The organism is Micromonospora sp. NPDC047527, assembly GCF_040643015.1.
In the GTDB taxonomy this organism is placed as follows: domain Bacteria; phylum Actinomycetota; class Actinomycetes; order Mycobacteriales; family Micromonosporaceae; genus Micromonospora.
In genome coordinates, this window is the sequence record NZ_JBEYTK010000006.1 from 170337 (window position 1) to 226202 (window position 55866).

General features: G+C 71.7%; 56 protein-coding genes and 1 tRNA gene (2 of these 57 running past the window's edge). 35 read left to right on the forward strand and 22 right to left on the reverse strand.

Annotation, left to right across the window (positions count from 1 at the left end; all coding sequences use genetic code 11):
• Nucleotides 1-36, forward strand: the end of a protein-coding gene (locus tag ABZ808_RS22945; protein ID WP_357009959.1) for a hypothetical protein. It extends 609 nt beyond the left edge of the window; only the last 36 of its 645 coding nucleotides appear in the window; its start codon lies off the left edge, out of view; its stop codon occupies nucleotides 34-36.
• A gap of 7 nt (nucleotides 37-43) precedes the next feature.
• On the opposite strand, the gene ABZ808_RS22950 is transcribed toward ABZ808_RS22945, so the two are convergent.
• On the reverse strand, nucleotides 44-736 hold the full coding sequence (locus tag ABZ808_RS22950; protein ID WP_357009962.1) for a hypothetical protein: 693 nt from the start codon (nucleotides 734-736) through the stop codon (nucleotides 44-46).
• A gap of 328 nt (nucleotides 737-1064) precedes the next feature.
• Here ABZ808_RS22950 and ABZ808_RS22955 point away from each other — a divergent pair, with 328 nt between their 5' ends.
• From ABZ808_RS22955 to ABZ808_RS22970, 4 genes are read left to right on the forward strand one after another with little or no spacing between them, the layout of a single operon-like run.
• Nucleotides 1065-1550 carry a CarD family transcriptional regulator gene (locus ABZ808_RS22955; RefSeq protein WP_007073334.1) on the forward strand — a complete coding sequence of 162 codons (486 nt, stop codon included), beginning with the start codon at nucleotides 1065-1067 and terminating at the stop codon, nucleotides 1548-1550.
• A gap of 54 nt (nucleotides 1551-1604) precedes the next feature.
• Nucleotides 1605-2300 carry a 2-C-methyl-D-erythritol 4-phosphate cytidylyltransferase gene (ispD, locus tag ABZ808_RS22960; RefSeq protein WP_357009965.1) on the forward strand — a complete coding sequence of 232 codons (696 nt, stop codon included), beginning with the start codon at nucleotides 1605-1607 and terminating at the stop codon, nucleotides 2298-2300.
• A gap of 16 nt (nucleotides 2301-2316) precedes the next feature.
• Entirely contained in the window at nucleotides 2317-2799 is a 483-nt protein-coding gene (ispF, locus tag ABZ808_RS22965; RefSeq protein WP_357009968.1) for a 2-C-methyl-D-erythritol 2,4-cyclodiphosphate synthase, read from the forward strand.
• 10 nt (nucleotides 2800-2809) lie between these two features.
• Nucleotides 2810-3841, forward strand: coding sequence for a tetratricopeptide repeat protein (locus ABZ808_RS22970; protein ID WP_357009971.1), 1032 nt, complete (start codon nucleotides 2810-2812; stop codon nucleotides 3839-3841).
• A gap of 1 nt (nucleotide 3842) precedes the next feature.
• Here ABZ808_RS22970 and ABZ808_RS22975 read toward each other — a convergent pair whose 3' ends face one another.
• The gene (locus tag ABZ808_RS22975) at nucleotides 3843-5009 is read right to left on the reverse strand and encodes a homogentisate 1,2-dioxygenase domain-containing protein (protein ID WP_357009974.1); all 1167 of its coding nucleotides are present in this window, start codon (nucleotides 5007-5009) and stop codon (nucleotides 3843-3845) included.
• Nucleotides 5010-5103: 94 nt separating this feature from the next.
• On the opposite strand from ABZ808_RS22975, the gene ABZ808_RS22980 reads away from it, so the two are divergent.
• From ABZ808_RS22980 to ABZ808_RS23005, 6 genes are all read left to right on the forward strand, one after another.
• Entirely contained in the window at nucleotides 5104-5973 is an 870-nt protein-coding gene (locus ABZ808_RS22980) for a hypothetical protein (protein ID WP_357009978.1), read from the forward strand.
• Entirely contained in the window at nucleotides 5970-7166 is a 1197-nt protein-coding gene (gene fahA / locus ABZ808_RS22985) for a fumarylacetoacetase (protein ID WP_357009981.1), read from the forward strand. Before ABZ808_RS22980 ends, fahA begins: the two co-directional genes overlap by 4 nt.
• Nucleotides 7167-7379: 213 nt before the next feature.
• Nucleotides 7380-7589, forward strand: a complete 210-nt coding sequence (locus ABZ808_RS22990) for a DUF397 domain-containing protein (RefSeq protein WP_357009984.1) — start codon at nucleotides 7380-7382, stop codon at nucleotides 7587-7589.
• A 140-nt stretch (nucleotides 7590-7729) separates the two neighbouring features.
• The gene (locus ABZ808_RS22995; RefSeq protein ID WP_357009987.1) at nucleotides 7730-8212 is read left to right on the forward strand and encodes an SRPBCC family protein; all 483 of its coding nucleotides are present in this window, start codon (nucleotides 7730-7732) and stop codon (nucleotides 8210-8212) included.
• Nucleotides 8213-8308: 96 nt separating this feature from the next.
• Complete coding sequence (locus ABZ808_RS23000; protein ID WP_357009990.1) at nucleotides 8309-9565, forward strand: PQQ-binding-like beta-propeller repeat protein; 1257 nt, start codon at nucleotides 8309-8311, stop codon at nucleotides 9563-9565.
• 87 nt (nucleotides 9566-9652) lie between these two features.
• Nucleotides 9653-10000, forward strand: coding sequence for an LPXTG cell wall anchor domain-containing protein (locus ABZ808_RS23005; protein ID WP_357009993.1), 348 nt, complete (start codon nucleotides 9653-9655; stop codon nucleotides 9998-10000).
• Between the two features lie 31 nt (nucleotides 10001-10031).
• On the opposite strand, the gene ABZ808_RS23010 is transcribed toward ABZ808_RS23005, so the two are convergent.
• From ABZ808_RS23010 to hppD, 6 genes are all read right to left on the reverse strand, one after another.
• On the reverse strand, nucleotides 10032-10955 hold the full coding sequence (locus ABZ808_RS23010; RefSeq protein ID WP_357009996.1) for a hypothetical protein: 924 nt from the start codon (nucleotides 10953-10955) through the stop codon (nucleotides 10032-10034).
• Nucleotides 10956-11082: 127 nt separating this feature from the next.
• Complete coding sequence (locus ABZ808_RS23015) at nucleotides 11083-11637, reverse strand: hypothetical protein (protein WP_357009998.1); 555 nt, start codon at nucleotides 11635-11637, stop codon at nucleotides 11083-11085.
• A 129-nt stretch (nucleotides 11638-11766) separates the two neighbouring features.
• The gene (hisC, locus tag ABZ808_RS23020; RefSeq protein ID WP_357010001.1) at nucleotides 11767-12870 is read right to left on the reverse strand and encodes a histidinol-phosphate transaminase; all 1104 of its coding nucleotides are present in this window, start codon (nucleotides 12868-12870) and stop codon (nucleotides 11767-11769) included.
• Nucleotides 12867-13940 (reverse strand): RDD family protein, encoded by a 1074-nt coding sequence (locus ABZ808_RS23025; protein ID WP_357010004.1) that lies wholly within the window; start codon nucleotides 13938-13940, stop codon nucleotides 12867-12869. The genes hisC and ABZ808_RS23025 overlap by 4 nt, the downstream gene beginning before the upstream one ends.
• The gene (locus tag ABZ808_RS23030) at nucleotides 13937-14653 is read right to left on the reverse strand and encodes an RDD family protein (protein ID WP_357010007.1); all 717 of its coding nucleotides are present in this window, start codon (nucleotides 14651-14653) and stop codon (nucleotides 13937-13939) included. Before ABZ808_RS23030 ends, ABZ808_RS23025 begins: the two co-directional genes overlap by 4 nt.
• Nucleotides 14654-14664: 11 nt before the next feature.
• Entirely contained in the window at nucleotides 14665-15870 is a 1206-nt protein-coding gene (hppD, locus tag ABZ808_RS23035) for a 4-hydroxyphenylpyruvate dioxygenase (protein ID WP_357010009.1), read from the reverse strand.
• A gap of 139 nt (nucleotides 15871-16009) precedes the next feature.
• Here hppD and ABZ808_RS23040 point away from each other — a divergent pair, with 139 nt between their 5' ends.
• The 4 genes from ABZ808_RS23040 (at nucleotide 16010) to ABZ808_RS23055 (ending at nucleotide 21328) form a co-directional block, all read left to right on the forward strand.
• Entirely contained in the window at nucleotides 16010-16507 is a 498-nt protein-coding gene (locus tag ABZ808_RS23040; protein ID WP_357010012.1) for an Lrp/AsnC family transcriptional regulator, read from the forward strand.
• 96 nt (nucleotides 16508-16603) lie between these two features.
• Nucleotides 16604-18061, forward strand: coding sequence for a PQQ-binding-like beta-propeller repeat protein (locus ABZ808_RS23045; RefSeq protein ID WP_357010015.1), 1458 nt, complete (start codon nucleotides 16604-16606; stop codon nucleotides 18059-18061).
• 83 nt (nucleotides 18062-18144) lie between these two features.
• Complete coding sequence (locus ABZ808_RS23050) at nucleotides 18145-19812, forward strand: fumarate hydratase (RefSeq protein WP_357010018.1); 1668 nt, start codon at nucleotides 18145-18147, stop codon at nucleotides 19810-19812.
• A gap of 106 nt (nucleotides 19813-19918) precedes the next feature.
• Nucleotides 19919-21328 carry a class II fumarate hydratase gene (locus tag ABZ808_RS23055; RefSeq protein WP_357010021.1) on the forward strand — a complete coding sequence of 470 codons (1410 nt, stop codon included), beginning with the start codon at nucleotides 19919-19921 and terminating at the stop codon, nucleotides 21326-21328.
• Here ABZ808_RS23055 and ABZ808_RS23060 read toward each other — a convergent pair.
• Nucleotides 21273-21620, reverse strand: a complete 348-nt coding sequence (locus ABZ808_RS23060; protein WP_357010024.1) for a hypothetical protein — start codon at nucleotides 21618-21620, stop codon at nucleotides 21273-21275. The two genes, ABZ808_RS23055 and ABZ808_RS23060, sit on opposite strands and share 56 nt — an antisense overlap.
• Nucleotides 21621-22068: 448 nt before the next feature.
• On the opposite strand from ABZ808_RS23060, the gene ABZ808_RS23065 reads away from it, so the two are divergent.
• The 3 genes from ABZ808_RS23065 (at nucleotide 22069) to ABZ808_RS23075 (ending at nucleotide 23718) form a co-directional block, all read left to right on the forward strand.
• Entirely contained in the window at nucleotides 22069-22881 is an 813-nt protein-coding gene (locus ABZ808_RS23065; protein WP_357010027.1) for a helix-turn-helix transcriptional regulator, read from the forward strand.
• The gene (locus ABZ808_RS23070) at nucleotides 22872-23054 is read left to right on the forward strand and encodes a DUF397 domain-containing protein (RefSeq protein WP_357010030.1); all 183 of its coding nucleotides are present in this window, start codon (nucleotides 22872-22874) and stop codon (nucleotides 23052-23054) included. Before ABZ808_RS23065 ends, ABZ808_RS23070 begins: the two co-directional genes overlap by 10 nt.
• Before the next feature lie 67 nt (nucleotides 23055-23121).
• A complete protein-coding gene (locus tag ABZ808_RS23075) occupies nucleotides 23122-23718 on the forward strand; it encodes a GNAT family N-acetyltransferase (RefSeq protein ID WP_357010033.1) in 597 nt (198 codons plus the stop codon).
• Here ABZ808_RS23075 and ABZ808_RS23080 read toward each other — a convergent pair.
• Nucleotides 23685-24230, reverse strand: coding sequence for a CGNR zinc finger domain-containing protein (locus ABZ808_RS23080; RefSeq protein WP_357010714.1), 546 nt, complete (start codon nucleotides 24228-24230; stop codon nucleotides 23685-23687). The genes ABZ808_RS23075 and ABZ808_RS23080 overlap by 34 nt on opposite strands.
• Before the next feature lie 85 nt (nucleotides 24231-24315).
• Between ABZ808_RS23080 and ABZ808_RS23085 the strand changes: the two genes are divergently transcribed.
• The 3 genes from ABZ808_RS23085 to ABZ808_RS23095 all read left to right on the forward strand — a co-directional run bounded on the left by ABZ808_RS23085 (nucleotide 24316) and on the right by ABZ808_RS23095 (nucleotide 27883).
• Entirely contained in the window at nucleotides 24316-25281 is a 966-nt protein-coding gene (locus ABZ808_RS23085) for a DMT family transporter (RefSeq protein ID WP_357010036.1), read from the forward strand.
• A gap of 13 nt (nucleotides 25282-25294) precedes the next feature.
• Entirely contained in the window at nucleotides 25295-26035 is a 741-nt protein-coding gene (locus ABZ808_RS23090) for an HAD family hydrolase (RefSeq protein WP_357010039.1), read from the forward strand.
• Nucleotides 26036-26194: 159 nt separating this feature from the next.
• Nucleotides 26195-27883 (forward strand): S8 family serine peptidase, encoded by a 1689-nt coding sequence (locus ABZ808_RS23095; RefSeq protein WP_357010042.1) that lies wholly within the window; start codon nucleotides 26195-26197, stop codon nucleotides 27881-27883.
• Between the two features lie 187 nt (nucleotides 27884-28070).
• Here the strand turns inward: ABZ808_RS23095 and ABZ808_RS23100 are convergent, their stop codons facing one another.
• Both ABZ808_RS23100 and ABZ808_RS23105 read right to left on the reverse strand, forming a co-directional pair.
• A complete protein-coding gene (locus tag ABZ808_RS23100) occupies nucleotides 28071-28964 on the reverse strand; it encodes a DUF559 domain-containing protein (protein WP_357010045.1) in 894 nt (297 codons plus the stop codon).
• A 274-nt stretch (nucleotides 28965-29238) separates the two neighbouring features.
• On the reverse strand, nucleotides 29239-30033 hold the full coding sequence (locus ABZ808_RS23105) for a helix-turn-helix domain-containing protein (protein ID WP_357010048.1): 795 nt from the start codon (nucleotides 30031-30033) through the stop codon (nucleotides 29239-29241).
• Between the two features lie 63 nt (nucleotides 30034-30096).
• On the opposite strand from ABZ808_RS23105, the gene cysS reads away from it, so the two are divergent.
• Together cysS and rlmB are read left to right on the forward strand one after the other, a co-directional pair.
• A complete protein-coding gene (gene cysS, locus ABZ808_RS23110) occupies nucleotides 30097-31512 on the forward strand; it encodes a cysteine--tRNA ligase (protein WP_357010050.1) in 1416 nt (471 codons plus the stop codon).
• A complete protein-coding gene (gene rlmB / locus ABZ808_RS23115; protein WP_357010053.1) occupies nucleotides 31512-32657 on the forward strand; it encodes a 23S rRNA (guanosine(2251)-2'-O)-methyltransferase RlmB in 1146 nt (381 codons plus the stop codon). The genes cysS and rlmB overlap by 1 nt, the downstream gene beginning before the upstream one ends.
• A 123-nt stretch (nucleotides 32658-32780) precedes the next feature.
• Here rlmB and ugpC read toward each other — a convergent pair whose 3' ends face one another.
• Nucleotides 32781-33872, reverse strand: coding sequence for a sn-glycerol-3-phosphate ABC transporter ATP-binding protein UgpC (gene ugpC / locus ABZ808_RS23120; RefSeq protein ID WP_357010716.1), 1092 nt, complete (start codon nucleotides 33870-33872; stop codon nucleotides 32781-32783).
• Between the two features lie 341 nt (nucleotides 33873-34213).
• On the opposite strand from ugpC, the gene ABZ808_RS23125 reads away from it, so the two are divergent.
• Nucleotides 34214-34290 (forward strand) — tRNA-Thr (locus ABZ808_RS23125).
• A 482-nt stretch (nucleotides 34291-34772) separates the two neighbouring features.
• Nucleotides 34773-35054 (forward strand): hypothetical protein, encoded by a 282-nt coding sequence (locus ABZ808_RS23130; protein ID WP_357010056.1) that lies wholly within the window; start codon nucleotides 34773-34775, stop codon nucleotides 35052-35054.
• A gap of 242 nt (nucleotides 35055-35296) precedes the next feature.
• On the opposite strand, the gene ABZ808_RS23135 is transcribed toward ABZ808_RS23130, so the two are convergent.
• Together ABZ808_RS23135 and ABZ808_RS23140 are read right to left on the reverse strand one after the other, a co-directional pair.
• Entirely contained in the window at nucleotides 35297-36616 is a 1320-nt protein-coding gene (locus tag ABZ808_RS23135; RefSeq protein ID WP_357010059.1) for an acyltransferase, read from the reverse strand.
• A 106-nt stretch (nucleotides 36617-36722) separates the two neighbouring features.
• The gene (locus ABZ808_RS23140; RefSeq protein ID WP_357010062.1) at nucleotides 36723-37343 is read right to left on the reverse strand and encodes an ABATE domain-containing protein; all 621 of its coding nucleotides are present in this window, start codon (nucleotides 37341-37343) and stop codon (nucleotides 36723-36725) included.
• 127 nt (nucleotides 37344-37470) lie between these two features.
• Between ABZ808_RS23140 and ABZ808_RS23145 the strand changes: the two genes are divergently transcribed.
• The 5 genes from ABZ808_RS23145 to ABZ808_RS23165 all read left to right on the forward strand — a co-directional run bounded on the left by ABZ808_RS23145 (nucleotide 37471) and on the right by ABZ808_RS23165 (nucleotide 40653).
• A complete protein-coding gene (locus ABZ808_RS23145; RefSeq protein WP_357010065.1) occupies nucleotides 37471-38601 on the forward strand; it encodes an MFS transporter in 1131 nt (376 codons plus the stop codon).
• 119 nt (nucleotides 38602-38720) lie between these two features.
• Nucleotides 38721-39122, forward strand: a complete 402-nt coding sequence (locus ABZ808_RS23150; protein ID WP_357010068.1) for an AraC family transcriptional regulator — start codon at nucleotides 38721-38723, stop codon at nucleotides 39120-39122.
• Nucleotides 39123-39157: 35 nt separating this feature from the next.
• Entirely contained in the window at nucleotides 39158-39577 is a 420-nt protein-coding gene (locus ABZ808_RS23155) for a VOC family protein (protein WP_357010071.1), read from the forward strand.
• 24 nt (nucleotides 39578-39601) lie between these two features.
• A complete protein-coding gene (locus ABZ808_RS23160; protein WP_357010718.1) occupies nucleotides 39602-39952 on the forward strand; it encodes a DUF998 domain-containing protein in 351 nt (116 codons plus the stop codon).
• 56 nt (nucleotides 39953-40008) lie between these two features.
• Nucleotides 40009-40653: a histidine phosphatase family protein gene (locus tag ABZ808_RS23165; RefSeq protein ID WP_357010074.1), complete on the forward strand. Its 645-nt coding sequence runs from the start codon at nucleotides 40009-40011 to the stop codon at nucleotides 40651-40653.
• A 10-nt stretch (nucleotides 40654-40663) separates the two neighbouring features.
• Here ABZ808_RS23165 and ABZ808_RS23170 read toward each other — a convergent pair whose 3' ends face one another.
• Entirely contained in the window at nucleotides 40664-41209 is a 546-nt protein-coding gene (locus ABZ808_RS23170) for a hypothetical protein (protein ID WP_357010077.1), read from the reverse strand.
• A gap of 168 nt (nucleotides 41210-41377) precedes the next feature.
• Between ABZ808_RS23170 and ABZ808_RS23175 the strand changes: the two genes are divergently transcribed.
• The 3 genes from ABZ808_RS23175 (at nucleotide 41378) to ABZ808_RS23185 (ending at nucleotide 46706) form a co-directional block, all read left to right on the forward strand.
• Nucleotides 41378-43765: a M4 family metallopeptidase gene (locus ABZ808_RS23175; RefSeq protein ID WP_357010080.1), complete on the forward strand. Its 2388-nt coding sequence runs from the start codon at nucleotides 41378-41380 to the stop codon at nucleotides 43763-43765.
• Between the two features lie 138 nt (nucleotides 43766-43903).
• Nucleotides 43904-44671 carry an enoyl-CoA hydratase/isomerase family protein gene (locus ABZ808_RS23180; protein WP_357010083.1) on the forward strand — a complete coding sequence of 256 codons (768 nt, stop codon included), beginning with the start codon at nucleotides 43904-43906 and terminating at the stop codon, nucleotides 44669-44671.
• 409 nt (nucleotides 44672-45080) lie between these two features.
• Complete coding sequence (locus tag ABZ808_RS23185) at nucleotides 45081-46706, forward strand: serine/threonine-protein kinase (protein ID WP_357010085.1); 1626 nt, start codon at nucleotides 45081-45083, stop codon at nucleotides 46704-46706.
• 71 nt (nucleotides 46707-46777) lie between these two features.
• Here the strand turns inward: ABZ808_RS23185 and ABZ808_RS23190 are convergent, their stop codons facing one another.
• The 3 genes from ABZ808_RS23190 to ABZ808_RS23200 form a co-directional block, all read right to left on the reverse strand.
• Nucleotides 46778-47221: an HNH endonuclease gene (locus ABZ808_RS23190; protein ID WP_357010087.1), complete on the reverse strand. Its 444-nt coding sequence runs from the start codon at nucleotides 47219-47221 to the stop codon at nucleotides 46778-46780.
• Between the two features lie 224 nt (nucleotides 47222-47445).
• Nucleotides 47446-49011 (reverse strand): FAD-dependent oxidoreductase, encoded by a 1566-nt coding sequence (locus ABZ808_RS23195; protein ID WP_357010090.1) that lies wholly within the window; start codon nucleotides 49009-49011, stop codon nucleotides 47446-47448.
• Between the two features lie 27 nt (nucleotides 49012-49038).
• Nucleotides 49039-49521 carry an MSMEG_6728 family protein gene (locus tag ABZ808_RS23200; protein WP_357010093.1) on the reverse strand — a complete coding sequence of 161 codons (483 nt, stop codon included), beginning with the start codon at nucleotides 49519-49521 and terminating at the stop codon, nucleotides 49039-49041.
• A 94-nt stretch (nucleotides 49522-49615) separates the two neighbouring features.
• On the opposite strand from ABZ808_RS23200, the gene ABZ808_RS23205 reads away from it, so the two are divergent.
• The gene (locus tag ABZ808_RS23205) at nucleotides 49616-51580 is read left to right on the forward strand and encodes an NAD-binding protein (RefSeq protein ID WP_357010095.1); all 1965 of its coding nucleotides are present in this window, start codon (nucleotides 49616-49618) and stop codon (nucleotides 51578-51580) included.
• Between the two features lie 205 nt (nucleotides 51581-51785).
• Here ABZ808_RS23205 and ABZ808_RS23210 read toward each other — a convergent pair whose 3' ends face one another.
• Nucleotides 51786-53033: an APC family permease gene (locus ABZ808_RS23210; protein ID WP_357010098.1), complete on the reverse strand. Its 1248-nt coding sequence runs from the start codon at nucleotides 53031-53033 to the stop codon at nucleotides 51786-51788.
• An 11-nt stretch (nucleotides 53034-53044) separates the two neighbouring features.
• Nucleotides 53045-53791: a phosphatase PAP2 family protein gene (locus tag ABZ808_RS23215; protein ID WP_357010101.1), complete on the reverse strand. Its 747-nt coding sequence runs from the start codon at nucleotides 53789-53791 to the stop codon at nucleotides 53045-53047.
• Nucleotides 53792-53912: 121 nt separating this feature from the next.
• On the opposite strand from ABZ808_RS23215, the gene ABZ808_RS23220 reads away from it, so the two are divergent.
• Complete coding sequence (locus tag ABZ808_RS23220) at nucleotides 53913-55136, forward strand: DUF4032 domain-containing protein (RefSeq protein WP_357010104.1); 1224 nt, start codon at nucleotides 53913-53915, stop codon at nucleotides 55134-55136.
• 623 nt (nucleotides 55137-55759) lie between these two features.
• Here the strand turns inward: ABZ808_RS23220 and nagA are convergent.
• Nucleotides 55760-55866, reverse strand: the final stretch of a protein-coding gene (gene nagA, locus ABZ808_RS23225; protein WP_357010107.1) for an N-acetylglucosamine-6-phosphate deacetylase. Its footprint extends 1003 nt past the window's final position; 107 of the gene's 1110 nt are visible here — the last part of the coding sequence; its start codon lies off the right edge, out of view; it ends in the stop codon at nucleotides 55760-55762.

Below are 55866 nucleotides of genomic sequence, written 5' to 3' on the forward strand. Positions count from 1 at the left end.
ATCGACGTCCAGGCGCAACTCGTCGCGCTGCCCTGAGCGCCGGTCAGGCGGCGAGGGCGGTCAGTTCCTTCTGGTACGTCTCGACCGGCCCGAGGTCGGGCAGCACCCGGGTCACCACGCCCGTGCGGTCGACCAGGAGTGCGGTAAGCGTGCCGGGGCGGGCCGGTTGGCCCAGGAACGAGCGCAGCCCACCAGCGGGGTCGGCCAACGCCCGGACATTTCCACCGGCCGGTGGCGTGGCCGCGACCGTCCGCCCCCCGGCCACGGTGATCACGGCGACGCCGTCCGGAGCTGCGGCCACGGCCTGGCCGACCCGCTCGGGGCAGGGGCAGCCGTCCACCAGGATGATCATGGCTGGGAGCAGGCCGCGCAGCGGCACGGGCGCCTGGGCGGCGTCGACGAGGTCGAGCGCGGGTAGCGCCCGGCCGGCGACGGTCAGGGGTGGCGCGTACGGGGTCGGGGCGGGCCGGTCGGTGCTCCGGTTGGCGCGCGGCCAGGTCACGGCGAGCAGGCCGGCCAGCGTGGTGAGCACCGCCACCAGCAGCACCAGCAGCGGCAGGGCGAGGGCCCGGTGCCCGGCGTGTTGACCGGCGGCCCGGCGCAGCTCGCGGCGAACCCGGGCGGCCTCGCTGGCGAGCGCCGAGGCGTCGTCGGGGACCACGACGCGGCCCCACTCGGGTGGCAGGTCAGGTAGGCCGTCGGACGGTCCGTGGCCCTCTGCGTCCGGCTTGCCCATCGGACCCCCTGGAAGCGTCTCGAGAGCGGAGTGTTGCTCGGACTCCAGGGTCCCGCACCGGGGCCGCCTCCCGCTACATCTGGGCGCAGTCCCGCCGGGCGGGATACCATGGGATGAGCGCATAGCCCTTGATCTCGACGTTCTGTTCACCCGTACCGGGAAGTTATCCGCAGGTTACGGAGCGTGTTCGAATCATCGGTTTGACTGCCTGTCAAGCTGAAGAAAGACCTCTCACAGGGCCCCTGAGCTGCGCCAACGGTCAGGACATCGGTGAGACATCGTTGCCTGACCGTGTTACCCTAGACACAGCGAAAGGGGTTTCGAACCTATGGTTTTCAGTGTCGGCGAGACCGTTGTCTACCCCCACCACGGGGCCGCACTCATCGAGGCAATCGAGACTCGGGTCATCAAGGGCGAGCCTAAGCAATATCTCGTCCTGAGGGTCGCGCAGGGTGACCTGACGGTCCGGGTGCCGGCCGAGAATGCCGAGATCGTGGGTGTCCGCGAGGTGGTTGGCGAAGAGGGCCTCGGCAAGGTCTTCGACGTTCTCCGGGCTCCGCACACCGAGGAGCCGACCAACTGGTCGCGGCGTTACAAGGCCAACCTGGAAAAGCTGGCCTCCGGAAACCCGCTGAAGGTCGCCGAGGTCGTTCGCGACCTGTGGCGCCGGGAGCGGGAGCGGGGCCTTTCCGCGGGCGAGAAGCGGATGCTCGCCAAGGCCCGTGACATTCTCGTCGGCGAGGTCGCGCTGGCGGAGAAGAGCACCAAGGACGAGGCGGAGACGCTGCTCGACAAGGTCCTCACCGAGGCCTAGTCCACAGCATCGTCGTACCCACTTCCGAGCGAAGAAACCACCGAGGACCGCGACGTGACCGCGCAGCTCAATCCGCGCGGTGACGTCGCGGTCCTCGTGCCTGCGGCGGGTGCCGGCGTACGGCTCGGCCCCGGCCGACCCAAGGCGCTGCGCCTGCTCGCCGGCGAACCGTTGTTGGTGCACGCCGTGCGTCGGCTGGCCGCCGCCGTCTCGGTGCACACGATCGTGGTGGCCGCGCCGTCGGCCGAGGTGGCGGCCGTCCGTGAACTGCTGGCCCCGGTGGCGCCGGTGATCGTGGTGCCGGGTGGCGCGGAGCGGCAGGCGTCGGTGGCCGCCGCGTTGGCGGCCGTGCCCGCCGGCCCGACGATCGTCCTGGTGCACGACGCCGCCCGCGCGTTGACCCCACCGGAGTTGGTCGAGTCCGTCGCGGCGGCCGTCCGCGAAGGTCGGGACGCGGTGATCCCCGTCCTGCCGGTCGTCGACACGATCAAGGAGGTCGGTGCCGGCGAGGTGGTGCTCGGCACCGTCGACCGGTCCGCCCTACGTGCCGTGCAGACCCCGCAGGGCTTCCGCCGGGCCGTGCTGACCGCCGCGCACGCCGCCGCCGGCGACGCGCTCACCGACGACGCCGGGCTGGTCGAGAAGCAGGGCGTCACCGTGAGCTGCGTGCCCGGCTCGGAGTACGCCCTGAAGATCACCCGCCCGTTCGATCTGGCTCTCGCGGAGCATCTGCTCACTTCCGCTGGTTGACGCGTACCCTCGGTTCATGATCGTTCCTCGGGTAGCCATCGGGACCGACGTCCACGCCTTCGAGCCCGGCCGTCCCTGCTGGGTGGCTGGCCTGCTCTGGCCCGACCAGGACGGCCTCGCCGGGCACTCGGACGCGGACGTCGCCGCGCACGCCGCCTGCAACGCCCTGCTCTCCGCTGCCGGTCTCGGCGATCTCGGCTCCACCTTCGGGGTGGGCGAGCCGGAGTGGGAGGGCGCGTCAGGCGTTGCCCTGCTGACCGAGACCGCCCGCCGGGTGCGCACCGCCGGCCTGGAGATCGGCAACGTGTCCGTGCAGGTCATCGGCAATCGGCCCAAGATCGGCCGGCGTCGTGCGGAGGCCGAGCAGGTGCTCTCGGCGGCCGTCGGCGCCACGGTCACCCTCTCGGCCGCGACCACCGACGGGCTCGGTTTCACCGGCCGCGAGGAAGGGCTGACCGGCATCGCGGTGGCCCTGGTGTACGACGCGCCAGCCGCCTAGGCTCGCCGCGATGTCCAGCGAACCCACGCCTGACCGTTCCGCCGCCGACGGCTACCTCGACCGGGCTCAGCTCCTTGCCGAGCTCGGCCGCCACGACGAGGCTGCCACGGAGCTGACCTACGGGCTCGCGTTGAAGCCCGCGGATCCGGAGGCGCTCACCATGCTCGCCCGGGTGCACCTGGCAGCGGGCCGGCCGGCCGACGCGCTCACCGCTGCCGACGCGGCCGTGGCCGCCGCTCCGGAGGCGCTGCCGCCGTTGGTGGTCCGGGCCATGGCGCTGGCCGACCTGGAGCGCTACGGCGAGTCCGCCGCGACCGCCGACCGTCTGCTGGCGCTCGGCCCCGCCGACGCGTACGCCCAACGCAGCGCGGCGGCGATCCTGGCCGACTCACGCAACGGCCAGCCGGCGCTGAACGCGGCCTGGCGAGGGGTCGAGTTGGCGCCCCAGGAGCCGCAGGCGCATCTGGTGCTCGGCCTGGTCGCCGCCCGGCTGGAGCTGTTCGACCTGGCCGAGCGGGCCTACGGGGAGGCGCTGCGGCTCGACCCGCGCCTCGCCGACGTCGGGCAGGACGTGGGTGTCATCCGGCTGGAGCAGCGCCGCTGGTCGGTGGCGCTGGAGCACCTCGCCGAGGCGGCCACGATCAGCCCGAAGCGGATGGACTCGGGGCGGACCATCGCCTACGGGCTGCACCGCCTGGTGCTCTACGGCGCCGGCTGGTCGCTGGTGGCCGCGGTGGTGGTGGCGTTCGCGGCTGCCGCGAACGACGGGTTCTCCCGCGTCCTCGCGGTCCTCGCCGCGCTCACCGGCGGGATCGTGGTCTGGCAGCTCGCGGCCCGGCTGCCGGGGCTGACCCGGACCATCCTGCCCAGCCTCCTGCACTCGGACCGGGCGCTGGCCCTGGCGGTCTACGCGGTGGCCGCCGCGCCGGTGCTGCTGCTGGCGTACGCGGTGGTCGGCTCGCCGTGGCCGCTGGTGCTGGCCATCGCCACCACCACCATCGCCGAGTTCGCCATCTTCACCCGCACGGCCGTCCGCTCCTGAGTCAGGCGCGACGCGCCCACGTCCAGGCGTACCCCTCGTCCTCGCAGGTGCGGGCCGCGTCGCAGAGGTCCAGTGGGCGGAAGGTGTCGACCATGACGGCCAACTCGTCGAAGTATTCCGCGCCGATGGACCGCTCGGCGGCACCCGGCTGGGGGCCGTGGGTGAACCCGGACGGGTGCAGCGAGATCGAACCCTGCTCGATGCCGGAGCCGCGCCGGGCCTCGTAGTTGCCGCCGGTGTAGAAGAGCATCTCGTCGGAGTCGACGTTGTGGTGGTTGTACGGCACCGGGATCGACTGCGGGTGGTAGTCGACCTTGCGGGGCACGAATGAGCAGATGACGAAGTTGGGCCCCTGGAACGTCTGGTGCACCGGCGGTGGCTGGTGGATGCGGCCGGTGATCGGCTCGAAGTCGTGGATGGAGAACGCCCACGGGTAGAGGTGACCGTCCCAGCCGACCACGTCGAACGGGTGGTTCGCGTAGACGTGGCGGGTCCAACCGCGTCGGTGGCGGACCAGCACCTCGACCTCCTCGCCGTCGACGAGCAGCGGTGCGTCCGGGCCGCGGACGTCGCGCTCGCAGTACGGCGAGTGCTCCAGGAACTGGCCGCGCACGGAGAGGTAGCGCTTGGGCGGCCCGATGTGCCCGGACGCCTCGACGGTGAGCAGCCGCACGGGCTGGTCGCCGGTGGGCACCAGCCGGTGAATGGTCGAGGTGGGGATGATGACGTAGTCGCCCTCGATCGCCTCCAGCACACCGAACGGCGACTCGACCCGCAGCGTGCCCGCCTCGACGTAGAGGCAGTGGTCGCCGGTGGCGTCGCGGAACAGCGGTGAGGGCCGGTCGGCGAGGACGTACCCGATGCGGACGTCGTCGTTGGCGAGCAGGTACTGCCGGCCGAGGATCGGGTCGGCGCCACCGGCGTCGAGCTTGTGGGTGCGCAGGTGGCGGGGCTTGAGCGGCAGGTTCGGAGCCCGGGTGAACGCGGGCGGGGTGAACTCGTCGGCGGCCAGGATCGCGGTGGGCGCGTGCCGGTGGTAGAGCAGGGACGAGTCGGACGAGAAGCCCTCCTGACCCATCAGCTCCTCGGCGTAGAGGCTGCCGTCGGGCTGGCGGAACTGGGTGTGGCGCTTGCGCGGCACCTCGCCGACGCTGCGGTAGTACGGCATCTCGCCTCCCGATATATCCCGTTCACCGGCCGAAGGCGTCCGATAATCGGACGCTGTTGTCCGTTCCTCGTAGCGTCCCGTACATTCTTGTTCCGTGTCAACGCAGGTGCCCGCACTCCTCCACGGCCTGGTGGACGACGCCGCTGTCTTCCCTCCGGGCAGTGCCGCGCTGCACGACGCCCTGGCCGCCCACCGCCAGCACCGTGCCGCCTGGTACGCCGACCTGGTCGGCCCGCTGCTGATCCCCGCCTCGGACGTGGCCGCCGGTGAGCTGAGCGGTCTCATCGACCCCGGCGAGGGCCTGGTGGTCGGCGTGATCGGTGACACCGGGATCGGGAACCTGCCGTTCGCCCTGTCGTTTCTCGCCCCGGACGGTGTCACCGCGCGTCAGGTCGAGGTGGCGGTCGCCAAGCGCGGCGAGGACCCGCTGCCCGGCATCGCCGAGTTGCTGCGGCTGACCGACGCGCTACCGGGCGTGGAGGCCGTCTACGCCGAACTGCCGCTGACCTTCGGGCTGATGGGCGCGTTGGACGCCCTCGCCGCCGCCCGTGCCGACGGCCTGCCGATCGCGGCCAAGTTCCGCACCGGCGGACTGGCCGCCGAACTGTTCCCCACCCCGGCCGAACTGGCCGCGGTGATCTGCGCCTGCCGGGACCGTGGCCTGCCGTTCAAGCTCACCGCAGGGCTGCACCAGGCGGTCCGGCACCTCGATCCGGAGACCGGCTTCACCCACCACGGCTACGCCAACGTGCTGGCCGCGACGCTCGCCGCCGCCGGTGGTGAGAGCGTCGGCGCGGTCGCCGAACTGCTGGCCGTGCTCGACCCGCGCCCGCTGCTGGAGCGCGTCAACGCGTGGCGGGACGCGCCGCGTCCACTCTGGGTCGGCTTCGGCTCGTGCAGCATTCTGGAACCACTGACCGATCTGATCCAGCTGGGGCTGGTGAACGGGGGCTACGACGCATGACCTGGGTGACCGGCGTTGACGGTTCGCCGTACGGGGTGACGAACCTGCCGTACGGGGTGTTCCGGTCCGATGGGGGTCAGGCGCGGATCGGCGTACGGATCGGGTCATGGGTGCTCGACCTGGCCGGCGCGGAGGCCGCCGAGCTGGTGCTGGCCGCAGGCACGTTGGGCCGGCCCACCCTCAACGACTTCATGGCGCTCGGTCGTCCCCAGTGGACGTCGGTGCGGCAGCGGATCACCGAGCTGCTGACCGACCCGGCGCACCGGCCGGCGGTGGAGCCGCTGCTGGTGCCCCTGGCCGACGTGGAGTTGCTGCTCCCGATCGAGGTGGCGGACTACGTCGACTTCTACTCCTCCGAGCACCACGCCTCGAACGTCGGCCAGATCTTCCGCCCCGGTCAACCGCCGCTGCTGCCCAACTGGAAGCACCTGCCGATCGGCTACCACGGGCGGGCCGGCACGGTCGTCGTCTCCGGCACGCCGGTGATCCGGCCGACCGGTCAGCGCGCCTCTGCCGAGGGTCCGGTCACCGGCCCGTCGGTACGCCTCGACATCGAGGCCGAGGTCGGTTTCGTGGTCGGTGTGCCCAGCCCGCTGGGCGCGCGAGTCTCCGTCGACGACTTCGCCGACCACGTGTTCGGCGTGGTGCTGGTCAACGACTGGTCGGCCCGGGACATCCAGGCGTGGGAGTACCAGCCGCTCGGCCCGTTCCTCGGCAAGTCCTTCGCCACCTCGGTCTCGGCCTGGGTGACGCCGCTGGACGCGCTGGCCGACGCCTTCGTGCCGGCACCCGACCAGGACCCGCCGGTGGTCGACTACCTGCGCGATGTGCCGCACCTGGGTCTGGACCTCCGGCTCGCCGTCGAATGGAATGGCGAACGGGTCAGTGAGCCGCCGTTCGCCGGCATGTACTGGACGCCGGCCCAGCAGTTGGCGCACCTCACCGTCAACGGCGCGTCCCTGCGCACCGGCGACCTGTACGCCTCGGGCACCGTCTCCGGCCCCGACCGTTCGCAGGTCGGCTCGTTCCTGGAGCTGACCTGGGGTGGGGCGGAGCCGGCGAAGGTCGGCACCGAGAGCCGCACCTTCCTCGTCGACGGCGACACGGTGACCATCACGGCCACGGCCCCTGGCCCGGACGGCACCACCATCGCCCTCGGTGAGGTCACCGGAACGATCCGCCCGGCTCGCTGAGTCGGGCGCTTCCACCCGCCCTGGCGCGGGTCGGACACGCGGTCCGTCGGGCCGTCTCATCGGCGGGACTCGTGATCGCACCGGCTGTGCGATCACCAAGCCTGCTTACCCCGTTGGTTGACGCGGATCATGTTGCCCCGTCGACCGGCACGGTCGGGCCTTAGCCCGCCTGTCAGCGGTGGGGCAATCCCATCGCACACGGAGGTAATCACGATGCACGATCTTGCGGGAGCGATCTGGCGGACCAGCAGCCGCTCGAACGACCAGGGGCTCTGCGTGGAGGTGGCGGACAACCTGGTCGACGTCCTCGGCGTTGTCGGGGTCCGCGACTCCAAGGACCAGGCCGGTCCCACACTGACCGTCAGCCCGCCGGGGTGGACGGCGTTCATCGGCGCCATCCGGGGCGGTCGTTTCGAACGCTGACCGGCGCGCCGGCACCGGTCGACGACCGGTGCCAAGCGACTGCCGAAACGGACAGCGTGGCCTCCGGGTGGTGGAAATTCCGTCCCGGGGGCCTCGTCCGGCCCTCACCGCGCGTACCGTCGACGACACGGGAGGGTGGCATGTCGACGGTGACGGTTTCCGGGCTCATCGATGCACACGCTGTCGATGTCTGGCGTCTGCTGACCGACCTGCCCGGCCGGGCGGCGCGGCCGACGGCTGTCGGCCCGGTCGAGCTGCTCACCCCGGGCCCGTTCGGGCCGGGCACCGCCTGGCGTGAGGAGCGCGTCCAGCCGGGCGGTGGCACGCTCACCGAGGAGTTCCTGGTGGTGGAGGCCCTCGCCCCGCAGCGACTGGTGCTGTGTTCCTCCGGTGCCGGCGCGGAATACCGGATCACCTGGAGCCTGCGACAGGTCCGCCGTCGCGGCCGGGCTCGCACGGCGATCACCATCACTCAGGAGGCGGTGCCGACCGACCCGTACGGTCGCGTGGTGGCGCTGCTGCTCGGCGGGCTCGCCGCCAGGGCGGTCGAGGTGGCGCTCCGGCGTGATCTCGCCGACCTGGCCGTGGCGGCGGGTGTGGCCGGCTCGGTCGAAGCGGCCTGACCGGCGCCCAGCCCGCACTAAGTGCGACAGTGGCCGACGCGACCTGACCGGGGTCTGACCAGTTCCGCTGGGTAGGGTGCCGGGCGGAGGTGCGGCATGGGGTTCCCGAGGGGCCGGCGACGGCTCGTGCTGGCGGTGGTGGCGTTGCTCGCCACGGCGGCCACCGCGATCATCGTGCACCGGGTGCTCGCGCCGGCCGAGGTGAGCACGGTGGCGACGGGTGACTACCCGGCCGCGGCCCAACCGCCCGTCGGTGTGGTCGGTCGGCTGCCGGTCGCCCCGCTGATCGTGGACGAGAGGCTGCGGGTGTACGCCGCACACCGCCAGGTCTATGCCGACCGTCCGGTCGACGGGCGGCACCGCACCACCCCCTACTGGTCGTACCGGCGTTGGCCGGCGGAGCTGACCGCGGTGGTGGCCAGCGGCAGCACGGTGATCAGCCGCTGGTCCGACGGTCAGGTGGTCGCGCTCGACGCGCCCACCGGCCGGGTGCGGTGGCGGGCCGAGGGTCCGGTGCCCGCCGAGAGCGCGGCGGTGGTCCGGCGGACCGGGGCCGCCATCGTCTGGGATCCTCGCGGGCTCTACCTCACCGACCTCGCGGACGGCCGGACGGTGCTGGTGGTCACCGGCGACACCGAGGCACGCGGGGTGGAGGTGGCCGGCGGCCGGGAGTTGTGGCGGGTCGACCTGCCCGGCGACTGCCGCCGTGACGTCGGCACCACGGCATCCGGGCAGTTGATCGGCCTGGACAGCTGCGCGGGGCCGGCCACTGTCGAGTTCCGGGACGCGGCGACGGGCGCGGTGGGTACGCGGTGGCGACCGCCGGGTGGCTCGGACGGATTGGTGGCGACTCCGCTGGGTTGCCGTACCGGCCACTCGGCGTGCTCCGGGCTGCGGACCGCCGGGCCCGGGGACGCGGGTGGTCGGGGCTGGCTGCTGGGCGAGGGCGAGCCGCTTCCCGCTCCGGCGCTGGACCCGGCCGGTGCCACGCTGGCCGGCGAGCAGGCCGTCGCCGTGGTCGACGGGGCGGCGGTGGGTCGCTCGGCGCGTGACGGCACCGAGCTGTGGCGGTCGCCGGGGCTCGGAACGGCGCGGGTGCTCGCGGTGCAGCCCGGCCGGGTGCACCTGCTGACCGAGGTGAACGACCTGGTGACGCTGGATCCGGCGACCGGCGCGCAGTTGTCCCGCTTCTCTCTCAATGTCGGGTCCGACGGAACGGGCTGGGCGCCCGGGGCGGTGTTAGCCGAGGACGGCTACGTCGCGGTGGAGCGGCTCCGGAAGCCGGTCGACCCGGAGGGTGACGACCAGCGCTACTACCTGACCGCCGAGGCCGTGATCCTGGCCGCCACCTGATCGCGGGGTTTCAGCACCTGGTCATACCCTTTGTCCAAAAAGGGTATGTTTCTCACGGTCCAGGTTTCCGTGGGAAGGGGTCGGCGCATGGGTCGGACGGCAGCCAACTACCTCGTGGGCAGCGCGCTCGCCGCCACCGCGAGCCTCACGCTGGCGGTTTCGCCGACGCTTACCGCAGACTTCGCTTCGGCGCGTGGGCTCAGCGCCGCGTGGGCCGAGCGGTCGACGGACGACGGCGTCACCTTCGAGATCGTGCCGGCGTCGCCGACCCCGACGCCACCCGCCCCCACGCCGACACCACCGACGCCCACGCCCAGCCACGGTGGTCAGCTGCCGGTCACCGGTTCCGGAGGGTCGGCGCTGCTGCTCGCCGGGCTGGGCGGGGCTCTGCTCCTTGTCGGCTGGCTCGCCGCCCGCCGGAGGCGGCCGGTCTGATGGCCTGCGCCGCCGCCGGTGGCGGCCGGCATCAGCGCCCGGCCGGGATCCGCTCCCGCGGCCTGCGGATGGGAGGCCGACCGGAATGGCGCGATCGGCGGGCCAGCACCCCGAGGCCGGTGATCAACAGCAGGCCCGCGACGGCTGCGCCCACGGCCCAGCCGGAGATCATCCGGGAGACGACGCTGCCCCGCTCTCCGACCTGACCCGCGTCGGGGAACTGGATCTGCGCGGTGACGCTGCGCTTCACCAACCCGCTCTCCAGGTTCACCTCCATCTTCCAGGGGCCGTTGGGCAACTCGGCGGGGAGTCGAGCGACGACCTGCCCGGAGCCACCGGGCGCAAGCGTGACGCCCTGCCCGACCGGGAAGGGACCGGCCCGGCTGCCGGCCGGCCCATCGCTCAGGGTGACCGTCCCGGTCAGGTCGAGGGCGCGACCGCCGGTGTTGGCGACCTGGACGGTCACCGACGGTTCACCCTCGGGGCTGCGAGCCGGGCGTAGCTCTCCGATCGAGAAGTCGGAGGCCGGTTCGCCGCCGGGGCCGATGTCGAGGTACATCCGGACGCCGACCCGATGGACCTGGGTGATCTCCCCGCCGGTCCGGGGCGCGGACGCGGTGGACGCCCAGAGCACCCCGTACCGCTCGCCGCGCGAGGCGGGTGGCGGCACCGTGATGGTCGCCTGGACCCGGGTCTCGCCCCACGGCTGCACCTCCACGGTCGGGTGGTCGAGGGTGATCCATGAGGTCAGCTCGTTTGTCGCGCGTCCCTCGCCGAAGCGGAACGCCGAACCCTCCAGGGTGGCCGCCGCCGGATAAACGTCGATGCGACGAGTTTCGCCGGTGCGATTGGCGATCAGCAGTTGCCGCTTGATGGTGGTGCCCGGCGGGAGGTGGTCGACGATGTAGCGCAGCGCCCGGGGATCGGTGCGGCGGTCGGTCGGGGCTTCCAGCAACCGGATCCCGATGCTGCCCTCGTCCGACCCCGTTCCCGGCTCGGCCGCGCCGGCCCGGGTCGACAGACCCGGACCGGCGAGGCAGAACAGGGCGAGCGCGACCGCGATGGTCGACCGCCCCCGGCGGCTACGCCACCGAATGTGTCACCGTGCCGGTGTACTCGCCCGCGATGCTGTCCAGCGGGACGTTGACCACCAGGGTGGGGTTCCAGCTGGCGGTGTTGCCGCCGGTCCCGCCAGCGTGGGTGAACGCGGTGAGCGGGGTGACGCTGTCCAGCGGCGCCGCGTCGCCGGCGGTGGGCTGACCCGGCGTGAAGGTGCCGGTGCCGGTGGTCGCCGTCGCCGCGCCGGACCAGTAGTCGATCTCCTCCGGGAGGACGGTCTCCGGCGGGGAGCCAGTGCCGGTCTGGAAGACCGACGCCGTCACCGACGCGACCCAGGACGCGTCGTCGGCGGCCCGGGAGTCGTCGACCGTCACGGTGCCGAGCTGGCCGGTGATGGTGCCACCGGGGGCACCAGTGCCCAGGTCGGCGGTGGCCGGCGCGACGACGTCGAGCGTGCCGGCGAGGACCTCGAAGGTGGTGTCCGTCGTGTCGTCGGGCGCGGCGGCGGCGGGCGTGGCGAGGAAGCCCACCATCGCGGCGGCAGCGGCCCCGGCGAGACAGATCTTGGCAGTACGCACTGTTCGTTACCCCGTTTTCTCGAAGTGAGCCGGCGTGCGTCCTCGGCACGCCGGCTTACTTCGGAAGGTAGGGCATAAACGACGCAGAACAGGACAAACAGCTCTTATGTCACAAGATGGTCAACTACTTCAGGTCAGTGCCGCCTCCGCAGCCGCCAGGAGGGCGTCGTTCTCGGCCGGCGTGCCGATGGTGACCCGGACGCCGTCACCGGGGAACGGTCGGACGATCACTCCGCGCGCCTCGCACGACTTGCCGAAGGCCACGGCCCGGTCGCCCAGCGGCAGCCAGACGAAGTTGGCCTGGCTGGTCGGCACGTCGGGCACGAACTTGCGCAGCGCCTCGGTGACCCGGTCCCGTTCGGCGATGACCAGCGCGCAGCGGCGCTCCATCTCCGCGACCTGGGTCAGCGCGGCGAGCGCCCCGGCCTGGGCGGCCGTGCTGGTGGAGAACGGGGTCGCCACCTTGCGGATCGCCGACGCCACCACCGGCTGGGCCACCAGCCAGCCGATCCGCAGACCGGCCAGCCCCCACGCCTTGGACAGCGTGCGCAGCACCGCCACGTTCGGCCGGTCCAGGTAGTCGAGCCCGTTCGGCACCTCGGGGTCGGTGACGAACTCCCGGTATGCCTCGTCGATGACCACCAGCACGTCGTCGGGCACCGCGTCGAGGAACCGGTCCAGCTCGGCCCGGCGTACCGCCGTGCCCGTGGGGTTGTTCGGGTTGCAGACCAGGATCATCCGGGTCCGGTCGGTCACCGCCGCCGCCATGGCCGCCAGGTCGTGCCCGTGCCCGGCGTCGTTGGGCACCCGCACGCTTGTCGCGCCGCTTGTCGCCGCGATGATCGGGTACGCCTCGAACGACCGCCATGAGTAGAGCACCTCGTCGCCGGGCAGGCAGGTGGCCCGGACCAGGTGCTCGGCGAGCGCCACCGACCCGCAGCCGGTGGCGATCCGGTCGGCGTCCACCCCGTACCGCTCGGCGAGCGCGTCGCGCAGCGCCACGACGCCCATGTCCGGGTAGCGGTGCGAGGCGGTGATCGCCTCGGTGACCGCCTCCACCACGCCCGGCAGCGGCCCGTACGGCACCTCGTTGCTGGCCAGCTTGATCGCCTCCGGCAGACCCAGCTCGCGCGCCAGGTCGGCCGGGCTGCGCCCGGGAACGTAGTTGGGCAGCGCGTCCAGGTCGGCGCGGGTCAGTCGCAGCGCCGGCTCGTGGCGTCCGGAGTCCGTCATGGGGTGTCTCCCGTGGGCTGGGGGTGGTCGTCAGTGGTGGTGGACTCGGTGGGGTCGGGGAGTTGGACGACCACCGTCTGTGCGCGCTTGTCGTGCAGCGCTCGGCGGAGCGGATGGTCGAAGAGCGGGGAGAGGGCGCCGACCAGTTGCAGCACCAGGCCGAGGCCGGCGCAGTACCAGAGCAGGGTGGGCAGGCCCATCGTGCTCCACCGGCTGAACGCCCGACCGAAGCCCAACGGCTGGTCGGCGGCGATCGGCACCGCGCGGATCCGCATGATCCGCTTGCCGAAGGTCTGCCCGTTGGTGGCCATCGAGGGCACCTCGTACGCCAGCCAGAGCGCCGCGGCGATCACCACGATCACCACCTGGAGGAGCCCGGCCTGCTCGCTGATCGGCGGCAGCCCCTCGGTGGAGGTGTTGCCCTCCATGCCGCGCCGGAAGGCCTCCCGCCAGTACGGCAGAAGCTCCTCCAGCCATCGCCAGACGAACCAGCCGTTGACCACCGCGTTCAGTGCGAACACGATGCCGAAGTCGATCAGCCGGGCGGTGAACCGGCGGCCGTAGCCGGCCAGCGGCAGCCCGTGCGGGCGCGGCTCGGGCGGCTGTCCGGGCCAGCCGGGCGGCGCGCCCGGCGGTGTCCAGCCCGGCGGACCGGCCTGCGGCGTCCAGCCGGGCGGCGCACCTGGCGGTGCCCAGCCCGACGGACCGGCCTGGGGCGTCCAGCCCGGGGCCTGACCTGTCTGCGGCGTCCAGCCGGGCGGCGCACCTGGCGGTGTCCAGCCGGGCGGACCGGCCTGGGGCGTCCAGCCCGGGGCCTGACCTGTCTGCGGGCCCTGCCCGGGGTGCGGTGCCGAACCGGAGTGCGGTGGCCAGCCCGGTGGGTTGGTCACCCCGTTGGCTGCGGCGGGTGCGGCCGGGGTGACCGGTACGGGCGGCGGCTCGGCCGGGGGCGGCCCGTCCGGCGGGGTGGCGTCGACGGGGATGGGCGCGCCGAGCCAACCCTCACCGTCCCAGTACCGCCGGGTTTCAGGGTCGGCCGGGTCGACGTACCAGCCTGGTTGCACACTCACGAGGCAACCTTAACGACGACCGTTCCGGCGAACTTGTCGTGGAGGCACTGCTGCCAGGGCTTGTCCCAGAGCTGCCAGAACCCGTCGGCGTAGCTCATGCCCGGAACCAGCGAGGACGCCAGGTACTGCACGAGCCACCGTCGGCCGGCCATCCGCCGGTCGAGCGTGCGGGTCGGGTCGAGCGGCACCACGCGCAGCTTCATGATCTTCTTGCCGAGCGTCTGGCCGCCGCGCTTGAGGTACTCCACGTGGTAGAGCCAGTAGAGACCGAGCAGCACGACGAACAGACCGAACTGGAGCAGCAGGATCGGCAGGAAGAAGCTGACGAAGAAGGTGCGCGGGTCGGGCTCCACGAGAGTGCCGTCCGGGTTGGTCTGGGTCATCTCGGTGAACATCCGCCACCAGAGGACCAGGAAGATCGGCATGAACAGCATCAGCGACACGACAGTCGCCAGCGCCGTGTCGATCATCCAGGCCAGCAGCCGGTCGCCGAAGCTGGCCAGTGGCTGCCCAGCCGGGCTCAGCGTCGGCGGCGGCGGGCCCACCGGGCGGGGTGGCCCGGCGTACCAGTGCGGCGGGGCGTACCCGGGCGGGGCGTACTGCGGCGGCACGGCGTACCCCTGGGGGATCTGTCCGGGCGGCGGCGGCGCGCCGCCGGCGGCGGGCGGGGGCCCACCGGCCGGCGGCGTCGGGTACGTCGGAGGCTGCGTCACGCTCGCAAGTGTTACAGGTTGCCGCGCGCTTCCTGCTCTCGCTCGATGGCCTGGAAGAGCGCCTTGAAGTTGCCCTTGCCGAAGCCGAGCGAGCCGTGCCGCTCGATCAGCTCGAAGAAGACCGTCGGGCGGTCCTGCACCGGCTTGGTGAAGATCTGGAGCAGGTAGCCGTCCTCGTCCCGGTCGACCAGGATCTTGCGGGCCTTCAGCTCCTCGATCGGCACCCGTACGTTGCCGATGCGGGCGCGCAGTTCCGGGTCCTCGTAGTACGAGTCCGGGGTGTCGAGGAACTCCACACCGGCGGCCCGCATCGCGTCGACGCTGGCCAGGATGTCGTTGGTGGCGACGGCGACGTGCTGGGCACCCGGGCCCTGGTAGAACTCCAGGTACTCGTCGATCTGCGACTTCTTGCGGGCGATCGCCGGCTCGTTGAGCGGGAACTTCACCTTGCGGGTGCCGTTCGCGACGACCTTGCTCATCAGCGCCGAGTAGTCGGTGGCGATGTCGTCGCCGATGAACTCCGCCATGTTGGAGAAGCCCATCACCCGCTTGTAGAACTCGACCCACTCGTCCATCCGGCCCAGCTCCACGTTGCCGACCACGTGGTCGACGGCCTGGAAGAACCGCTTCGGCTGGATGCCGGCGTCGATCATCGGCTGCCGGTCCACGATCGGGCCGCGGGCCACGAAGCCGGGCAGGAACGGGCCGGTGTAGCGGGACCGGTCGACGAGCGTGTGCCGGGTGTCGCCGTACGCGGCGATGGCGGCCATCCGGACGGTGCCGTGCTCGTCGCTCACCTCGTGCGGCTCGACGACGCCGGTGGCGCCCTGCGCGACGGCGTGCGCGTACGCGGCGTCGACGTCCGGCACCTCCAACGCGATGTCGCTGATGCCGTCGCTGTGCCGTGCCACGTGCTCGGCGCCGTCGGCGTCCGGGCGCACCGCGCCGGTCAGGACGAACCGGGCCGATCCGCTGGTCAGCACGTACTGGGCGTGGTCGCGGTAGCCCTGCTCGGGCCCGCGGTACGCCACGCAGGTCATGCCGAACGCCGTGGAGTAGTAGTGCGCGGCCTGCTTGGCGTTGCCGACCAGGAAGTGCAGGTGGTCGAGGCCCCGCACCGGGAACGGGTCGTGACTGATGTCGTGGTCGACTGCGCCGACGAGCCGGTCGACGTCGACGTCCTCGGTCGACTTGGGTCGGTCGATCGCCTGGGTCATGGTGGCCTCCCTCGCGTACCGGCCGGCCTCGTGGGCCGCCGTGGTGTCCTCTTGTGGCGAGGATCGCGGTGTCGACCCCGGCTGGGCAACTGTTGGTGGAAATGCTGGTCAGGTTGTGCATTCGGTATGGTCTGAACCCATGAACGGTGAGCAGGCTGTACAGCTCGACGCGCTCGATGTGCGGTTGGTCGAACTGCTCACCGAGGAGCCGCGGATCGGGGTGTTGGAGTGCTCCCGCCGCCTCGGCGTGGCCCGGGGCACCGTGCAGGCCCGGCTGGACAAGCTGGTCGACCGGGGCGTCATCGGTGGCTTCGGCCCGGAGATCTCACCGGCCGCGATCGGGTTCGGGGTGACCAGCTTCGTCACCCTGGAGATCAGTCAGCGGCACGGCCACGACCCGGTCACCGCCCACCTGGCCGCGATCCCCGAGGTGCTGGAGGCGCACACCATCACCGGCTCCAGCGACGTGCTCTGCCGGATCGTGGCCCGCTCCAACACCGACCTGCAACGGGTCATCGACTCGATCGTCTCCTCGGCCGGGATCACCCGAGCATCGACCATCATCGCGCTCGCCGAGCAGATCCCCTACCGCACCCTGCCGCTGGTGCGCAGCGCCGTCCGCGCCGACGCGAGGTGACCACCCGGCGGCTTTAACACCTCCGGGCCCAGAAAGCGCGGCGACACGGCGGCGCGGGCGTACGGAAGATCCGTGATCGTGGCTACGGTGTGCGGTGTGGCGAAGGGGAGCGTGCGCGGTGGGCTGCTGCTCGGCCTCGCCGTGGTCGTCGCCCTCGCCGCCACCGGGGTGTGGAACCCTTTTCCAGGCCTGTGGGACTGGGTGGACCGCAGCGAACCCATCTCCGATTCGGACATGGTCTGGCAGCAGCGGGTCGGCGGCACTCCGCGCAGCGTGACCATCGCCGGCGACGCCGTCGTGGTCGAGCAGCGCACCCGGGTCGAGGCCCGCAGCCTGGCCACCGGCGCCCAGCTCTGGGAGCGCAAGGCGGACTGGTCGGCGGTCGCCGGCGGTGACCGCGACCCGGTCGTCGCCGTGGGCAAGCTCCTGGTCAAGGGGTACGAGCTGCTCGACCCGACCACGGGGGCGACCCGGCGGCGCGACGACGACGCGGTCGCCGTGTGGACGTACCGCAATCTTCTGTTGGATGCCCGCTGCACGGACGCCACCGACTGCACCCTGAGCGCCTGGGACCCGCGCGGCACCAAGCCACTCTGGACGGCGTTCCTGCCCGGGGTGCACAGCGGCCTGCTCGCCGACAACCCGGGCCTGCGGGGCACCCGCCGGCTGACCGCCACCCGCATCGACGACGGGGTGGCCGGGCCGGAGCCGGTGCCACCGCTGCTCGGCTTCCCGGTCGACGGCCGCGTGCACGTCGTGGACACCGCCACCGGGCGGGTGCTGCAGAACGTCGAACCGGGTCGGGAGGAGCGGCTCTCCGTGGTGGGCGGCCGGATGTTGCGGATCGCCGCCCGCTCCCAGGACGGCACCTGCTACTACGCCATCTCCGCCCGGGACCCGGCGACCGGGCAGGAGGCGTGGCAGCGGGCCGGGGTCAACCTGCGGACCGCCGACACCGCCGGCTGCGTGCAGCGCGAGGACCCGCAGGGCGCCCGGAACGTCCTGATCGGGGTCGGCGCGGACGGCCGTGAGGCGGTCATCGACGGGTACGACGGGCGGCTGCTCTGGGTCGGCGAAGCGGCCACCAGGCTGATCGCGGTCGACGACCGGTACGCGGTGTTCCGGAGCGCCGACAAGCGTTCGGTGGTGTCCCGTGAGCTCGGCACCGACCGGGTCCTGTGGACCCGGCCCGCCAGCGCCAAGTCCGGTGCCGCGCTCACCCCGTACGCGGCGGTGCTCGGCGATGAGAAGCCGTCCCGGTTGGTCGCCGTGGACCCGCGCAGCGGCCGGGAACTGGCCATGCTGCGCACCTCCGCGAACGCCCTCGCGGTCGGATCGCAAGGCATGATCATCGGCGAGGGGCGGGAGATCGGGTACGTCCGCTTCGGGGCCACCGGGGGCACCGGGAGCACTCCGGCGTCGCCCGGCGACAGCGGAATCCCCGGTCCGGGTGGCACCGGCCCGGGTGGCACCGGCCCCGGGTCGGGCAACAACGGTGACTGCGGGCCGAAGGGGGAACTCTGCCCCGAGCCCGGCGGCGGCAAGGACGGCTGACGGGCTCGGCGGATGAGAGCGTCGTCCCAGCAGCAGCCCGGCGGGTGGGAATGATCGACCGGTCTGCCCTAGGCTTGCCGCTCATGAGCAGTGCCGCTGCATTCTCGTACGCCCCCCTGCTGCCGACCGGCCCTGATCAGACGGAATACCGCCTGATCACCGACGAGGGCGTGGACGTCGTGCACGGCCCCGGAGGTCGCCGGTTCCTCACCGTCGACCCGGCCGCGCTGACCGCGCTGACCGCCGAGGCGATGCACGACATCGCGCACTTCCTACGCCCGGCGCACCTGGCCCAGCTCCGCGCCATCATCGACGATCCGGCCGCGTCGCCGAACGACCGGTTCGTCGCGCTGGACCTGCTGCGCAACGCCAACATCGCCGCCGGTGGGGTGCTGCCGATGTGCCAGGACACCGGCACCGCGATCGTGATGGGCAAGCGCGGCCGGCACGTGCTGACCGACGGGACGGACGCCGAGGCCATCTCCCGGGGCGTCTACCAGGCGTACACGCGGCTGAACCTGCGCTACTCCCAGCTCGCCCCGCTGACCATGTGGGATGAGCGCAACACCGGCAGCAACCTGCCCGCCCAGGTGGACCTGTACGCCGAGGACCCGGACGGGCACCCCGACGCGTACAAATTCCTGTTCATGGCCAAGGGCGGCGGTTCGGCCAACAAGTCGTACCTCTACCAGGAGACCAAGGCGCTGCTCAACCCGACGCGGATGATGCAGTTCCTGGAGGAGAAGCTGCGGCTGATCGGCACCGCCGCCTGCCCGCCGTACCACCTGGCCGTCGTCATCGGCGGCACCTCCGCCGAGTACGCGCTGAAGACCGCGAAGTACGCCAGCGCCAAGTACCTTGACGCGCTGCCCACCTCCGGGTCGATGAGCGCGCACGGCTTCCGCGACATCGAGCTGGAGGCGGAGGTGCTGGAGCTGACCCGCAACTTCGGCATCGGTGCCCAGTTCGGCGGCCGGTACTTCTGCCACGACGTACGGGTGGTCCGGCTGCCCCGGCACGGTGCCTCCTGCCCGGTGGCGATCGCCGTCTCCTGCTCGGCGGACCGCCAGGCCGTCGCCAAGATCACCCCGTCGGGCGTCTGGCTGGAGCGCCTGGAGACCGACCCGGCGCGTTTCCTGCCCGATGTCACCGACGACTCGCTCGACGCCGAGACGGTCGTCCGGGTCGACCTGAACCGGCCGATGGACGAGATCCGCGCCGAGTTGTCCAAGTACCCGGTGAAGACCCGCCTGTCCCTGTCCGGCCCGCTCGTGGTGGCCCGCGACATCGCCCACGCCAAGATCGCCGAGCGGCTGGACGCCGGCGAGCCGATGCCGCAGTACCTGCGCGACCACGCGGTCTACTACGCCGGCCCGGCGAAGACCCCCGAGGGGTACGCTTCCGGCTCGTTCGGCCCGACCACCGCCGGCCGGATGGACGCCTACGTGGAGAAGTTCCAGGCCGCCGGCGGCTCGCAGGTGATGCTGGCCAAGGGCAACCGGTCGGGTCAGGTGACCCGCTCCTGCCAGCAGCACGGCGGCTTCTACCTCGGCTCGATCGGCGGCCCCGCCGCCCGCCTCGCCCAGGACTGCATCCGGCACGTCGAGGTGCTCGAATACGCCGAGCTGGGCATGGAGGCGGTCTGGAAGATCGAGGTGGAGGACTTCCCGGCCTTCATCGTGGTCGACGACAAGGGCAACGACTTCTTCGCCGAGGTCACCAAGCCGGTGCTCACCGTCGGCCGCCGCTGACCCGACAGGTACGCGTCGCCAGATCGCGCGAGGTGGAGCGGCTCTCGGCCGAGTTGGGCTGAGGGCCGCGCCACTTTCCCTGCACAGTGGCAGGTGGCGCGGCAGGATGGTACGCGTGACGACTCCAGAGGCGACGGGTTACCGGATCGAACGAGACTCGATGGGCGAGGTGGAGGTGCCCGCCGAGGCGCTGTGGCGGGCGCAGACCCAGCGCGCGGTGCAGAACTTTCCCATCTCCGGTCGGGGTATCGAACCGGCGCAGATCAAGGCGCTCGCCCAGATCAAGGGCGCGGCGGCCGAGGTCAACGGCGAGCTTGGTGTGATCGACGCGAACGTGGCCGCCGCGATCGCCGCCGCCGCCGCGCACGTGGCCGACGGCGGTTACGACGACCAGTTCCCGATCGACGTGTTCCAGACCGGCTCCGGAACGTCGTCCAACATGAACGCCAACGAGGTGATCGCCACCCTGGCGAGCCGGGAACTGGGCGGGCCGGTGCACCCGAACGACCACGTCAACGCCTCACAGTCCAGCAACGACGTGTTCCCGTCCTCGATCCACCTGGCTGCCACGCAGTTCATCGTGGAGGACCTGCTGCCGTCGCTGACCCACCTCGCCGCCGCGTTGGAGGGCAAGGCGGCGGAGTTCGAGACGGTGGTCAAGGCCGGCCGTACCCACCTGATGGACGCCACGCCGGTCACCCTCGGGCAGGAGTTCGGCGGGTACGCGGCACAGGTCCGCTATGGCGTGGAGCGGCTGGAGGCGTCGCTGCCCCGACTGGCCGAGCTGCCGCTGGGCGGCACCGCGGTGGGCACCGGGATCAACACCCCGCTCGGCTTCGCCGCCGCCGTCATCGGCAGGCTGCGGGAGTCGACCGGGCTGCCGCTGAGCGAGGCGCGCAACCACTTCGAGGCGCAGGGCGCCCGGGACGCGCTGGTGGAGACCTCGGGGCAGTTGCGCACCGTGGCCGTGGGTCTCTACAAGATCGCCAATGACATCCGCTGGATGGGCTCCGGCCCCCGGGCGGGGCTGCGGGAGCTGCGCATCCCCGACCTCCAGCCCGGCTCGTCGATCATGCCGGGCAAGGTCAACCCGGTGGTCGCCGAGGCGATGCGGCAGGTCTGCGCCCAGGTGATCGGCAACGACGCGACGGTCGGCTTCGCCGGCTCGCAGGGCGACTTCGAGCTGAACGTGATGCTCCCGGTGATGGGCCGCAACCTGCTGGAGTCGATCCGGCTGCTGGCCGCTGCGAGTCGGCTGTTCGCCGACCGCCTGGTGGCCGGCCTGGTCGCGGACGCCGAGGTCTGCCTGGCGTACGCCGAGGGGTCGCCGTCGATCGTCACCCCGCTGAACCGCCACCTCGGGTACGACGAGGCCGCGTCGATCGCCAAGGAGGCGCTGGCCAAGCAGACCTCCATCCGAGAGGTGGTGATCTCCCGAGGTCACGTCGACTCCGGCAAGCTCACTGAGACCCAGCTCGACGAGGCGCTCGACCTGCTTCGGATGACTCACCCCTGACCTGCGGGTCGCCGCGGGGTGCCGCCCAGCCGAGGAAGCGCGCGTAGAGCGCGGCGGGGTCCGGGCCGTCGTGCGGGTTGAGCCGGTACAGGTCGGCGGCCGCGTCGTGCAGGACCGTGCACAGGTAGATGCTCAACGCGATCCGGTCGTGCGCGTACTCCTGGCGCAGGGTGAGCCGGGCGACCGGGCACGGCCATGGCGCGGCGCAGACCCGGCAGAGCCAGAGCGGGCGCAGTGGCAGGTGCGGTCGACGTGGGATGGTGGCGCGGTCGTCCGGGGCGCTCCGGGTCATGGTGCGGCCTTCCTTTGGAGCTGAATCGTTTGCGTCATCACCCCGCCGCAGCCAAGATCGCGCTCGTTCCTGGCTGCGGCATCACCTGCCGCAGCCAAGATCGGGCTCGGTCCTGGCTGCGGCATGACCCGCCGCCGCCAAGATCGTGCTCGATCCCGGATGTAGTGGTCTCCGTCCGCCGGGACCGCACTACTTCCACGATCGAGCACGATCTTGCGGGGCCGGTCGGCCTGGTCTGGGGTGGGACCGCCCGACCGGGGGAGCGGGCGGTCCCGGGCGGCGCCGACAGACCCGGGGGACGGGCGGCGGTGTCGCGCTTCACAGTCTGGTGATCAGGCGGCTACGGTCGGAAGGGTCTGGTCGACCTGTCGTGGCTGCCCTGTTGCAGGCGGGACCGCCGCTGGCGGCCGACTGGAGTTGATCGTCGGCGAGGTGGAGGGCGGCAGGCATGGCCGATGGGCAGATGACGGCGGCGGCGTTCCTGATCGCGGAGCTTCGTCGGGCGCGAGCCCGGCGGGGTTGGAGTCAGGAGGAGCTGGCCAAGGCGGTCAGCTACTCGGCGTCGATGGTCAGCGCCGTCGAGTTGGGCCAGCAGCCGCCCACCGGCAAATACCTGGAACTCGTCGACCGTGCCCTGGACACCGGCGGCCTCTTCGGCCGCATGTCCACCGAGCTGGTCAGCCTGGACCGGGCGCAACCGTGGCTGCGCGGCTGGCAGGCGATTCTTGAGCAGGCGCGCACGGTCCGGTGGTACGAGCCCCGCTACGTTCCGGGGCTGTTCCAGACCGAGGCCTACGCGCGGGCGGTCTTCGAGGCGGGCGACCTGCTCGATGCCGAGGAGGTCGCACGGCGACTGGCCGATCGGATGGACCGCCAGGAGGTGCTGCACAGTGAGCGGTCGCCGCACATCGTGGCGGTGCTGGACGAGGCGGTGTTGCGCCGACGGGTGGGCGGGCGGAAGGTGATGCGCGACCAGACGCTGCACCTGGTGGGCATCGCCACCGGGCACCCTCGGGTCCGACTGCACGTGGTGCCGCGATCGGCCGAGGAGTACCCGGGGCTCGGCGGGCAGTTCGCGCTTGCCACCCTGCCCGATGGCACAGAGCTGGCCTATCTGGACAGTCAGGTCCGTGGCCAGGAGCTGGACCAGCCTGCGGATCTGGCGCGGTTGCAGCGGGTCTGGGAGGCTACCTTGGGCGAAGCCCTGCCCCCGCAGGCGTCCATCGAGTTGATGAGCGAGGTGGCCGAGTCGTGGAGTTGACCGACGCTCGATGGCACAAGAGCAGCCGCAGCAACCAGGACGCCAACTGTGTCGAGGTGGCTACGAACCTGGGGGAGGTGGTCGGGGTGCGCGACAGCAAGGACCCGGACGGACCCGTGCTCGCCGTCGACGCGTACTCCTGGCGGCTCTTCGTGGCCGCGCCCCCGCGCTGACGCGACCACCTCGCGCGGCGCGGAAATCGGCTCGACGGCATCGCGGCGCGGGCGGGATGATCCGGCCATGGGTGCGGATGGCGCCGGTCTGCCGGCGGCGACCGAGCGGTTGCGGCTGCGGCGGCTGACCAGGGCCGACGTGGACGCGCTGGTCGAGTTGGACAGCGACCCCGAGGTGATGCGGTTCCTGACCGGTGGCGTCGCCACGGGGCTGGCGACGGTCCGCGACGAGCAGTTGCCGAGGCTGCTGGCCCAGTACGACAGGCACCCCGGGCTGGGCCGCTGGGCGGCGCTCGACCGGGCGACCGGCGAGTTCCTGGGCTGGTTCGCGCTCGACCCGTCGGGCGACGGAGGCGAGGCCGAGTTGGGCTACCGACTGCGGCGCGCGACGTGGGGGCGTGGCCTGGCCACCGAGGGTTCCCGGGCGCTGGTGCGGTACGCCTTCGACGTCGTGGGTGTGCGTCGGGTGTGGGCCGAGACGATGGCGGTCAACGACCGGTCCCGGCGGGTGCTGGCGAAGGCGGGGCTGCGCCACGTGCGGACCTTCCACCTGGAGTGGGACGACCCGATTCCGGGGACCGAGCATGGCGAGGTGGAGTACGAGGTGTGGGCGCAGGAGTGGGCCGCGGCTCAGGAGCGGTCGGCGGCCCGACGGGCGCGGTAGGCGGTCACCGCCGCCCGGTTGCCGCAGCCGGCGTCGCAGAACCGCCGCGACCGGTTGCGGGACAGGTCGACGACCACGTTGCCGCAGTCCGGGTAGTCGCAGATCCGCAGTCGGCTCAGCTCGTCCATCCGGACCAGGTCGGCCATCGCCATCGCCGCCTCCACCGCCATCCGCGTGGCCAGCGGTGCGTCGAGGGGCACAGCGTGCAAATGGTACGGCTCGTCGTCGTGCCGGATGAGCTGCGGCAACGCCCGGTGTTCCAGCAGCAGGTCGTTGATCACGGCGACGACCTCGGCCGGATCGGCGTGCCAGATGCGCCGCAGCCGGGGCCGCAGCGCCCGGACGGCGTGCAGCTCGGCGTCGGTGCACTCGTGCCGCCCGCTGTAGGAGTGCCGGATGAAGTAGTCGTTCAGCGCGGCGACGTCGGGCAGTAGCTCCCCGTCGCGGCCCGAGGTGTTGACCAGCGCGGCGGCGGCGATCAACGAATATTCGGTGTCATGAGCGAACAGCAACTTGATTCCTGTCACAGGTGGCACCTAGCGTCATCGGCACAAGGATAGTTTGCTCATGACATTGTGTCTTCCCGAGGAGCGCGAGATGCACCCACGACCCGCCGCCGGCGCCGCGCTGGCACTGCTCTCCGCGGTCACGTTCGCCACCTCGGGCACCTTCGCGCGCTCGCTCATCGACGCCGGCTGGTCGGCCGAGGCCGCGGTGATCTGCCGCGTCGGCATCGCCGCCCTGGTGCTGGCGATCCCCGCCGTGCTGTCCCTGCGGGGCAGATGGCACGTGCTGCGGAGCAACATGACAGCGGTCGGGTTGTTCGGGCTGCTCGGGGTTGCCGTGGCCCAGGTGTGCTTCTTCAACGCCGTGCGTTACCTGCCGGTCGGCGTCGCGCTCCTGCTGGAGTACCTCGGCATCATTCTCGTCGTGGTCTGGATGTGGCTGCGGCACGGGCAGCGCCCTCGCCAGCTCACGGTGGCCGGTTCGATGGCCGCCCTGTGTGGGCTGGCGTTCGTGCTGGACCTCACCGGCACCACCAGCTTCCACCCCGTGGGCGTCCTCTGGGGGCTGGGTGCCGCCTTCGGCCTGGCCGGCTACTTCGTGCTCGCCGGCCGTGTCGACCCCCGGCTGCCCTCCGTCGCCATGGCCAGCGGCGGAATGGCCGTCGGCGCCGTCGTGCTGCTCCTCGTCGGGCTGACCGGCCTGCTGCCGCTGCGCGCCACGTTCGGCGAGGTCACCTTCGCCGGGCAACGCACCAGTTGGCTGCTGCCCATCGCCGGGCTCTCCCTGGTCGCCGCCGTGGTCGCGTACCTCGCCGGGATCGCCGGCACCCGGATCCTCGGCGCCCGGTTGTCGTCGTTCGTCGGGCTGACCGAGGTGCTGTTCGCGGTGCTGATCGCCTGGCTGTTCCTCAACGAACTGCCGACCGCCTGGCAGCTGTTCGGCGGTGTGCTGATCATCGCCGGGGTCGCCCTGGTCCGCCTCGACGAGCTGCGCGGAACGCCGTCGACACCGGCGTCCGTGGCGCCCGAGCCCGCGCTGGCGGTCAACGCGCGGTGAGACAGTGGGCACCATGCTGACCACCGTCGTCTTCGACGCCGACGAGACCCTGCTGGACCTGAGCCCGGCGGTGACCGGCGGGCTGGTGGCCGTCCTCGACGAGATGCGGCGGCGCACCCCGGCCGCCGCCGGAGTGACCCTCGCCGAGTTGGAGTCGGACTGGGGCGCGGTCTTCGGTGACCTGAGCGCCGCCCCGGTGATGGAAATCCGCCGCGCCGCGCTGGCCCGATCGCTGGCCCGCGCCGGGCTGGAGGAACACCTGGACGAGATCGCCGCCCTTTTCTTCGCCCGCCGGTTCGCCCTCACCCGCCCCTTCCCGGACGTGTTGCCGGCGATGGCCACGCTGCGCGCCCGGTACACGCTGGGCTTCGCCACCAACGGCAACAGCCGCGCCGAACGCTGCGGGCTCGCCGGTGAGTTCGCCTTCGAGGTGTACGCGCACGAGAACGGCCTGCCCAAGAAGCCAGCCCCGCAGTTCTACGCGGCGGTGGTCGAGGCGGCCGGAGTCCCGGCCCGGCAGATCGTGTACGTCGGTGACTCGTGGGTGCACGATGTCGTCGCACCCCGACGGGCCGGCCTCCGCTCGGTGTGGCTGAACCGGGCCGGCCGGCCACGCCCGGACGGATTCGTGCCCGACGCCGAAGTGTCCACGATGGCCGACCTGCCTGCCGTGCTCGCTGACCTGCCTGCCGTGCTCGCTGACCTGCCTGGCATGGTCGCCGACCTGCCGGGCTCGCCGACCTGCCGGCGCTGACGGACGATCATCCAGCGGTGCCCGTCGATCCAGGTGGAGTGCCCGCCCACCTGGACGGATCAGGTAGAGATTCACCGCCATAACGGGCGCTCATCTGGCGGAATCCTGCCGGGTGTTGTGTGATGGCTGCCACGTCCCTCAACGAGAGGATCTGATGTGGTGAGCAAGCGCTTCACCGTCAGCGCCGTCGCAACCGCGGCAGTGCTGGCACTTACGGCTGCGGGGCTGGGCGTACCAGCCAGCGCCGCGCCGACCAGTTCCCGAACCTTCACCGTCGTCGCCGAGGACGGCGTCGCCGCCGACACCGCGGTCGCCGCCATCCGGGCAGCCGGCGGCACGGTGGTGTCCCGGTCCGACGAGGTCGGGATGTTCCAGGTGACCAGCGATCGGGCTGACTTCGCGGCCAGGGCGACCGCTGCCCCGGCGCTGGTCGGCGCCGCCCCGCAGAAGGCGATCGGCCACAAGCCGAAGCTGGACCGCGTCGAGCAGGAACACCTGACGGCCGCCATCAAGGCCGCCGGCAAGGGGCCCAAGAAGGGCGCCAAGCTGGACCCGCTCGACGACAAGCTGTGGGGCCTCAAGATGATCCGGGCCGACCAGGCCCGCAAGACCGAGCCGGGTGACCGCCGGGTGACCGTCGGCGTGCTCGACACCGGCATCGACGCCAGCAACCCGGACATCGCGCCGAACTTCAACTGGGCGCTGTCGCGCAACTTCGCGCCCGACCTGGTCGACGTGGACGGCCCCTGCGAGGTGCCGAGCTGCCTCGACCCGGTCGGCACCGACGACGGCGGACACGGCACCCACGTGGCGGGCACCATCGGTGCCGCCGCGAACGGCTTCGGCCTCTCCGGTGTCGCGCCGAACGTCTCGCTGGTCGAGCTGAAGGGTGGCCAGGACTCCGGCTACTTCTTCCTCGACCCGGTCGTCAACGCGCTGGTGCACGCCGGCCGGTCCGGGATCGACGTGGTCAACATGTCGTTCTACGTCGACCCGTGGCTCTTCAACTGCACCGCCAACCCGGCCGACTCCCCGGAGAACCAGGCCGCGCAGCGGGCCACCATCAAGGCCATGAAGCGGGCCCTGGTCTTCGCCCACAACAACGGCGTCACCCTGGTCGGCGCGCTGGGCAACAGCAACATGGACCTGGGTGCGCCGCGTACCGACACCGGCAGCCCGAACTACGGTGGGACCGCCCCGTACCCCCGGCCGATCGACAACAACAGCTGCTGGGACCTGCCCGTCGAAGGCCCGCACGTCATCGGGGTGTCGTCGGTCGGCCCGTCCGGCAAGAAGTCGGACTTCTCCAACTACGGCACCGAGCAGATCTCGGTGGCCGCGCCGGGCGGCTGGTTCCGGGACGGCTTCGGCACCGACACGTTCCGCACCGACGCCAACATGATCCTCTCGACGTACCCGAAGCACGTGCTCCAGGAGGAAGGCTCGGTCGACGCGGACGGCAACATCGTCGCCGGCTTCGAGGAGTCGGTCTTCAAGCAGTGCAAGGCCAACGGTGAGTGCGGCTACTACACCTACCTCCAGGGCACCTCGATGGCGTCCCCGCACGCCGCCGGCGTCGCCGCGCTGATCGTCAGCCGGCACGGCAAGCCGGAGCGCCGGGGCGGCTTCGGCATGTCGCCGGACCTGGTCGAGCAGCACCTCTACCGGACGGCCACGGAGCGTGCCTGCCCGGAGCCGCGGCTCCAGCAGTACCGCAATGAGGGCCGGGACGAGACCTACGACGCCTACTGCGCCGGTGGGGTCAACTTCAACGGCTTCTACGGCTACGGGATCGTCGACGCCTACGCGGCGGTGAAGACCCCGCTCAAGCCCAACGCCCGCCCGTAACACACCACCTCAAGGCCCGGCCGACAATCGTCGGCCGGGCCTTGTCGGTGTCCTGGGCCTTGTCGGTGTCCTGGGCGCTGCCGGGTGTTCCGCGCCCATGATCGACTCCAGATCGCCGACATTGCGGTATCCGCGTCGTGTGATGCCGCCATGTCGGCGAACTGGTGTGGATCAGATCCGGCGGTGATCACCTGCGCCAGCCACGGGAGATCAGGGCCGATCGAACTTCACTCAGCACCGCCGGGAACTCGTTCTGCAGCCGCCGGCTGGTCACGTGCAACACCAACCAGCCCGCGCCGACGAGCAGGTTGAGCCGTCGACGGTCGCGGTGCAGTTGCTCCGGATCAGCGTGCCATCGACCGTCGTACTCCACGGCCACCCGGAACTCGGGCCAGGCCAGATCGGGATGCAGCACGAGCCCGCCAGCCAACTGGATCGGGTGCTGGGCAACCGGCCGGGGTAGCCCGCCCAGCACCAGACGTACCCGTAGCTGCGACTCGGGTGGCGACTGCGCACCCGGATCGGCCAAATCGAAGATCCAGCACGCGCGCCGGCCGCCTGGCCGGTCCGCGTTGGCGGTGCCGACGGCGGTGAGCCCAGCCCGGGTGGTCAAACCGCTCGCGAGCAGCGAGTCGACGATGGCGACCGCACGCAGTGGGTCAGACCAGGCCGCCGTCTCCCACGCTGCGGAGGACGGATCCGTTCGCCGGAGTGTGGGGTTGCTCCGCGTGTCGGGAGGGGCCGTCATCGGCGGTAGGCCCGCACTCACGTCAAGCCCCGTGGGCACCGGAACGCCGGCACCGACCAGGTGTACGCGTAGGCCCCGCTGAGAGTCGACCCGGGCGGCCCTCGGCACCAGAACGTGCACGTCGTCCTCGAAGCCGGCGGCGTGCTCGATGCCATGCAGGTAGGCCGAGGAGGGCCCAGCGATCAACGACCCGGCCGGCAGCCGCAACATTGCCGCCTGGGCGGCTAGCCCGTGGTCACGATCGAGGCGGGCATCGGCGTACACGTCGTGGCGGAGGCGGACCCAGGACGAGCCGCGCAGCTGATGTCTCGTGACCAGGCCCCGTCGGATCACGTCGGATCCGCGGAAGACCTGCCAGGCGAGGGCGGGAGGCCGGTGGGGGCGAGGAGGCATGCGGCCAGACTCCGACCCCCGGCCTGGCGTCCGATACCCCTGTGGACAGTGCCCGGCGGTCACGCGTCCGGTGCCTGTGGATGACTGCCGAGCACCAGATCGGAGTGCTATACGTCGAGATCATCACCATGTCGGCGACGTGGCGCTATCGATCGGCAGGGATGCCGCAATGTCGGCGATGTGGAGTTGATCAGCCTCGGCGAGCGTGCGGGGGTCAGCGGAGGGTGGTGGCGATGGTTGTGGCGGCGGCGAGGACCTGGGGGCCGATCGTGTCGACGTCCAGCGGGGCGAGCGCTACCACGCCGACGCTCGCCTCCAGCCCGGGTACGCCGAGCACCGGCGCGGCCACCCCGTACGCCCCAGCCTGCAACTCTCCGCTACTGATCACCGGGTCAGCCACCCCGGCCCGACCGCCCAGGATGGCCCGGCCCGCCGCGCCCCGGTCCAGCGGGTGCCGTGCTCCCGTCCGGTACGCGACGTGGAACGACGTCCAGCTCGGCTCGACCACCGCCAGGGCGACGCCCTCCCCGCCCTCGACCACGGTCAGGTGCGCGGTCGCGCCGGCCTGCTCGGCGAGCCGGCGCAGCGCGGGCAGCGCCCCCTCGGCGAGCAGCGGCTGTGCCCGTCGGGCCAGGTGCAGCACGCCGACACCGAGGCGGAGCCGGCCGTCGCTGTCGCGCCGTAACATGCCGTGCCCGGTCAGCGGACCCACCAGCCGGTAGACGGCCGCCCGGCCGATGCCGAGCCGGGCCGCCGCCTCGGTGACGGTCAGCCCGCCCGGCGCGTCGGCGACCAGGTGCAACAGCCGCAATCCCCGGTCCAGCGTCTGCGCCATCTCCCCAGCTCGACCGGGGACCGCGTCGGCTGGCGTGTCGGGCCGCCCGGTTGCTGTGCCGGCTCGCCTGGTGCCCCTGTCGGACGGCGGGACCGCGTCGGCCTGCCCGGCGGCTGCCTTGGCTGGGCCGGTGGGGTGGGCGGGGGGCTCACCGGGGCGTGCGGTCGCATCCACGCCTGGCAGCGTACGACCCGGCACCGCCGGACCCGGACAGACACGGACGGCTACCCTTGTACGGTGACGCTACGCCTGTATGACACCGCCACCCGATCGGTGCGGGACTTCGTCCCGCGGGAAGCCGGCAAGGTGGGGGTCTACCTGTGTGGTCTCACCCTTCAGGCGCCGCCGCACATCGGCCATCTTCGTTCCGGCGTCAACTATGACGTGCTGCGCCGCTGGCTGCTGTCCGCCGGTTACGAGGTTACGTTCATCCGCAACCTGACCGACATCGACGACAAGATTCTGGTCAAGGCGGGGGAGCAGGGCCGGCCGTTCTGGTCGATCGCGTACGCGAACGAGCGGATCCTCACCGAGTCGTACCGGGCGTTGAACGTGCTGGCACCCACCTATGAGCCGCGCGCCACCGGGCACATCCCCGAGATGCACGAGCTGATCACGAAGTTGATCGCGGACGGGCACGCGTACCCGGCGACCGACGGCTCCGGCGACGTCTACTTCGATGTGGCGTCCTGGCCACCGTACGGGTCGTTGTCGGGTCAGTCCCCGGACGCGATGCAGTCAGCCGGTGACGCCCCCGACCGGGGCAAACGGGACCCACGCGACTTCGCGCTCTGGAAGGGCGCCAAGCCGGACGAGCCGGCGGACGCCTACTGGCCGTCGCCGTGGGGGCTGGGTCGCCCGGGCTGGCACATCGAGTGCTCGGCGATGTGCTGGCGCTACCTTGGCCCGGAGTTCGACATCCACGGCGGCGGGCTGGACCTGACGTTTCCGCACCACGAGAACGAGATCGCCCAGTCCCAGGCGGCCGGGCTCCCGTTCGCCCGTTACTGGGTGCATCACGGGCTGCTCAGCATCGGCGGGGCCAAGATGGGCAAGTCCGCCGGCAACGCACTGGACCTGGCGTACGTGGACTCGCTCGGGGTGCGGCCGGTGGAGCTGCGCTACTACTACGCCGCCGCCCACTACCGCTCGGTGATCGACTACTCGGAGGACTCGCTGCGCGACGCGGCCACCGCGTACCGGCGGATCGAGGGCTTCGTGCAGCGGGCCGCCGAGCGGGTGGGCGCCGGGCAGTTCGGCGAGCTGCCGGCCGGCTTCGTCGCGGCCATGGACGACGACCTCAACACCTCCGCCGCCCTGGCCGTGCTACAGCAGCACCTCCGGGACGGCAACACCGCCCTGAGCGTCGGCGATGATGTGACCGTCCGCACCACCCTGGCCGCGGTCCGGGCGATGCTGGATATCCTCGGGATCGACCCCCTCGACGCCGCCTGGACCGGTGGCGGCAGTTCGAATGATCTGCGTGCCGTGGTGGACTCCCTGATCGCGCTGGCCCTGGAGCAGCGTGCGCAGGCCCGGGGCCGCAAGGACTGGACCGCCGCCGACGCGGTACGTGACCAGCTCAAGCTGGCCGGCGTGGTGGTCGAGGACACCCCCCAGGGCCCCCGTTGGACTATTGGAGAGCAGGACTGATGGCCGGCAACTCGCAGCGCCGTGGCCGGCGACTGACGTCGAAGGCGGGTGCCCCCAAGGGCTCCGGCGGCAAGAACAAGGACTCGCTCACCGGGCGGGGGCGTACCCTGCCCGCCGACGAGCGGCCGTGGCACAAGGGATATTCGGGCACCGAGAAGCTGCCCCAGCGCACCGCCTGGAAGCAGGACAAGGAGCGCCGGGCGGCGGCCGAGGAGGGGCGTGCCCCGAAGATCGGTCAGCCGGGCAGCAAGGACACCACCTGGGGCAGGGGCGGCGGTCGGGGCGTACCGGCCGGTCGGTCTGGTGCCGGCGGTCGCGGTGGTGCCGCAGGCCGGGGTGGCGCCGGTGGTCGGTCTGGTCCTCGGGTCGCGCCGGGGCGCAAGTCCAACCCTTCGAAGGACACGCCGGAGCTGCTGGTCGGGCGCAACCCGGTGCTGGAGGCGCTGCGCGCCCTGGTGCCGGCGACGGCGCTCTACACGGCTCAGGGCCTCGACGCGGACGACCGGATCAACGAGATCCTCCGGACCGCCGCCGACCGGGGCATCGCCATCCTGGACATCAGCCGGGCTGAGCTGGACCGGATGACCGGGGGAGTGCTGCACCAGGGTGTCGGGTTGCAGGTGCCGCCGTTCGCGTACCAGCCCTTCGAGGACATGGTTGCCGCGGCCCTGGAGCAGCCGGCGCCGCTCCTGGTCGCGCTGGACGGGGTCACCGACCCGCGCAACCTGGGTGCCGTGATCCGTTCGGCCGCCGCGTTCGGTGCGCAGGGTGTCTTCGTACCCGAGCGGCGGGCCGCCGGGATCACGGCGACCGCCTGGCGGACCAGTGCCGGCGCGGCCGCGCGGGTGCCGGTGGCCCAGGTCACCAACCTGACCCGGTCGTTGAAGGCATGCCGGGACGCCGGCTTCATGGTGGTCGGCCTGGACGCCGACGGCGACACCGACCTGTACGACCTGGAGGCCGCCGTCGGCCCGCTGGTGGTCGTGGTCGGCTCCGAGGGGCGCGGGCTGTCCCGCCTCGTCGGGGAGACCTGCGACCTGACCGTCAGCATCCCGATGATCTCCGAGGTGGAGTCGCTCAACGCCAGCGTGGCCGCTGCGGTCACCCTCGCCGAGGTGTCCCGCCGCCGCTCGGTCGAGCTGTAACAACGTCGACGAGGCCCTTCCCGGTTGCCGGGAGGGGCCTCGTCGTGTGTCTAGGTGTGCCGTCGGTACGACGAAAGGGGCGGCCCGCCGAAGCGGACCACCCCTATTCGGTACGGCGTTACGTCAGATCCGGCTGCCGGTGGCGGCGTGGAAGACGTGGCTGCGGCCGGCGGTCGGCTTGACGAACACGGTGTCACCCATGTTCGGCATGTTGCGCCGGTCGGTGCGGACGACGAAGCGCTCCGAGTTGCCACCCAGAGCGGCGTGGCCGTAGACGTTGGCGTCCGAGCCGAGGTCCTCGACCAGCTCGACCACGACCGGCATGCCGCCCTCGGTCGGGCTGACCAGCTCGCAGTCCTCCGGGCGGAAGCCCACGGTCACCTTGCCGTCGCCACCCTCGGCGCGGGCCGCCTCGACCTGCTCCCGGGTCAGCGGGATGTGCAGCTCGGCGAACTCGGCGCCCCGCTCGTTCAGCGGAACGGTCTTGATGTTCATGGCGGGAGAGCCCATGAAGCCGGCCACGAAGACGTTGGCCGGGGTGTCGTAGAGCGCCCGGGGGGTGTCGACCTGCTGGAGAACACCGTCGAGCAGCACCGCGACCCGGTGACCCATGGTCATGGCCTCGACCTGGTCGTGCGTCACGTAGACCGTGGTGACGCCCAGCTTGGCCTGGAGGGAAGCGATCTGGGTACGGGTCTGCACACGGAGCTTGGCGTCGAGGTTCGACAGCGGCTCGTCCATGAGGAAGACCTGCGGCTCGCGGACGATCGCCCGGCCCATCGCGACACGCTGACGCTGACCACCGGAGAGCGCCTTCGGCTTGCGGCTCAGGTACTCCTCCAGCTGGAGCAGCCCGGCCGCCTCCTTGACCCGCCGGTCGATCTCCGACTTGGAGGTCTTGCGCAGCTTGAGGGCGAACGCCATGTTCTCGTACACCGTCATGTGCGGGTAGAGGGCGTAGTTCTGGAAGACCATCGCGATGTCGCGGGCCTTCGGGGGGAGGTGGGTGACGTCGCGCTGGTCGATGTAGATCGAGCCGGCGTCGACGTCCTCCAGGCCGGCGAGCATCCGCAGGCTGGTGGACTTGCCACAACCGGAGGGGCCCACGAGGACGAGGAACTCGCCGTCGCCGATCTCGAGGTCCAGCTCGTTGACGGCGGGACGCTCTTGCCCCGGGTATACCCGGGACGCCTTGGAATAGGTGACCGTAGCCATGGTGAAGCGGCTTCCTTTCACCGGCAGGAACGTGCCGGACGATCCGAGTGAAGGAGCGACCGGCACGTACCCGTACCGGTCAGCGGGCGACGGGTCGCCGCCGGGGCGGCTGATCGTCATCCGTGTCACTGCACCGTAAACGGGTTTCACCCCGCTGCCAAGGTGAGGGGTCGTCGGAAGTGAGCCAGCGGCCCGGCATTCCGGTCACTCGGGCACGGTCAGACATCAATCGACACCGCACCCCGGCGTACGGACGTCGGGTTCATGACGTTTCCCGTGCTCGGGAGCCCTCGCGAGCGGGATATTCGGACGTCAGTCGCTATGCTGACCTCGACGCACGCGCCCCTGTAGCTCAGCTGGCCAGAGCACTCGCCTTGTAAGCGAGATGTCGCCGGTTCGATCCCGGCCGGGGGCTCCATATCCACCAGGCGCTTCCCCGGACCGCAGGACCGGGAGCGCGGTGATTGACAGCAACAGGATCTCCGGCAGCCGTCAGCGCCCGGCGTAGTCGGTCACTTCCGCCAATCGTAGTCATCACACACCTTGGGGCCGCCCTCTTCCAGGCCTACAGCCAGCCGCACGACGCCGAAATTCGTCGGGGTAGGCCAGGGTGACCGCATGTCGGCGTGCCGGGCAATGGCCAGGTCACGCTGTACGGTCAGCGCTTGTGTTCGGGCCGAGTGGCCCATGACGCAGCGACGGCGCACAGCATGAGGCAGACGAATAGGCAACCCAGCGCGCCACACAGGAACATGACCCCAGCCCCGATGCCTTCCACGGGCAGCAGCGTAGGCGCTCAGCCAGCCGTGCCCGCAGCGTGCCCGATGTAGCGGTCAGCGCCGGTCAGGTTCAGTGCACTCGACGGGCCGAGGACCGTCGAGGGGGCGCTACTCTGCTGCCGTGTCTGAGCCGGAGACGAGCGATTTCGGTGTCGTGACCCAGCGCGCCCGAACGACACTTCCCTATCGCCTCGCCGTGTGGTACTTGAGATCAGCCTTGGTGAGCTTGCCCCTGGTCATTATCGATTTTGACCGCCTGTGGCCGATCTGGCCATCGGTAATCTTCCTGGGCCTAATCTGCTTGCAGCCAGCACGCTATATGGCATATTTCGAGTGGAAAGTGCCGCAAGTCGATCTCGACATCATGCTATGGCGAGACGCTTTCAGCCCACGCTTCCGCTAGCCGCTCCCGGCGGGCCGCATGTACGCGCTGCACAGCCACGTGGCAGGTCGGAGACGGAGGGCGGCAGATCAGCGGCCGGCGTCAGAGACGTGCGCGGACAGGCTCGGACGGAGCGCCCAGAACTTGTAAGCGAGATGTCGCCGGTTCGATCCCGGCCGGGGGCTCCAATTCCATCAGGCTCTCCCGATCGGCGAAAGCTGCGGGTCGGCCGGCTGACAGCAACCGGCCGACCGCGTACCGGGTCATGGAATGTGGCTGTGCACGCTCCGGTAGGTGCCGGGCGCGACCTCCTCAGGTTGGGGATCATGCCCGGTCAGGACGGCATTTTCCTGGGTCTGGGGCTGGGCACCACCATCCCCGGCGAGGACGGCCTCGGGACGCTGCCGGGGCACCGCAACGGACTCCTGTGTACCGGTCTCCTGCGGCGCGGTCTCGTGCCGAGCAACCTCCTGCGGACCGACCTCCTGCGGGGCGGACGTGACGCGGCGCGGGTAGAGGCGGCGCAGGGATCTCTCCACCGGGTGTTCGATCCACCGGTAGCAGGCCCACGCCAGGGCGATGCCCATCACCGCCCACACCAGGAGGACCTTGAGGTTCGCCCAGTTCGCGGGGCTGCCGTCCACCGTGCCCATCAGCCAGTACATGAGCGACAGGTGGACCAGGTAGAAGGCGTAGGACCACGCGCCGAGGGAGACCAGCGGCTTGCTCCGGAAGACCGAGGGCCGCCCGGAGAGGTCGCGGATCGCCGCAGCGAGCACCACCAGCACGCAGGCGGGAATCAGGCCCTGCTGCGACCAGTGCGGGCCCCACCAGCCCTGCCGTGCGCCCCACCACAGGAACAGCACCGATGCCGGCACCGACGACAGGGCGAGCCACAGGTTGATTCTGGGCCGCCAGCCGCGGAGCAGCGCGGCAGCGGCGATCATTCCCAGCAGGAACTCGATGAACCGGATCGGCGGGAAGCGCAGGTACCAGGAGAGCTGGATCCAGTACTGCTTCGGGTCGATGAAATCCTGCACGATGAACCAGTAGGCCCATTCGATGACCAGGCCGGCGGCGGCGAGGATCGCGAGCGCCGGCAGCCGCAGCCGCAGGAGCGGCCGGATGACGAACGGGAAGAGCAGGTAGAAGAAGGCCTCGCAGGAGACCGACCACGCCACGGGGTTGGCGACGAGATGGTCCGCCGGAGGGAACCACGCCTCGGCCAGCGACAGACTCAGCAGGGTGCGCTTCCAGGAGTCGTGCCAGACCTGGTCGAAGGCCACCCAGGCGATGACGGTGCTGACCGCGAGTGCGGGCCAGACCCGGGCGAGCCGGCGCCAGTAGAACGTCCCGGTGCCCACCGTGGGGGAGAACGACCAGGTAAGTACGAAGCCCGAGAGAACATAGAAGAACGTGACCCCGGCATCGCCGAACCGGAAGAAGTCGCCGAGTTTGATGTCGTAGACCGTTGGCAGCTTGATGATCTGGTTCGCGTGGAACAGGAACACCGCGAACGCGGCGAACCAGCGCAGCCCGGTCAGGGACTCGACCCGGGGAGTGCGTTGTTGGGTAACACTCATCGTGATGTGGCACCTTTTGGGGCATCCGCCTGACCGGGGGTCGGCTGGCGCTCCAGGCATGATGCCAGGTTCCCCGCCGTCGTGGCGGCCGGGCTAGAGCGGGCGTTCACCGCGTCGCACGGGTGCGCCGGGCGGCGACGTAGCGGCGCATCTTCTCGGCAGTTCCGCAGTCATCCATGCTGCACCAGCGGCGACTGCGGTTCTTGCTCTCGTCGTTGAAGATGAAGCGGCAGCCTCCGCATCCCTTGATCCGGTTCAGCGCCCCCGCGGTGAGCAGGTGGACCGCTGCGTGCACCACTGGCCGTAGAGGCCGGGCAAGCGTGTGGTCATCTCGCCAGACCCACGTGAACGTGCTCCCGACCTCAAGCTGCGCGTGGCCGAGCGCGTCCGCCTCGTCGTCCCGCAGTCGGGCCAGCGCAGGCGTGCCCGGAGCTGCTCCAGCGGCCAGCGACCGGAATATGTCGTCGAGGTAGTCGCGGGTGCCCAGCGTTCGTGAGAAGGCAGCGCGAGCGCCGTCTGGATCGTCGTGAGACAGCCGGCGTAGCGCTGTCGCCTCCGATTCGGTGAGGGCGCCCGCGTACACGCCCCAGGCGACCAGCTCCGGATAGCCCGTGAGCACGTCGTCGTCGGAGGGCCCGGCGGGTGGACCGGTGCGGGTGTTGATGAAGTCCAGGGCGAGGTTGCCGCCCACCAGGTGCATCCGCGTGACGTCCTCGACTGTTTCCATCAAAGTCCACTTTACCAGTTGACCCTCTGTCGGGGTCGCCACTAGCGTGTTTCTACTGTACGGGATTTAGACGGAAACAGTTGGGGGATGGATGGGTCGCGGGCGAGCAGTGGGAGCATTGATCGGCTTGTCCGGCGGGACCTTCCTCTACACCACCGCCGAAGCGCTGCCGATCGGCCTGCTGCTCCCGATGGCCGCGGACCTCGCCGTCCCGCCGTCGCAAGTGGGCACGCTCGTCACCGCGTACGGCGCGGTGGTCGTTGTCGCCTCGATCCCGTTGACGGCGCTGGCCAGGAGAATTCCTCGCCGGCTACTCCTGTCGGCGCTCCTGGCCGGTTTCGTCGTCAGCACCGCGATCACGGTGTTCGCGAGCACGTTCGCGCTGCTGCTGGCGGCCAGGATGGCGACCGCGGCGACCCATGCGTTGTTCTGGGCGGTGGTGGTGCCGGCCGCGGCCGAGCTGTTCCGACCCGGTCTACGCGGGCGGGTGGTCGCGATCGTGTTCGCCGGCGGCAGCGTCGCTCTGGTCCTGGGGGTGCCGGCGGGCACCTGGCTGGGCGAACGCGCTGGCTGGCGTGTGTCGTTCCTGGCGGTGGCCGGACTCGGCGCGATCGTGCTCGTCACGGTGGCCTCGCTCCTGCCGTCGACGCCGCCCGGGCAGGGGCACGCCGCCCGGGGCGCGACACCCGACGCCTACCGCTTCTGGCTGCTGGTGGCGGTGGCCATCCTGACGACCGCCGGTGCAATCGCCGCCTACACCTATGTCGCCCTCTTCGTCACCGAGGTCAGCGGTTTCCCCGCCTCGTCGGTCGGGGTCATCCTGCTGGTGCGCGGTGTTGCCAGCGTGCTCGGGATCCTCGCTGTCGGAGCGGTGGTGGACCGCGGCCCGTGGCTCGCCCTGGTCGCGACCATCGCGCTGCAGTCGGTGGCACTGCTCGGGCTGTACGTGATCGGCCACCGGCCGGCGGCCGCCGTGGGCCTGCTCGCTCTGGCGGGACTGGCCTTCGCGGCGTTCACCGCGGTGCTCGGTGGCGTCGTGCTGCAGGTGGCGCCCGGGCGCTCCGACCTCGCCGCCGCCACCGTCTCTGCCGCGGTCAACGTCGGCATCACCGGCGGTGCCCTGGTCGCTGGCCTCGCGCTACCGAGCCACGGCGTGCACAGCACGGTGCTGCTCGGCGCCGTGCTCGGCGTCGCTGCTCTGATCGTGGCCGCCGGTGGCTTCACCGGCCGGGTCACCGGCGCATACGCGCAGCGCTGAATGCCGCCGCAACCGCTGTCCGCGCGTACCCAGCAACCCGCCCGAGGTCAGCTGACCCCCTGCGCTGGCCAGGCCGGGCGGTAGCCTGGGCCGGGCAACGAGCCGAGCGGGAGGGGTCGATGAGTCGCGCGGCGGAGGCGTCGAACCGGGCGATGCTGCGTGCCCGGGACGCGATGGACCGGGCGTACGCCCAGCCGTTGGACATCCCGGCGCTGGCCCGGATCGCGCACGTCTCCGAGGCGCATTTCATCCGGACGTTCCGGGCGACGTTCGGCGAGACTCCGCACCGCTACCTCCAGCGGCGCCGGATGGAGCGGGCGATGGCGCTGCTGGTGGAGACCGACCGGGACGTCACCGACGTCTGCTACGCGGTCGGCTTCGGCAGCCTGGGCACGTTCAGCCGGACGTTCCGACAGATCGTCGGCGAGTCGCCCTCGGATTTTCGGCGTCGCCACGTCGCACCGACGAACGTGCCGTCCTGCTTCACCAAGGCCTGGACGAGACCAAGCGGTTTTGGATAAGCAGCAGGTCAGGGGCGACGTCTAGCGTCATGGGCATGACGATGAACGCGATCAGCCGCTCCCAGATCTACGTCCTCGACCAGGACGAGGCGCTTGACTTTTACGTCAACAAGCTCGGCATGGAGATCAACACCGATCAGGATCTCGGCTTCATGCGCTGGTTGACGGTCAACCTGCCCGGCGACCCGGAGCGCGAGATCCTGCTGGAGAAGCCGGGGCCGCCGGCGCTGGACCCGGCCACCGCCGAGCAGGTCCGGGAGCTGCTCACCAAGGGTGCCCTGGGTGGGTACCTCTTCATGACCACCGACGACGCCCACAAGACGTACGAGGATCTCGTGGCGAAGGGCGTCGAGATCACCGACGAGCCGACCGAGCGCCCGTACGGCATCGACTTCGGCATCCGCGACCCGTTCGGCAACCGGATCCGCATCGGCCAGATGTTCCCCCGGGCGTAGGGGTGGACCGATGACCCAGGCTGCATCGGGGCGGGGATCTTCAGCGCCGACCCGGCCGACGGGTTCCCGGCGGGCACGCCCCGGGGTGCCGGCCAGATCAGCTGGCACGGTGGCCTGCACTTCCTGGTGGCGGCGGTCGCCTTCGTGTCGCTGATCGTCGCGACAGTGGTGGCGGCACGTCGGGCAGGCCGCCATGAGGCGCGCGGACGGGCCGCGTTGAGCCTGGCGACGGGGGTCTTCTTCGCGATGGCCTGGGTGGCGCTGATGGTCCGTCCGTCTCCGGCCGTCATGGTGGCCTTTGGTCTGGCGGTGACGGCCGGTTGGCTGTGGGTGTCGGTCACCTTCGCGCGGGCGGCGGCCGGCCGGGTGGACTGAGCCGGCTACCGAGACCGAAGGGCGCGGGTCAATCCCGCGCCCTTCGGCGTGCTGGGATGGGAAGCGTGCGGACGCGACTGCTGTACCTGGCCCGGCACGCCGAGCAGGACCTGACCGGTCCCGGCGAGCCGGACACCGGCCTGTCGGAGCGGGGCCGGCGACAGGCCACGTTGCTCGGCGAGCGGCTACGGGGCCGCTCGTTCGCTGCCGTCCACCACGGGCCGCTGCGCCGGGCCGCGCAGACCGCCGAGCTGGTCGCCGCGTCGCTGCCCGGGGTTCCGGTGTACGCGTCGGAGCTGGCCGGTGACCACCTCCCGCACGACACGGATCCGGCCGGCCTACCGTCGGCGTACGCCGAGTTTCTGGGCCGGTTCTCGGCGGCCGAGCGGGCCGACGGGCCGCGGGTGACGGCGGCGGCGGTGCGGCGCTTCGCCGTGCCGGCGGACGATTCCGAGGGTGCCGCCGGCGGTGAGCCGGTCCGTGAGCTGGTGGTGACGCACGCCTTTCTGATCGGCTGGCTGGTCCGGCACGCGCTGGACGCGCCGGAGCGGCGGTGGCTGGGGTTGAACTCGCACAACGCGGGGTTGACCGTGATCCGGTACGGCCTGGCGGGGCCACCGAACCTGATCGCCGTCAACGACGTGGCGCATCTGCCGCCGGAGCTGCGTGGCACCGGCCTGCCTGAGGACTATCTGGTCTGAGGGCCGGGCGTTAGTCGGTGGCCCGGAGCAGCAGTTCGACAAGCGCCCGGGTGGCCGGCGGCGGTGCGGGGTCGGCGGGGCAGTCGACGTACCCGGTCTCGATGGTGCCGACGGTCAGCCGGTAGCTGAACGCGTCCGAGCAACTGGTCGTTCTGGTGTCCTGGCGGCCCTCGGTGGTCAGCCGGGGGTCGGCGGCGAGCCCGCGTAGCCGGCCGAGGTCGGCGGGGTCGAGTTGGCCGGTACGCCGGCTGCCGGCCCGGTCCACCGCCGTCCACCGGCCGTCCGGCTCGACGGTCACCTGGTCGCCGCGTCCGGCGAAGCCGCCGGAGCGGAACAGGAGCACGCGCGCGGGCGAGCTGTCGGTGGCGCCGGAGGCGGTCGGCGTGGGTGCCGGGGTGGCGGGGACAGCGGACGGCGGAACGGCAGTGGCCGAGGTGCCGTCGGCGGTGGCCGACGGCTGGGCCTGCGAGGTGTCGGCCTGGTCGGTGCTGGTGCAGCCGACCAGGAAAACGGCCAGGAGCGCGATCGTGGCACCGGCTGTCGAGGCGGGTCTCATGTCCGTCGGACGCGCGATGCGGGCCGTTGGTTCCCTTGTCAAGGCACTCATCCGTTCGGCCAATGTCGATGTCTGGGAACGGTTCAGCCCTTCTCTTTTCGTCGACACATGGCTATATCTACATGCGTGACTACCCCCGTCACACTCTTTCTCCTTCCAGGAGGGCACGTGAAACGATCCGTCGCCGCCGTCAGCGCAGCGCTGCTCACCAGCGGCCTGCTGACCTGTGTCGCCACCGCGGCACAAGCGGCCCCACCCACCGCCCCCGCGCCGGGCGTCTCCGCCGCGGCACAGGCGGCGACCGTCCTGCGAACGAACCCCGGCGCAGTCCAGGGTTCGAGCGCCGAGTCCTACCAGGTGCAGAGCACCAAGGTGGACGCCTCCGGCGCGGCGCACACCCGTTACACCCGGACCTACCACGGCCTTCGGGTGTACGGCGGTGACTTCGTCATCCACACCGCTCCCAACGGCACCTACGCCGGCAGTTCGGTCGGACTCGCCGCACCGCTGACCGTCGCCACCACGGCCAAGGTCACCGCCGACGCGGCCAAGAAGGCCGCCCGCGCCGAGTTCACCGGCAAGGCGGAATCGGTAGGCGCACCCGAGCTGTTCGTCGACGCCAGCTCCGGCAAGGGTCGACTCGCCTGGGAGACGGTGGTCAGCGGCTGGCAGCCCGACGGGCAGACCCCGTCCCGGCTGCACGTCATCACCGACGCCGTCACCGGCGCGGCAGTGGGGTCGTACGACGAGATCGAGTCGGTGGTCGGCAGCGGCCAGGGCGTCTACAGCGGCTCGGTCAGCATCGACACGACGCTCTCCGGCAGCACGTACCAGATGATCGACCCGGCGCGCGGCAACGGCCGTACCTGCGACATGAACAACGGCACGTCCACCTGCACCACGTTCACCGACGCCGACAACGCCTGGGGCAACGGCGCCACGTCCAACCGGCAGTCGGCCGCCGTCGACGCGCACTTCGGTGCCGCGAAGACGTTCGACTACTTCAAGAACGTGCACGGCCGCAACGGGATCTTCGGCAACGGCAACGGCGTGCCGAGCCGGGTGCACTACGGCAACAACTACGTCAACGCCTTCTGGGACGGCGCCCAGATGACCTACGGTGACGGCTCCAGCAACTCCCGCCCCCTCGTCTCGCTGGACGTGGCTGGGCACGAGATGAGCCACGGTGTCACCGAGGCGCTGGCCGGCCTGGTCTACTCCGGCGAGTCCGGTGGCCTCAACGAGGCCACGAGCGACATCTTCGGCAACATGGTGGAGTTCTACGCCGCTGCGCCGAGCGACCCGGGCGACTACCAGGTCGGTGAGAAGATCAACATCAATGGCAACGGTACGCCGCTGCGCTACATGTACAACCCGTCGCTGGACGGCTCGTCCGACAGCTGCTGGTCCACCAGCACCCGGAACAAGGACGTGCACTACTCCTCCGGCGTCGCCAACCACTTCTTCTTCAACCTCGCCGAGGGCACCGGCGCCACGTCGTACGGCACCTCGCCGGTCTGCGGCTCGGCTCCCGGGGTGACCGGCATCGGCCGGGCCAAGGCCGAGAAGATCTGGTACCGCGCGCTGGACGTGTACTTCACCTCCAACACGTCGTACGTCAACACCAGCAACCCGGCGAACACCGCCCGCGCCTACACCCTGCGGGCGGCCACCGACCTGTACGGCAGCTGCTCCACCGAGTACAAGGCCGTGCAGGCCGCCTGGACCGCTGTGAACGTGGCGGGCAACGACGCCACCTGCTCGACCGGCAACGACTTCTCGGTGGCGCTCTCACCGACCGCCGGATCGGTCAACCCGGGCAGCTCGGTCTCCACCACAGTGGCGACCGCCACCACCAGCGGTACGGCGCAGACCGTGACGTTCTCCGCGTCCGGCCTGCCCAGCGGGGCCACCGCCGCGTTCAGCCCCGCTTCGGTGACCTCGGGCGGCTCGTCCACCCTCACCATCAGCACCTCGGCGAGCACCCCGCCCGGCACCTACTCGATCACCGTCAACGGTGCCGGCGCGGTCACCCGCAGCGCCACGTACTCGCTGACCGTGAACGGCACCGGTGGCGGCTGCACCGCGCCGGGTCAGAAGCTGGCCAACCCGGGCTTCGAGTCCGGCGCGACCGGCTGGACGGCCAGCTCCGGCGTCATCACCAACTCCAGCACCCGCCCGGCCCGCACCGGGTCGTACAAGGCGTGGCTGAACGGGTATGGCAGCACCCGCACCGAGACGCTCGCCCAGTCGGTGAGCCTGCCGGCCGGCTGCTCGTCGTACGCCCTCAGCTTCTGGCTGTACGTCAACTCGGCCGAGACGACCACCAGCGTCGCGTACGACAAGCTCACCGTGCAGGTGCTCAACTCGAGCGGAACGGTGCTGGCGACGCTGGCGACCTACTCGAACCTGAACAAGGGCACCAGCTACAGCCAGAAGTCCTTCTCCCTGGCCGCGTACGCCGGTCAGACCGTCAGCCTGAGGTTCACCGGCACCGAGGACTCCTCGCTGCAGACGTCCTTCGTGGTCGACGACACGGCGCTCACCGTCTCCTGACCTGAGCTGATCGACGCCGGGCCCGGCGGCCACCCCCTCACGGGTGGTCGCCGGGTCCGCGCCGTTATGGTCGCCTGACCGCCGCGTGTCGGTGGGTCGGATCAGCGGCGTCGGACGCTGGCGCGGAGAGGGGCGGACGTGTCGGACGCGGAGTTGACCGTCGAGGTGACCGGGCCGGTGGCGACAGTGGTGATCCACAACCCGGCCCGCCGCAACGCGATGACGGCAGCCATGTGGCGGCAGCTGCCCGAGCTGCTCGACCGGCTGGAGCCCGACCCCGACGTACGGGCGCTGGTGCTCACCGGCGCGGGTGACGCCTTCTGCGCCGGTGCGGACCTCGGTGACCTGGCCGAGCTCCTGGAGGCGGGCGACGCCAGCATCGCGGTGGCCGCCGAGGAGCGGCTGGCCAGCTTCGCCAAGCCGACAGTGGCGGCCATCCGGGGAGCCTGCGTCGGCGGTGGCTGCCAGCTCGCCGTCGCCTGCGATCTGCGGATCGCCGCCGCCGACGCCCGCTTCGGCGTACCGCCGGCCCGGCTCGGCCTGGTCTATCCCGCGCCGACGACCCGCCGGCTGGCCCGGCTGGTCGGCCCGTCCGCCGCCAAGCACCTGTTGTTCACCGCCGAGCTGATCGACACCGAGCGCGCCCTGCGGATCGGCTTGGTCGACGAGGTGCTGCCCGCAGACCGGTTCGCCGCACGGGTGGACGAACTCACCGCCACGATCGCCCAGCGCTCGCCGCTGAGCGTCGCCGCAGCCAAGGAGATCGTCGACGACCGGGCCGGGCCGGCACGAATCGCCTGGTGGCACCGGAAGGTGGCCAGCAGCGGCGAGGCCCGGGAAGGGGTGGCGGCCGCGGCCGAGCGCCGTACCCCCCGCTTCGCCTGGCAAGCGCCGACCGAGGTCTGATCGCTCAGGCTGCCGCGTCAGGTGCTGGGACGTCAGTTCCGACGGCCAGGCCTCGCCGGACCGTCAGCAGCCGACCTGCTGGCCGTCGACCCGCTGACCCGTCGACCCGTCGGCCCGCTGGCCGCCGGGGCCTGGCGGCCCGCCGGACCACCTACACCGCAGGTCCTTTGCTCTGCTTCAACCCACGCAACACTTACGCGCCATCAGTGTTGCGTGGGTTGAAGCAGAGCAAAGGGAGCGTGGGTGGGTACCTGCCGGTGCGGCTGAGCCGGCCGGCGGCTGCGCGTTTGGCGGGCGGACAACCACGGGTATCCGGATTGGGACGGCTGTGACGGGCGCCGATTCCACGCATTGTGAAACCTCGATCCCGGGTGGTGTCGGCTCCGGGTCGTACGGCAGGCTGTCGGTCGTGCAGCGTGATCGGTTGCTTGCGGGCCGCTACCGGCTCCTGGAGCGTCTCGGCAGTGGCGGTATGTCCGCGGTGCACCGGGCGTACGACGAGGTGCTCGAACGGGACGTGGCGGTGAAGGTGCTTGTCGTCTCGGGCGCCCACGGCAGGCGGCGGATCCGGGCCGAGGCCAAGGCGGCAGCCCGGTTGTCGCATCCGCACGTCACAAACGTCTACGACTACGGTGAGTCGCCGCTCGACGGTGTAGTGGTGCCGTTCGTGGTGCTGGAACTGCTCGACGGCCACACCCTCGAACAACGACTGAACGCAGGGCCGCTGCCGCCCCGCGCCGGGTTGCGGATCTGCGCCGAGGTGGCGTCTGCGCTCGCGGCCGCACACGCCCAAGGGCTGGTGCACCGCGACATCAAGCCGGGCAACGTGATGCTCACCCCCGCCGGTGCGAAGATGCTCGACTTCGGCATCGCGGCCGCCATCGGCGACCCGGAGGTCGACTTCGAGGGGCGGTTGCTCGGCACACCGGCCTACCTCGCGCCGGAGCGGCTGGCGGCCGGCGAGGTGCTGCCGGCCTCCGATGTGTACGCCCTCGGCCTGCTCCTGCACCGGGTGCTCACCGGTCGGCTGCCCTGGGCCGCCGAGGCGCAGGCCGGGATGCTCCGCGCGTCCACGCAGGTCGAGCCGGACCCGCTGCCCGACATCCACGGGGCCGAGATCCAGCGGCTCGGCCGCTGGTGCCTGGCTCACGACCCGGCCGACCGGCCGCCGGCCGTAGAGGCGGCGCGGATCCTGCGCTCCGCCGCCAGCGCGGCGTCAGCCACGTCCGATCCCGCTGCCGTCGGTGCGGCGCCAGAGCCGGACATCAGCCCCGACCCGATCGCCGGCGCCGGTGAGCCGCACGTCGATCCGGGCCCTGCCCCCAAGCCGGATACCGGCCTCGACCGGACCGCCGGTGCCAGTGGGGTGGCCGTTGGTCCGTGCTCGCCCGGTGGCGACGGGGATGCCCGTTCCACCGGGCCGGTCGGTGGTGCGACAGTCGGGGTGGTCACTACGGCCCGGCCGCGGTCCTGGCGTCGGCGGCGGGCGGTGCTGGCGGTCGGCGGCGCGGTGGTCGCGGCGATGGCGATGGCCGGTTCGCTGGGCGATTCTGGCACCCGTGAGCGTGATGCGGCCACCCCGGGAACCAGCGCCGGCCCGGGCGGCGCCACCGCGGTTGGGCTGCCGCAGCCTGACCCGACCGACTCTCGCCCTGCCACCGCACGCTCGGCCGGGAGCACCCCGTCCAGCTCGCCATCCGGCCCAACCGTCGGGGCGGGCGGCCCGTCCGTCCCGAGCCCGGCGGCCAGCACCCCGCGACCGAACCCGACCCGGGTCACGCCCACACCCACACCTACCGTGCTGGCGGGCGTGAACGTGAACGCTCAGGGCGGAACCGTCGCTGTTCGCTGCGTCGGGGTGGGGCCTGAGGTGCTCGCGGTGACCCCCGCCCCGGGCTACCGGGCGCAGCCGTACGACCCCGGCCCGGCGAAGCGGGTCCAGGTCGAGCTGACCTCGGCCGAGCATCGCAGCGAGATCCGGGTGCACTGCGCCAACGGCCGCCCGAAGCCGAAGGTCAAGGAACGCGCCGCCTGACCGGGGGCCGGCGGGTGCCGCGCCGGGGACGTACCCCAGACGCGGCCCCCCGTTCCCGCCGGCCCGGTCCGTCACCGCCCGGCCAGCGCCGCCCAGCCCGGGTTCACCGGCTCCCGGCGCAGCGGCATGCCCGCCTCCGCCGGCGTCCGGTCACCCTTGCGCTGGTTGCAGCCGTAGCAGGCGGCGGTGGTGTTCCGCCAGGTGTTCCGGCCGCCCCGCGAGCGGGGCAGGATGTGGTCGATGGTCGACGCCGGACCACCGCAGTACGCGCAGCACCGGTCGTCGCGGCGCAGCACGCCAGCCCGGGACCAGGCCGGCCCGGCGCTGAACCGCCACCGGGTGACCACGTAGCGGACCAGCCGCACCACCCGGGGCATCGGGAAGACACCGATCACCTGGTCCGGCTCCGCCTCGTGGATCTCGGCCACCCGGCGGCAGAGCATCCGGATGGCGTGTTGAACGGTGACCCGGTGCAGCGGGCCGAGGTCGGCGTTGATGACGAGGACGGCGTCCACCGGGATCTCCTTCCAGGGGCGGACTGCTCCGGACGGCGAAGAGCCGCCCGGTCCGGCTGTCGGACGAGGCGGCTCAGCGCGTTCGGGTACGCGTCAGTCGGGCCGGCCCGCCCGGGGACCTTCCGCTCGGCAACCGCCGCCGGGCAGCAGCACGGACGACGGCACGGTGGTGACGTGCGACATCGTCATGATCTGCTCCCGCGGCGGTGGTTGACCTTGCGCGATCACGGTAGGTCGGCAGGGGAGAGAGGGGCAACGTATTTCGATCGCCCGGCCAGCAGCCCTCGGGGCCGGATGGACCGTACCGGCTCGGTCGCGCCGCCCTCCGCGCGCAGGATGTGGTTCGCGGCGATGATCCCGGTCGCCGCCGAGCGTTCCATCAGGGCGCTCGGGAAGTCCGTGGCGATGCCGTCGCCGGCCAGGTAGAGGCCTGTCGCGTCGGTGCGTACCCCCGGACGCCAGGCGTGGCTGCCCGGCGTGAACGCCGGCGCCTGCGCCTCCACCCGGGCGCGCACCTCGCGGACCCGCAGGTCGGCGGCCTCCGGCCAGAGCGTCACCAGCTCGCGGCGCATCCGCTCGGCCAGCTCGTCGGCCGGCACGTCGGGCTCGCAGGCGTAGGCGTGCAGCTCGATGACCGACCCGCCGGCCTGCCGCGCCCAGCGCCGCGACTCGTTCTCCAGCCGGTGATAGAGCGTCACCGAATCCAATGTGGGCTGCCGGGACACGCCGCTGAACACCGCCCGCTCGGCGGACACGTCCCCGTCGCACCAGAACCGGGCCACGGCGTACGGCGGCCCGGGCGTGCCGAACGCGGGCATCCGCGCCACCAGTTCCGGTGCCTGCCCGACCAGGTCGGGGGAGGCCGCCACCAGTGCCGCCAGGGCCGGCGGATCCACGGCCAGCACCACGTGGCCCGCCGCGTGACTGCCGCCGTCGGTGGTCGTCACCCGCCAGCCGTCGGCGTCGCGGTGCACACCTGTCGCGGCGGACCCGGTCAGCACCCGGCCGCCGTGCTTCTCCACGTGTCGGGTCAGCGGCTCCCAGATCGCCGTCGCGTAGTCCTCATCGGGGCAGTCGAAGGCCAGCCCCTCCGGGTTGCCGAGCAGATAGAAGTGGAACTGGGCGACCATCTCGGCGGCCGACATCTCCGCCTCGTGGTTGAAGAACGAGTGCGAGAAGACCTCGAACAGCATGGCCCGCGCCCGGTCCGGCAGCCGCAGCGAGGCCAGCAACTCGTCGGCGGTGGAGTCGTCCAGCTCGGCGTAGGTGCGCACCGGGTCGTAGCTGAGCAGCGGCAGCGCGGCGTCCCGGTCCATCGACCGCAGGTCGGCCAGGCGCAGGCTGGGGCTGCGCAGCAGCAGCGCCAACAGGTTCGCCGGCGGTGCCGGCGGCAACTTGCCGAACTCCTCCGTCGGCCACTGCTCGCTGAGGATCGGATAGCCCGGAATCGGCTTGAGGAAGCCCAGGCCGGGGTCGACGCGACGGAGGATGGAACGCCAGTTGTAGTACTGACGGAAGAACGCGTGAAAACCATGCTCGTTCTGCTGGCTGCCGTCGGCGAGCGCCTCCGGCCACGCGCCGAGCCGACCGCCGAGCGTCGGCGCGGCCTCCAGCACCGTCACCGCCACGCCCCGCTCGGCCAGCACGACCGCCGCCGACATGCCGGCGATGCCGCCGCCCACCACCACCGCCGCGACCGGTCGCGGCACGCGGTCCGCGCCGTCGCCGCCCGGGTCCACCTCATGCTGACGTACGCCGATGAGCCGACCCACCACTTGCGACAGCGCCACGGGCACCTCCCTTACGGCCAGTCTCCCCTACGGGAGGCAACGGCGCGCTCTGTCGGAGGCCGGCCAGACGTACTCCAGGTCCGTCGGCACGTCGGGACCGAAGATCGGGCCGTAGTGCGCCGGGTCCTTGCGCAGCAGCGACGCGCGGTGGCTGACGTGCAGGTCGTCGCGGCCCAGCCACGGTGGCAGCTCACCGGCGGAGGCCAGCTCGTCCTGCGTGCGTACGACCCCGGCCCCGCAGGCGGCGGCCAGGTCGACGGTCAGCGTGGCGGCGCACGTGTCGGCCCGACCCGGCTCGGTCCAGACCGCGCACATGTCCAGCCCGTAGCGGGTGAGCGCCTCTTCGTACCCGGCCCACATCTTCACCGCCGGGTGGTTGCGCCAGCCGTACCCGGGCCGGGTCAGCCCGCGCAGCACCTGGATGGCCTCCACCCGCTGCTTGCCCAGCCGCTTCTGGTCCAGCACGCGGGCGCTGGCCAGGAAGTCCGGGTACGGGAGGAAGGTCTGCATGTCGCTGCTCTACCCGCCGCCCGGGCCGGCATTCCTGAGGTGGGATGATCCGGACGGGGTCGCCCAGCGTGGTCGTGCTGACTACGATCCGGACATGGCGGAGCCGTGGCGGGACCGGGCGCGACGGGCGGTCGAGTGGAACTGGCGGCTACGGTCCGCCGGGGATCCGCGCCCCCACTACGTGATCTGTGGCCGGGACTCGCTCGCCTACTACGTGGCCCGCGCGATCCTCGAATCCGAGCTGCCCGTCGGCGGGGCCCGGGTGACCGTGGTGGTGCCGGAGCGCTACCCCAGCGACGGGCCGGACGTGGCCGCGCTGCGCGGGGTCCGGGTGGTCCGCTCCGACCGGCTGGACGTGGCCACCTTCGAGACCGCCGGCCTGGCCGGGGCGGCCGGGCTGGCACTGCTGCACCAGGACGACGTGGGCAACCTGCACGCCGCGCTCTGCGCCCAGGCCGTCGACCAGCGGGTCCGCCAGGTGCTGCGGATGTTCAACGGCACCCTCGCCGACGGCGTACGCAAACTGCTCAAGGCGCCGGTCGAGGTGCTCTCCGACGCCGAGATGGCCGCGCCGGCGTTCGTGGCCGCCGCGCTCGGCGAAGTCGACCCCAGCTCCTTCCAACATCGGGACAAGACGCTGCGGGTGGCCCGGCGGGCCGACGTCCGGCCGCAGGACGTGGTGTGCGCGTTGGCCCACCTCAGCGAGGAGCACGGTGTCGAGCTGCTGCCGGCCGAGCAGGCCGGCGCGGACCTGGTGTTGGCCGAGGCGACCGGTCAGCCGCCCGGCACCGAGGTGGCCGCCCGCCGGCTGGTCCGGGCCCGTCGGCGGCGCCGCCCGGTCGCGGTGCTGATGCGGGCGGCACGCGGCTTCGCCACCCGCAAGATCGGCATCGCGGTGATGCTGGTGCTCGCGCTGATCGCGGTGCTGGGGGCGCTCATCTCCCGTGCCGAGGACGTCTCCCCGTTGGAGGCGCTGTATTTGACGCTTGTCACCACACTCAGCGGCGCCGACCCGGACACCGGCAAGCCGGCGGACGCGCAGGTCATGCAGGTGGTGCTCAACCTGGCCGGGCTCGCGCTGATCCCGTTGATCACCGCCGTGGTGGTGGACGGCATCGTCAACGCCCGGCTCGCCCTGCACACCGGCCGGCAGCAGCCGGCCCGGGCCGGGCACGTGGTGGTGATCGGCCTGGGCAACGTCGGCACGCGCGTGATGGCGCAACTGCGTGAGTACGGCGTCGAGGTGGTGGCCATCGACAAGGTTCCGGAGCCACGTGGCGCCGCCCTGGCCCGTCAACTGGAGGTGCCGCTGATCGTCGGCGACGCCGCGCTGCCGGAGACGCTTGTCGCCGCGTCGGTGGCCGACTGCCAGGCGTTGGTGGTGGCGTCCACCGACGACGTGGCCAACCTGGAGGCGGCGCTCGCTGCCCGTGATCTCCGTGCCGACCTGCGGGTGGTGTTGCGGCTCTTCGACGGTGACCTCGCCGAACGGGTGGAGGAGACCTTCGCTCTCGGGGTGTCCCGGTCGGTCTCCTACCTGGCTGCCCCGGCCTTCATCGGAGCGCTCACCGAACGCGCGGTGATCACCACCATCCCGGTCGACCGGCATGCGCTGCCGGTCGCCGAGGTGCCGGTCGCCGCCGGTTCCGCGCTGGACGGCCGTCCACTGGGCACGGTCAGCCGGGACGGGCAGGTCCGGCTGATCGCCCGGACCCCGGCCGGCGGGGGCAGGACGGTCTGGTGGAAGGACCTCGACCCCCGGCAGGTGATCTTCGCGGGTGACCGGCTCACCGTGGTCGCCCGCCGACACGGCCTGGACTGGCTGACCCGGCAGTGCGCCCCGCCCACGCTGCCGGCCACCGTCACCAGGTCGGTGCCAACCGACCAGGAGGTCGCCGCCTCGGCGGCCGGCGCGGTTCACCCGGTGCCGGTTCCGTTGTCGCCGGCCGACGGTGCCGTACCGCCGGCTCGGGGCGCGGCGGTCAGGCCGCGCGCTGTGGAACCGAGCGACCCGGACGTCGGCAACAAGCCGGACTCCACCGCGACGCGGCCCACCTGACCGGTCGACGACACCACCTGCCGACCGGAGCCGGGCAACCGGACCCGGCCGACACTGAGCGACAATCAGTGTCATGCGTTTCCGCATCCTGGGTCCGACCCCTGCTGTTGGCGGTGGCGTGGCCGGTGCTCCTGGTCGCGGTGTTCGCGCCGCTGGCGGTGCGCCGCTACCAACGGCTGAGTCGCTGACCCTGGCCGTCGTTGGCCTACTCCGGTCTGCGGCGGGCGGGGCGCAGCGCGTACCCGGCGGCGCCGGCGGCCAGCACGCCGAAGCCCGCGACGACGCTGCCCAGCGGCAGGTTGACCGCGAGCAGCAGGCAGCCGACCAGGCCCAGGCCGGCGAGGACCCGGACCGGCAGCCACCGGTCCGGGTCCCGGCCCAGGGTCAGCGCCGCAGCGTTGGTGATCGCGTAGTAGACGAGCACTGTGCAACTGGAGAACCCGATCGCCTCGCGGACGTCGCCGAGCAGCACCACCACGATCACCACGGCGGCGACGGCCAGTTCGGCGCGGTGCGGCACCTGGTGCACCTGGTGCACGGCGGCCAACGCGCCGGGCAGGTCGCGTCGGCGGGCCATCGCGAGCGTGGTCCGGCCGACCCCGGCGACCAGGGAGAGCAGCACCCCGACGACGGCGATCGTGGCCCCGGCGCGGACCACCCAGGCCAGACCGGGCAGTCCGGCGGCGGTCACCACGTCGACCAGGGGCGCTGCGGAGTCGGCCAGCCGGTCGGCGCCGAGCACGCCGAGCGTCACCACGGCCAGCACCAGGTAGATCACGAGCACCGCCCCGAGCGCCAGCGGCACGGCCCTGGGGATGGTCCGCTGCGGGTCGCGCACCTCCTCGCCGAGCGTGGCGATCCGCGCGTACCCGGCGAAGGCGAAGAACAGCAGCCCGGCGGCGGTGAGCACACCCCGACTCGACCCGCCGGAGTCACCGAGCCGGTCCAGATCCAGACCGCCTCCACCGACGCCGACGACCGCGACCAGGGCCAGCACCGCGAGCACCACCGCCACCAGGGCCTTCGTGGCGGTGGCCGTCTTACCGATGCCGCGCAGGTTCACCGCGGTCACCGCGAGCACCGCGCCGACCGCGACAAGCCGGGCCTGCCCTGGCCACAGGTACGCCCCGATTGTCAACGCCATGGCCGCGCAGCTCGCCGTCTTGCCGACCACGAAGCCCCAGCCGGCCACGAATCCGGCGAACGGCCCGAGACGCTCCCGACCGTAGACGTAGGTCCCACCGGACTCCGGGTAGCGAGCCGCCAGCCGCGCCGAACTGGTCGCGTTGCAGTAGGCGATGAACCCGGCCAGCACCAGCGCCGGCAGCAGGCCGGCACCGCCGGCCGCCGCCGCGGCCGGGCCGAAGACCACGAAGACGCCCGCGCCGAGCATCGAGCCCAACCCGATGACAACCGCATCGGGTACGCCGAGCCGCCGCGTCAGTTGGTCCACGGGCCGAAACCCTAGGGGTACGAGGTGAACGGCCGGTCCCACTCGCGTAGCCGACCGGGGAGAGGCAGCTCATCCCAGGGCACCCGGTGCAGCAGCCGGTCCAGGAAGAGCCCCAGCAGCAGGGCCGCGACACCGTCGGTGAGCCAGTGGAAGTTCAGGTAGGTCGTGGTGATCAGCAGGATCGCTGGCGGGGCGAAGCGGATCAGTCGGCGCACCGTCGGGTGCAGTCGCCCCGCCGTCAACGCGGTCAGCAGTACGGCCATCACGCCGTACCAGACGATCGCGTTGGCGACATGCCCAGACGGGTAGGACAGGTCGTACTCGGTGGGCGGCAGGTCGTTGAAGATCCGAACCGACTGGGTCGGCGGCAGATCGGAGCTGGGTGCGGCCCGGTCGGTCAGAACCTTGAGCGGCCCGACCGTCAGATAAAGGAGCACGAACGCCCCCGCCACCAGCAGCAGCGGCCGGACTGTGCGGGCCCGCCAGGCCACTGCCACGGCGAGCGCCCCGGAGAGCGGCATCAGCAGCCAGCCACCCTGCCCCAGGAAATTGAACACCCGCGCGGTCCAGTAGATCGGTGCCGGGTGGTGGGCGTAGGCCCATTCCCGGACCGCGAGGTCCAGGCCGAGCAACGCGCCTGCGGCGAGGGCCAGGGTCAACGCGCCGAACCCGATCAGCAGCAGCGCATCGAACCACCAGCCGGCCGGCCGGACCGGACGCAGCCGCAGCTCACGTCGTACCCCCGTGGGTTTGAGCACGGCACCACGCTACCGGCCTCCGGTGCGGCCGGACCGGCGCGGGCCGGGGCGGCCGTGGTCGCCTGTCCTTGGGTGCTGTGGGCCCAACCACGATGTGAGGCGGATGCGGGGGCGACCCGTCATGCTTGTGCCCGTGCGGATCACCTCTGCCCTCGTTGACCCGGCGCTGCTCGACCTGCCCTGGTCGACACCGCTGGAGGAGTGGCCTGCCCAGCACCTGGTGGCCCTGCCGCAGGGCATCTCCCGACACATCGTCCGGTTCGTCCGGCTCGGCGAGTATGTCTACGCGTTCAAGGAGACCCGCGAGCGGATCGCCGAGCGGGAGTACGACCTGCTGCGGGCCCTGGAGCGGATCGACTTCCCGTCGGTGGAGGCGGTGGCGGTCGTCGCCGACCGGCAGACAGATGACGGGGAACCCCTCGAATCGGTGCTGATCACCCGGCACCTGCAGTTCTCGCTGCCGTACCGGGCGCTCTTCTCGCACACCCTGCGGCCCGAGACGATGAGCCGGCTGCTCGACGCGCTCGCCGCCCTGATCGTGCGGATGCACCTGACCGGCTTCTTCTGGGGCGACTGCTCGCTGTCCAACACGCTGTTCCGCCGCGACGCGGGCGCGTTCGCCGCCTACCTGGTCGACGCGGAGACGGGCGCCCTGCACAACTCGCTCTCCAACGGGCAGCGCGGCGAGGACCTGGAGATCGCCCGGGTGAACATCTTCGGCGAGGCGCTGGACCTGCAGGCCGCCGGCCTGCTGCACGAGTCCATCGACCCGGAGGTGGTCTGTGAGGAGGTCGTGCAGCGGTACGAGCGGCTCTGGCACGAGATCACCTATGAGCAGGCGATCGAGCGGGAGGCCCGGCACGACATCGAGGGCCGGATCCGCCGCCTCAACGAGTTGGGTTTCGACGTGGCCGAGGTCGCCATGTCGAGCATCGAGGACGGGCGTTACCTGGTCCGCCCGAAGGTGGTCGACGCCGGCTACCACACCCGGCGGCTCCTGCGGCTGACCGGCCTGGACGCCGAGGAGAACCAGGCCCGCAAGCTGCTCAACGACCTGGACGCCTACCGGGCGGAGAGTGACCTGATCGACGAACAGCAGGCGGCGCACCGCTGGCTCACCGAGGTCTTCGAGCCGGTGGTCCGGGCCGTACCCGCGCACCTGCGGCGGAAGCTGGAGCCGCAGGAACTGTTCGCGCAGATCATCGAGCACAAGTGGCTGCTCTCCGAGCAGGCCGGCCGGGACGTCGGGATGCGCCACGCGGTCCAGTCGTACCTGGCCGATGTGCTGGTGCACCGCCCCGACGAACAGGCCGTCCTCGGCGTCGAGGTCACCGCCATCAGTTGACCCGGCACAGTCGTGCCGTGCCCGTCCCTGGCACCCGGTCGGGTGCTGCTGCGGTTCCGGCCGTCGGGTGCTTGCGGTGGTCCCGTTTGTCAGGTGCTCGCGTGGCCGGGTGGGGTGTGGTCGGTAGGGCAGCCAGCCCTCGGCGATCAGCAGCCGCTCGCGGCACGTGGCCGGGCTCGCCTCCACCCGCACCTGTCGCTGCCTTTGGAGCTGATGTCGCAAACGATTCAGCCGCTGGCCGCTGGCCGCTGGCCGCTGGCTGCTGGCTGCTGGCTGCTGGCCGCTGGCTGCTGGCCGACAGGTTGGCGGCCCACGCCCAGGCACACCAGCCTGCGCCCAATAGCCATCGCCCAGTGCCCAGTGCCCACGGCCCACGGCAGCGCCAATACCCAGCGCCCCTCGGCTGCTGCTGGTCGTTGAAGGGCTGGACTGAAGGGCTGAGGACTGAAGGGCTGAGGGCGTGATGTCGTAAGCGATTCAGCTCCAAAGGGCCCGCGAACCACATGTCAGGTCGGCCGGGCCGGCGTCGGTGACCGACGCCGCTGTAGCCACCGACACCGACGCAGCCACCGACGCCGCCGCAGCCGCTGCACACGGGCGCGCGTGGAGCGGCTGGCCGAGCCTTACTCCACCCAGGAGCCGCCGCGCAGCACTCGAACCACGTTCAGGTCCTCGTCCAGCACCACCAGGTCGGCGCGGAGGCCGACTTGAAGGGCACCCACCTGGTCGC

What these genes read in the sequence shown, in the direction of transcription:
- ABZ808_RS22950 (WP_357009962.1), bottom strand. Translation starts at nt 736, where the DNA reads ATGGGCAAGCCGGACGCAGAGGGCCACGGACCGTCCGACGGCCTACCT.
- ABZ808_RS22955 (WP_007073334.1), top strand. Translation starts at nt 1,065, where the DNA reads ATGGTTTTCAGTGTCGGCGAGACCGTTGTCTACCCCCACCACGGGGCC.
- ispF (WP_357009968.1), top strand. Translation starts at nt 2,317, where the DNA reads ATGATCGTTCCTCGGGTAGCCATCGGGACCGACGTCCACGCCTTCGAG.
- ABZ808_RS22970 (WP_357009971.1), top strand. Translation starts at nt 2,810, where the DNA reads ATGTCCAGCGAACCCACGCCTGACCGTTCCGCCGCCGACGGCTACCTC.
- ABZ808_RS22975 (WP_357009974.1), bottom strand. Translation starts at nt 5,009, where the DNA reads ATGCCGTACTACCGCAGCGTCGGCGAGGTGCCGCGCAAGCGCCACACC.
- fahA (WP_357009981.1), top strand. Translation starts at nt 5,970, where the DNA reads ATGACCTGGGTGACCGGCGTTGACGGTTCGCCGTACGGGGTGACGAAC.
- ABZ808_RS22990 (WP_357009984.1), top strand. Translation starts at nt 7,380, where the DNA reads ATGCACGATCTTGCGGGAGCGATCTGGCGGACCAGCAGCCGCTCGAAC.
- ABZ808_RS22995 (WP_357009987.1), top strand. Translation starts at nt 7,730, where the DNA reads ATGTCGACGGTGACGGTTTCCGGGCTCATCGATGCACACGCTGTCGAT.
- ABZ808_RS23000 (WP_357009990.1), top strand. Translation starts at nt 8,309, where the DNA reads ATGGGGTTCCCGAGGGGCCGGCGACGGCTCGTGCTGGCGGTGGTGGCG.
- ABZ808_RS23005 (WP_357009993.1), top strand. Translation starts at nt 9,653, where the DNA reads ATGGGTCGGACGGCAGCCAACTACCTCGTGGGCAGCGCGCTCGCCGCC.
- hisC (WP_357010001.1), bottom strand. Translation starts at nt 12,870, where the DNA reads ATGACGGACTCCGGACGCCACGAGCCGGCGCTGCGACTGACCCGCGCC.
- hppD (WP_357010009.1), bottom strand. Translation starts at nt 15,870, where the DNA reads ATGACCCAGGCGATCGACCGACCCAAGTCGACCGAGGACGTCGACGTC.
- ABZ808_RS23040 (WP_357010012.1), top strand. Translation starts at nt 16,010, where the DNA reads ATGAACGGTGAGCAGGCTGTACAGCTCGACGCGCTCGATGTGCGGTTG.
- ABZ808_RS23050 (WP_357010018.1), top strand. Translation starts at nt 18,145, where the DNA reads ATGAGCAGTGCCGCTGCATTCTCGTACGCCCCCCTGCTGCCGACCGGC.
- ABZ808_RS23055 (WP_357010021.1), top strand. Translation starts at nt 19,919, where the DNA reads ATGGTACGCGTGACGACTCCAGAGGCGACGGGTTACCGGATCGAACGA.
- ABZ808_RS23060 (WP_357010024.1), bottom strand. Translation starts at nt 21,620, where the DNA reads ATGACCCGGAGCGCCCCGGACGACCGCGCCACCATCCCACGTCGACCG.
- ABZ808_RS23065 (WP_357010027.1), top strand. Translation starts at nt 22,069, where the DNA reads ATGGCCGATGGGCAGATGACGGCGGCGGCGTTCCTGATCGCGGAGCTT.
- ABZ808_RS23075 (WP_357010033.1), top strand. Translation starts at nt 23,122, where the DNA reads ATGGGTGCGGATGGCGCCGGTCTGCCGGCGGCGACCGAGCGGTTGCGG.
- ABZ808_RS23085 (WP_357010036.1), top strand. Translation starts at nt 24,316, where the DNA reads ATGCACCCACGACCCGCCGCCGGCGCCGCGCTGGCACTGCTCTCCGCG.
- ABZ808_RS23090 (WP_357010039.1), top strand. Translation starts at nt 25,295, where the DNA reads ATGCTGACCACCGTCGTCTTCGACGCCGACGAGACCCTGCTGGACCTG.
- rlmB (WP_357010053.1), top strand. Translation starts at nt 31,512, where the DNA reads ATGGCCGGCAACTCGCAGCGCCGTGGCCGGCGACTGACGTCGAAGGCG.
- ugpC (WP_357010716.1), bottom strand. Translation starts at nt 33,872, where the DNA reads ATGGCTACGGTCACCTATTCCAAGGCGTCCCGGGTATACCCGGGGCAA.
- ABZ808_RS23135 (WP_357010059.1), bottom strand. Translation starts at nt 36,616, where the DNA reads ATGAGTGTTACCCAACAACGCACTCCCCGGGTCGAGTCCCTGACCGGG.
- ABZ808_RS23140 (WP_357010062.1), bottom strand. Translation starts at nt 37,343, where the DNA reads ATGGAAACAGTCGAGGACGTCACGCGGATGCACCTGGTGGGCGGCAAC.
- ABZ808_RS23150 (WP_357010068.1), top strand. Translation starts at nt 38,721, where the DNA reads ATGAGTCGCGCGGCGGAGGCGTCGAACCGGGCGATGCTGCGTGCCCGG.
- ABZ808_RS23155 (WP_357010071.1), top strand. Translation starts at nt 39,158, where the DNA reads ATGACGATGAACGCGATCAGCCGCTCCCAGATCTACGTCCTCGACCAG.
- ABZ808_RS23165 (WP_357010074.1), top strand. Translation starts at nt 40,009, where the DNA reads ATGGGAAGCGTGCGGACGCGACTGCTGTACCTGGCCCGGCACGCCGAG.
- ABZ808_RS23170 (WP_357010077.1), bottom strand. Translation starts at nt 41,209, where the DNA reads ATGAGACCCGCCTCGACAGCCGGTGCCACGATCGCGCTCCTGGCCGTT.
- ABZ808_RS23200 (WP_357010093.1), bottom strand. Translation starts at nt 49,521, where the DNA reads ATGCAGACCTTCCTCCCGTACCCGGACTTCCTGGCCAGCGCCCGCGTG.
- ABZ808_RS23205 (WP_357010095.1), top strand. Translation starts at nt 49,616, where the DNA reads ATGGCGGAGCCGTGGCGGGACCGGGCGCGACGGGCGGTCGAGTGGAAC.
- ABZ808_RS23220 (WP_357010104.1), top strand. Translation starts at nt 53,913, where the DNA reads ATGCTTGTGCCCGTGCGGATCACCTCTGCCCTCGTTGACCCGGCGCTG.